We start from the raw sequence: 52,555 nt of genomic DNA on the forward strand, positions 1-52,555 counted from the left end.
ACGAGGGCGTTCACGAACCCACGGTCGACGAACTCGTCGAGCTGTCCACGCACGGCAAAGTGGTCGCGGTGGGTGAAACCGGTCTCGACTACTACCGCTTGGGCGATCGATCGCTGTCCGACATGGAATGGCAACGACAGCGCTTCCGCACGCACATTCGAGCCGCGCGCCAGGCCAAGCTGCCCATGATCATTCATACGCGCAGCGCCAGCGACGACACGTTGAGCGTCCTGCGCGAAGAGCAGGGCGAAAAGGTCGGTGGTGTGTTCCATTGCTTCACCGAAAGCCTGGCCGTGGCGCGGGCTGCGCTGGATCTGGGTTTCTACATTTCGTTTTCCGGCATCCTGACATTCAAGACCGCACAAGAATTGCGCGAGGTGGCCCGCTACGTGCCGCTCGACCGCTGCCTGATCGAAACGGACAGCCCCTACCTTGCGCCGGTGCCGTATCGTGGCAAGACCAACAACCCGTCGTACGTGCCCCATGTGGCACGGCAACTGGCCGAGTTGAAGGCTTGCGATATCGAGACCATTGCAGAGCACACCAGCCGGAATTTCGAGACGCTGTTCCGAGTTTGACCTCGTGTGCCGAGCGGCACACGGGACTTCCCTGTCAGTGTGTTTCTGACATTCGATATGGCTGGCTGCCGACTGTTAGCGCCCGGGCTTGCCGCCTAGAGTCACCTCCATCGCATGTCATTTTTCACACTGGAGGTCGTATGCAACATCAAGGTCTCGTCGCCAATCCGTTCGCGCTGATGATGGATCCGGAAGCCGTGTTTCAAGCCATCGAATGTTCGGATCGCCTGAATCGCCTGCAGCGCCGCGTCTGTCGCCCGCTGGACAAGCCTTTGATTCCGAAAATCGGCGACGACGCCGACGCATTCGACCAATCGGTTGATGCCGAACCCGACCTGCCCACGGCAGAAGATCTGTCGGCCTGACCGCACCGAATCGGCTGGCCCGCCGCCTCCAGCGGGTCGGCCCGCATCAGCGCCATTGCTGATGCGACGTGATCGCCTTGAGCTGACGCAACTCACCGTGTCTTCTGCGTGACCGCGTCAGGCTCTTTAGATCAAGCGATGGCCAGACTGCCTACAATGCGCGCCGTCTAGGAGCGCGTTTATGAGCATCAAGTCCGACCGTTGGATCCGTACCCAAGCCGTTGAGCACGGCATGATCGAGCCGTTCGAGCCCGGCCAGGTTCGCGTTGCCGCAGACGGCCATCGCATCGTCAGCTACGGCACCAGCAGCTACGGATACGACATCCGCTGCGCTGACGAGTTCAAGATCTTCACGAATATCAATTCGACGATCGTCGACCCGAAGAATTTCGACGAGAAAAACTTCGTCGACTTCAAGGGCGACGTCTGCATCATTCCGCCGAACAGCTTTGCGCTGGCCCGCACGGTGGAATATTTCCGCATCCCGCGCAATGTGCTCACGATCTGCCTGGGCAAGAGCACCTATGCCCGCTGCGGCATCATCGTCAATGTCACGCCATTCGAGCCCGAATGGGAAGGTTACGTGACCCTGGAATTCAGCAACACCACGCCGCTACCCGCCAAGATCTATGCAGGCGAAGGCTGCGCCCAGGTGCTGTTCTTCGAGAGCGACGAGGTGTGCGAAACCAGCTACCGCGATCGAGGCGGCAAATATCAAGGTCAAACAGGGGTCACGCTCCCCAAGACCTGACCCCCCGCAAATCGAGGGGGTGATTAATGCCGCATGTCGGCAATCTTTTGCTAATTGTTAATAGGCGGTAACAATACGTGTCATTGACGCGGGTTACGATGAAAGCAGTTGTGAAAACAACGTGAAGCTTTCATTTTTGGTTATAGGCGGGCAGTATGCGCCGACCCATTCACTCAGCGGCACTCATCAATTCGTTCTTCGACAGTCTCACCGCCGACCAGCGCGATGTGGCCCAGGCGTTGCAACAGGCCATTCTTCAAGCAGCGCCCCATCTGCGGCAAGAAGTGAAGTGGGGCAATCTGTGCTTCTCCGACGAAGGCGAAAATCTGATCGCCATCGTGCTGCACAAGTCTCAAGCACACATGCAAGTCTTCAACGGCGCGCAGTTGGTTGACCAGTTTCCGCAACTGGAGGGCACCGCGCGGGGCATGCGGCTGATCAAGTGCCGCTACCGTCAACCCATCGATCAAGCTTTGGTCGCTGCCATCACGCATGCCGCCATCAAGGCTCTGGGCTGAGTTGCCCGATATCGGGAAGCCCCACCGTGGAGCTTGTCATCGCACTGCCTCGATGTGCTGCGGGGCAGCCACTCTTAGAATGTTTCCGTGAGTTTTCTCAACGCTGATCTGCATTGCCATTCGAATGTGTCCGACGGTACGCTGCGTCCGGAGGATCTGGCTGTGCGGGCGCGCGACAACGGTGTCGATCTGTGGGCACTGACCGACCACGATGAAGTGGGAGGGCAGCATCGCGCCATGGTTGCCGCGCTGGCCATCGGCTTGCCTTATCTGACGGGTACCGAGATTTCGGTGACGTTCGCCGACAAGACGGTCCACATCGTCGGGCTCGGGTTTGATCATGAATCTGAGCCGCTGGTGAAGGGCTTGGCCGAAACCCGAGGCGGTCGTGAGCGCCGCGCCCAGGACATCGGCGACCAGTTGGCTCAGGCCGGCATCCCCGGCGCCTATCAAGGGGCGCTGCGTTATGTTGGCAACCCGGATCTCATCTCCCGCACCCACTTTGCGCGCTACCTGGTCGAGGCGGGGGTGTGCGGCGACACCAACGAAGTGTTTCGGCACTATCTGGTCGAGGGCAAGCCTGGGTTCATCCAGCATCGCTGGGCGCGACTGGCAGACGCGGTGCGCTGGATCAACGAAGCCGGCGGTCTGGCCGTGATTGCGCATCCTGGGCGATACGGTTTCACGCCCAACGAGGAATATGCGCTTTTCAGCGAATTCAAAACGCACGGCGGGGTTGGCGTTGAAGTTGTCACGGGCAGCCATGCCGCGCACGAATTCGGCATTTATGCCGACATGGCTCGCGAATTCGATTTGCTCGCGTCGCGCGGCTCGGACTTTCACTCGCCCGACGAGAGTCGCATCGATTTGGGCAATTTGCCAGGGTTGCCGGCGAGTGTCCGACCGATATGGGATGCACTGGCGCATCGCATTCGTCAGCCCTGAGCGGGCATGCGCCGGCCCTGAGTCGGGCAACAATCAAGAATGGCTCAATATTTCGTTGTTCACCCCGAGAACCCGCAGGCACGCTTGCTCAAGCAGGCGGTGCAAATCCTGCAGCAGGGAGGCGTCATCGCCATTCCCACCGACTCCAGCTACGCCCTGGTTTGCCACCTCGACGACAAGGGGGCCGTTGATGCGATGCGCCGCATACGTGGCATCGATGACAAGCATCAACTGACGCTGTTGTGCCGGGACCTATCAGAACTCGCGACCTATGCGTGCGTCGACAACCGGCAATACCGACTGCTGAAATCCGCCACGCCGGGGGCCTACACCTTCATCCTGGACGCGACCAAAGAGGTGCCGCGGCGTGTCAGCCATCCGTCCCGGCGCACCGTCGGGCTGCGCGTGCCGGATCATGTGGTCACGCAGGCGCTGCTTGAACTCCACGCCCAGCCACTGCTGTCCACCACGCTGATCCCGCCCGGCGAGAGCGAGCCGCTGAACGACCCGCATGAGATTCGTGATCGCTTCGAAAAGCAGATTCAAGCCGTGATCGACGCTGGCGCCTGCTCCATGCTGCCCACGACGGTCGTCGATTGCACTGACGGAGAGCCCCGGGTGTTACGCCAAGGCAAGGGCGAGTTGTCTCGTCTCGGGTTGATGGCCTGAAAACGTTCGCGACGCGCGAAGCGTGGCGTCAGAGGCTGGCACGCGGGGGCCGCTGAAGCATCTCCGCCAGCTCTTGCGGGTCGAAGCCGACCAGCCGCTCGCCGCGCACCTCAAAGGTGGGGGTGCCTACACCGCCCAGCGCTTGATAGCGCGCCAAGCAAGCCGCGTTGAGATCGATGTCGCACTCGGTGAACGGAATCCGGTGCTCATCGAACCAGTGACGCGCCTTGACGCAGTACACGCAGGTCTGCGTCGAGAACATCACGATTTCGCCGGGACGTGCGTTCGATGCGATGTCCTGGGCCCAGCGACTCTCTGATCGAGCACGCCATGCGTGCATGCCGCCATAGACCAGGGCCAGCAGCGCCAGCAGTACCCACCAGTCTCGACGGCGAGGGGCGGTCATGCCGCAGGCTTGGCCTTTTGTCCGATCTTGCTCTCGGTGCCGGCCAGCAATTTCGAGATGTTGGCGGCATGACGCCAGATCAGCAGGCCACTCATCATGGCCACGCCCACCGCCACGGCGATGCTGCCGAACAGCCAGGCGGCAAGGGCCGGCGCGGCCACGGACGCCGCCAGCGAAGCCAGGGACGAATAGCGAAAAACGACGGCCATCACCAGCCAGACCAGCCCGCAAGCCAAACCGAGCCAGCCGCTCAGCCCCAGCAGCACACCCGCAGCCGTGGCAACGCCTTTGCCCCCCTCGAACCGAAAGAACACCGGCCACAAGTGCCCCAGGAAGGCGCCGCCGCCCACGGCGATGGCGGCATAAGCTGGCCATGCGAGCTCGGCTCCCCAACGCACGGCCAACCAGGCCGGCAGCCATCCTTTGAGCGCATCGAACACCAGCGTCAGAATCGCCGCGCCTTTGTTGCCTGAGCGCAAGACGTTGGTCGCGCCGGGATTCTTGGAGCCGTAGGTGCGAGGGTCCGACAGGCCGAACAGGCGGCTGACGATGACCGCAAACGACAGCGAACCGAGCATATAGGCAGCCACAACGGCCACTGAAAGCGAAACCAAGGGTGTGAGCATGGGCGACAAATGAAATGCAAAAGGTTGGACGGCAAGCGTCTGGCCCCCGAGTTTAGGGGCTGCCGTGCCTGGAATCGGCTCGCGCCGTGGGTAAGTCCCCATGACACAGCCTGGAGCCGCCCCCACCATGCCAGCCGAAAACCTTGTCGGCTTTGCCTTTCTTTCGACCTCTACCGGATTCATATGTTGCATCTCGACCGTACCCGCTCGACCAAGTGGTTTCTGGCGCTGCTCGTGGCAGTTGTCGCAGCAGGCGCCTGGTGGGGGTGGACGGCCAGTCGACATGCGCCCGGCCAAGATGGCGCGTCGGGCAGCGTCTTCCCGTGGTCGCGGGCTGATCAATCGACCAGCAGCGCGACGCCCACCGCGAATGGCAACAAATGGGTGGAGTCGTTGTCCAAGCCGACGCCGCCTGATCAGAGGCCCGAGTTCTTGACGGAAGACGAATGGAAATCCTTGCGCGAGGCGCTTAAAGACACGCCGAACCGCGAGCATGAGCAGGCACGCATCGTCGAATACTTGCGCTTTCAAAAGATGTTCCAACTCTGGCAGTCGATGCGTGATTCGCAAGACGCTGCCAAACGTCAAGCTCTGGCCAAGGACTTGCTCGACGCCATTCCGCAACGCCTTGAGAACCGTGAGGTGAGTGCTGGTGAAGCGCAACTGCTGCAAGCCACCTTGCTGGAGGAACTGATCCCCGATGCGCAGCAACGGCAAGTTCGGTTGCAAGCCGAAAAACAGCGGCTGACCATTCAGCCCTCCGAGACCGATGTTGCCGCGCAGCGCCAGGACACGGCCAAGCTCCAGGAATACAAGCGCCGCGAGGCGGAAGTCATTGCCCAGTGGCAGGCCATGCCCGTCGAGCAGCGGGATCAGCGCTGGCTGGAGAGCCAGCTGGACGCAGCGCGACGCGCTGCCTACGAAGGGCGCTGACTCGCCGCCATCAGATCGGGGCCAGTTGCCCGGTTCCGAAGATCAAGTCGTGCGCCGCTAGAATGGCCGGAGGCGCTTCTCGGCGCGCGGCGGTTGGGTATCCTTCATGGCTGCCGCTCGCCAGGCACCCCTCATTTCCTTGATACCCCTCTGGTCGTCGCCCCGGCGTGGTTCGGGCGCGATGCCTGATCGCAATGCTTGCGATCCTTGCTTAGTCAATGAAGCAAATTCCTTTGGCGCTGGGGCCTGACCCGGCTTTCGATTTCGACAATTTCGCCGAGGGCGCCAACGCCCAACTGGTGCATGCCTTGCGCGACAACCCACTGCCGAGCGGCCCGATCTACCTTTGGGGCGCGGCCGGTTCCGGCAAAAGCCATCTGCTGCATGCCACGGCCCATCGCGTGGGGGCTGGAGGCGGCCAGGTGCTGTGGGCTGGCCCCAATCGCCCGCTGCCCTGGACATGGCCCGATGACGAACATGCCACACAACCGGCGCTCGCCGTGATCGACGATTGCCACGCGCTGGCCCCGGATCAGCAGCAGGCCGCGTTCAGCCTGTTCGTCACCGGCGCCGGCGCCGGGCATTGCATTCTGGCTGCGGGAGCCTGTCCGCCGGTGGACTTGCCGTTGCGCGATGATTTACGGTCTCGCCTAGGATGGGGGCTGGTCTTCAAGACCGAGCCGCTGACCGATGAAACGGTAGACCAGGTTCTGCGCCAGGAGGCTGCCCGCCGGGGCATCGAACTGGGCGACGACGTCATCCGCTATTTGCAGACGCGCTTCGAGCGAGATCTCAAGTCGCTGATGTCGCTGCTCGATCGCCTCGATCATTTCTCGCTCGTTGAAAAGCGCGGCATCACGGTGCCGCTGCTCAAGCAAATGCTGTTACAAGACGCCTCATGAATCTGTGCCTGTTCGACCTCGATCACACCTTGCTGCCACTCGACTCCGACCACGAATGGGGCGAGTTCATGGTGCGCGTGGGGTGGGCTGACGCCGCAGTGTTTCGCAGTCGAAACGACGAGTTCTATCGCCAATATCAAGAGGGCGTTCTCGACCTTCCGGCGTACATCGACTTTGCAACCGGCGTTTGGCGGCACCGCTCGACCCGCGAGTTGAACGAAATCCATCAGCGTTTCATGCGCGAAGTCATCGAGCCAGCCCTGAAACCCCAGGCGCTGGATCTGGTGCGGCAGCACCAGGAGCAAGGTGATCTGGTTGCAGTGGTCACCGCCACCAACGAATTCGTCACCACGCCGATCGTCGAGGCATTTGGCGTGCATCATCTATTGGCCGTGAAACTGATGCGCGGCCAGCATGGACAAGTGACTGGCGCCATTGATGGCGTGCCGACCTTCAAGGAAGGCAAGATCACCCGTGTCGAGCAATGGCTGGCCGAGCGGTACTTGTCTCTTGACGCCTTTGAACGGGTGAGCTTTTACAGCGACTCGATGAACGACTTGCCGCTGCTGGAGCGGGCAACCGACCCCGTGGCAACCAATCCCAGCCCGCCACTCGAAGCCATCGCATTGGCTCGTGGCTGGCGCATTTTGAAATTGTTCGCATGATCAAGAAATTCATCAGCTCGCTGCTGACCAAGCGGCGTACAGCCGCCTCGCCGGTGAAGCACAGCCACAAGACGGGGCATCGCGAAGACATCCCGCATCGAGATCACGGCATTGATCTGAGCTTGGTCGATGATCGCGCGGTCAAGGTCGTCGAGACGCTGCAGCAAGCGGGCTTCGAGGCCTACATCGTCGGCGGCGCGGTACGCGATCTGCTGCTGGGGTTGCGGCCAAAGGACTTCGACGTGGCCACCAACGCCACGCCCGAGGAGGTCAAGGGACTGTTCCGCCGCGCCTTCATCATCGGGCGCCGATTCCGCATCGTGCACGTGGTGTACGGGCGAGGGCGTGAGCATGAGGTGATCGAGGTGTCGACCTTCCGCGCCCATCTTGACGCCGCCGACGCCGAGCAGGTCGCGGGCAACGAAAAGACCTCGCGCGCCGAACTGGCCGGCAAGAGTCACGTAGTCGATGCCAGCGGGCGCGTGCTGCGCGACAACGTCTGGGGGCCGCAGATCGAAGACGCGGCGCGGCGCGACTTCACCGTCAACGCGCTTTATTACGATCCGCGCACGCAGATCGTCGTCGACTACCACCACGGCTTGCGCGACGCCAAGAAGCGCGTGCTGCGCATGATCGGCGACCCCGAAACACGCTACCGCGAAGACCCCGTACGCATCATTCGCGTCGTGCGTTTCGCGGCCAAGCTGGGCTTCGAGATCGACGCCAAGACCCGCGAGCCGATCAAGCGTGCCGCCGCCTGGCTTGACAACGTGCCGCAGTCGCGCCTGTTCGACGAAATGATCAAGCTGCTGCAAACCGGCCACGCGCAAGCTTCGGTCGAAGAGCTGCGCAAGCAGGGACTGGATCGCGGTGTCTTCCCGGTGCTGGAGGCCGCGCTCATCGGCGCCAGCCCGGCGCGCCAGCAGTTCGTGCAAGCCGCGTTGGCTGATACCGACCGCCGCGTCGGCGAAGGCAAGCCCGTTGCTCCGAGCTTCTTGCTGGCCTGCTTGTTGTGGCACGACGTGCTGGACGGCTGGCAGCGGCTCAAGTCTCGCGGCGAAGCGCCTTTCCCGGCCCTGCAGCAGGCCATCGACACCGCCTTCGACTCGCGCATCGGCGACATCTCCGGGCGAGGCAAACTGGCCGCTGATATGCGCGAGATCTGGATGATGCAGCCGCGCTTCGACAAGCGCGTCGGCAATGGCCCGTTCACGCTGGTCGAGCAGCCGCGCTTCCGCGCTGGTTTCGACTTCTTGCGACTGCGCGCGCAGGCCGGTGAAATCGACGCCGAACTGGGCAGTTGGTGGGAGGCCTTCTCGCTCGCCGAATTGGACGAACGCAAGAGCTTGCTCGAGCAAGTCCGCCCGGCACGCACTGCAGTGCGTTCACCGCGCAAGCCTGCCGCATCGGGCGGCTCCCCTGCGGTGGCCGACGCGGAGGAGTCGTCCGCCGACCCGGCCAAGAAGCGTCGTCGCCGCCGCCGCAAGCCGGCAGGCCAGGGGAGTGGCGAGGGTGGGGCTGGCGGCGAAGCCTGACTCCGCAGAATGAGCGTCGCCTTCGTCGGGCTGGGGGCCAATCTGGGCGATGCGCGTGGCACGCTAGCCCGGGCTGCGCAGGCCCTCGACCAATTGCCGAACAGTCGATTGACCGGCGTTTCGTCGTTGTACAAAAGCGCCCCGATTGACGCTACCGGTCCCGACTATCTCAACGCTGTCGCGCAACTTGACACATGCTTGCCGCCGCTCGAATTGCTGCGGGCCTTGCTGTCGCTCGAAGCGGAGCATGGTCGCGAGCGCCCCTATGTCAACGCGCCGCGCACGCTCGACCTCGACTTGCTGGCCTACGACCAACTGACGCTGCAATTGCCAGAGCTCACGCTGCCGCATCCCCGCGCTCATTTGCGCGCTTTTGTGCTCCTGCCCTGGGCTGAATTGGCGCCAGGGGAAGTGTTGGGAGGGTATGGAACGATTGATTGCCTGAGCGTGTCGATTCGCGACCAATCGATCGAACACGTGGCGCCTGCACCTGCGTGGTGGCAACGGCAATAATTTTTGATTTGCGCAAATTTGACAGCGGTATATAATCGCTGGCTTTACTGGTAAAGCTGTGCCGAGTGCGTATAAGTAGCGTCTCTTTAGATGCTTCTGAATCACGGTAGGACGCCGGCCTTGATCCGCGGAATTTCCAGGGCTTGGCATGAACCTCGCGCATAAACGGCACTAATTTGAATTGGAAAGCAACCGTACATGACGACCATCCGTGTCAAGGAAAACGAACCGTTCGACGTGGCTCTGCGCCGCTTCAAGCGCACCATCGAAAAGCTGGGCCTGCTGACCGAGCTGCGCGCTCGTGAGTTCTACGAGAAGCCCACTGCGGAGCGCAAGCGCAAGAAGGCTGCCGCCGTGAAGCGCCACTACAAGCGCGTTCGCAGCATGCAACTGCCGAAGAAGCTCTACTGATCGCAGTCGAGCATCGGCCGTAGCGCTCCACGGAGTTCAACGGCTCGCTACCCGCCAGATCGGTTGACGCCTTTCTCAGCGGAACGCCAAAAAGCCCGCGCGGGGACGCCCATGCGGGCTTTTGTCTTTCTCACCAGGAATTCGCCATGAGTCTCAAAGATCAGATCACCGAAGACATGAAATCGGCCATGCGTGCCAAAGAGGCAGAACGCCTCGGCACGATCCGCTTGCTGCTGGCTGCGATCAAGCAGAAGGAAGTCGACGAGCGCATCACGTTGGACGACGCGGCGGTTGTCACCGTGGTCGACAAGCTGATCAAGCAGCGCAAGGACTCGATCGCCCAATATTCGCAGGCCGGGCGCACCGACTTGGCGGACAAGGAATCGGCAGAACTGGCGGTGCTCGAAGGCTACCTGCCGGCTCGCTTGAGCGAGCAGGAAGTGGCTGCCGAGGTGGTCGCCATCGTGGCCGAACTGGGCGCATCCGGCCCTGGCGACATGGGCAAGGTGATGGGGGCCGTGAAGCAGCGTCTGGCCGGCAAGGCCGACATGGGCTTGGTGTCAGCAGCGGTCAAACAGGCTCTGACCAAATAAGCAGCGGGCCGGATGGCTTTTCCGCAGTCAGGCAACGGCTGCTCGTTCTCGTCATAGATCAGGAAGCGATTCACCATGAGTTTGCCCCTCCAGACCTTGAGCGCCGACGTGTGCGCAGCCCCCCAGCTTTCGCCAGAAGCTATGGCCGACGTGGCGCGGGCTGGTTTCAAGAGCGTGATCAACAACCGCCCTGATTTCGAAGGCGGGCCGGATCAGCCCACCAGTGCCAGCATCGAAGCTGCGGCTCAGGCGGCCGGGCTGCAATACGTGCACTTGCCGGTCAGCGGCGCTTATCAATCGCCTGAAGAAATCGCTCGCTTCGCCGAACTGCTCAAGACCTTGCCCAAGCCGATTCTGGCCTTTTGCCGCAGCGGGGCCCGCTCGGGCAAGTTGTTTTACGCTGCGACCACGGCTTGATCCGCAAAAGTCTGCATCACTCATAAAACGATAAAACCCCGCTGCCACGCAGTTGGCGAGATCGCGCCAGGCACGGGGTTGTTCTGCAACGAGGAGACAACTCGTGCCCCCCGTGATCCTCACGTACATCCGCGCGATGGACGCCATCTCGCGTCTATTCGGCCACATCGCCAGCGTATTGGTGCTGGCGACCTGCCTCATTTGTGCCGGCAACGCCACGGCCCGCTACGCCTTTCATGGCGGCTCCGGCTGGTGGTCAGACATCCAGTGGTATCTGTTCGCCGCCACGGTTTTCTTCGGCGCGCCCGTGCTGGTCACGCTCAATGAGCATGTGCGGGTGGACGTGCTCTACGGATCGCGCAGCGGCAAGACCAAGGCCGTCATTGACCTGCTGGGCTTCGTGCTGTTCTACATGCCGCTGTGCGGCGTCATGGTCTGGACGTCCATCACCTTCGTGCATGACGCCTACGTGCAGCACGAGGTGTCGAACAACGCCGCCGACCTGCTGCGCTGGCCGGTCAAGGCTCTGATCCCGGTCGGCTTCGGCCTGCTGATCCTGCAAGGCGTGGCCGAGATCCTCAAGCGTGTCGGCTTCTTGCGCGGTTCTTATGCCATGGATACGCACTACGAAAGGCCGCTGCAATGATCCCGATGGAGTTCATGGCGCCGGTGATGTTCGGCATGCTCGTCGTGGTCATGCTGATCGGGTTCCCGGCGGCGTTTTCGCTCGGCGCGCTCGGGCTGGGGTTCGGCTTTCTGGCGGTGTCGTGGGGCTACTTCCCCGAGGCATTCCTGTCGAACCTGCCGCTGCGCGTTTTCGGCATCATGTCGAACGACCTGCTGCTGGCGATCCCGTTCTTCACCTTCATGGGCGCCATCCTCGAACGATGTGGCCTGGCTGAAGACCTGCTCGAAGGCAGCGGTCAGCTGTTTGGCGGCTTGCCGGGCGGGCTGGGTTTCGCGGTCATCATCGTCGGCGCGATCCTGGGGGCCATCACCGGCACCGTGGCCGCCAGCGTGATCGCGATGGGCGTGATCTCGCTGCCGATCATGATGCGCTACGGCTACGACATGCGCTACGCCACGGGCGTGATCGCGGCATCCGGCACGATCACGCAGCTGATCCCGCCGTCGCTGGTGCTGGTGGTGCTGGCCGACCAACTGGGCAAGCCGGTGGGTGACCTGTACAAGGGCGCGATCGGCCCCTCGATATTGCAGACGCTGATCTTTCTGGCCTACACCGTAGCGGTGGCCGTGCTGCGCCCTAAGTGGGTGCCGCCCTTGCCGCCTGAGGCCCGCGTGCAGCGCGGTTGGGCACTCTGGAAACGCGTGCTGTGGGGCATGATCCCGTCGATCGTGCTGATCTTTCTGGTGCTGGGCACGATCTTCATGAGCTGGGCGACCGCCACCGAGGCGGGCGCGCTCGGCGCCATCGGCGCGCTGGTGCTGGCGGCCATGCATCGCCGCCTGAGCTGGAAGCTGGTCTGGCAAGGCATGGACTCGACGATGCGCCTGACGGCCATGGTGGTGTTCATCCTGATCGGCTCCAGCGTGTTCTCGCTGGTCTTCCAGGGTGTGGACGGCGCCAAGTGGATCGAGAACATGCTGTCGCACCTGCCAGGCGGGCGCATCGGCTTCCTGGTCGTGGTGAACATCTTCGTGTTCTTCCTGGCCTTCTTCCTCGACTTCTTCGAGATCGCCTTCATCATCGTGCCGCTGCTGGCGCCGGTGGCCGACAAGCTGGGCATCGACCTGATCTGGTTTGGTGTGCTGCTTTGCGTCAACATGCAGACCAGCTTCATGCACCCGCCGTTCGGCTTTGCGCTGTTCTACCTGCGCGGCATCGCCGACCAGATTCACAAGGGCGGAGCCATCGACCGGCCCGTGGCCTCGCGTGACATCTACCTCGGCGCGCTACCCTGGGTGGCCATGCAATTGCTGCTGGTGGCGGTGGTGATCTTCTGGCCGAACTCCGTGAGCTACTGGCTCGACAAGGAAGTGGCGGTCGACCTCGACAAGGTGAAGATCGAAGCCCCGGTGGACGACGCCCCGCCGGCGCCCGCCGCGTCGAGATCGGAGCCGGCCGTGGACGATGCCGACTCGCGAGCGCTCAACGACGCACTGAAATCCGAGGCTGCAAGCGGCAAGTGATGCGCGCCGTGCGCCCAAGAAAAACGCCGCTACATGAGCGGCGTTTCTTTTCGCGGTGGCGTGGCACCGATTACTTCAGGTTCTGCATGAAGCTGTCGAAACGCGCCTCGGTGAAGCGGAACCACAGGTTCTCGTCTTTCAAGAAGCGGGCGTAGTCTTCGTAGACCTTGCGCCAGTTGGCGTTCTTGGCGTTGAGCTCGGCGTAGATGTCTTGCGAAGCCTTGTAGGCCGCCTCCATCACATCTTTGGGCATCGGCACGAAGTTGACCTTGGCTGCGGCGAGCTGCTTCAATGCCAGCGGGTTGCGAGCGTCGTACTTGGCTTGCATGTCTACGTGAGCCTGGTACGAAGCTGCCTCGATCATGGCCTTGTACTCGCTGTTCAGCGCCTCGTAGGCCTTGGTGTTGATGAAGAAGTCGAGCTGCGGGCCGCCTTCCCACCATGCGGGGTAGTGGTAGTAGCTGGTCACCTTTTGAAAGCCGAGCTTCTGGTCGTCGTAGGGGCCGACCCATTCGGCCGCGTCGATGGTGCCCTTTTCAAGCGCCTGATAGATCTCGCCGCCGGGGATGGCCTGCGGCACGGAGCCCAGTCGCTCGATCACCCGCCCGGCGAAGCCGCCGATTCGCATGCGCAGGCCTTTCATGTCGGCCAGCGATTTGATCGGCTTCTTGTACCAGCCGCCCATCTGCGCCCCGGTATTGCCACCCGGGAAGTTGATGATGTTGTACTTGGCGTAGAACTCGCGCATCAGCTTCAAGCCGTTGCCCTCGACCATCCAGGCCGTCATCTGACGCGAGTTGAGGCCGAACGGGATGGCGCAACCGATGGCGAAGGTTTCGTCCTTGCCGAAGAAGTAGTAGGGCGCCGTGTGGGCCATCTCGACAGACGCGTTCTGCACGGCATCGACCACCTCGAACGGCTTGATCAGCTCGCCACCCGCATGCACCGAGATCTGGAACTTGCCGCCGGACATGTCGGCGATCTTCTTGGTGAAGACTTCGGCCGCGCCGTAGATCGTGTCGAGCGACTTGGGGAAGCTCGATGCCAGGCGCCAGCGCACGGTGGTCTGCGCATGGACGATGGCCGGGGCAGCACCGGCGGCCAGCACGCCTGCGAGGCCCGCGCCGCTGACAAAGGAACGTCGTTGCATGGGGGTGTCTCCTGTTGAATATTTTTTGAGTCAGACGGCGGCGGCCTCAGTGGCCAGCCACCTTCATGCGCTCGATCAGCACCGAGCCGATCGTCTTGGTGCCCATGTTGTAGGTGTCGGCGCCGACCGCTGCGATCTGCTGGAACATGTCGCGCAGGTTGCCAGCGATGGTGATCTCATGGACGGGGTAGGCGATCTTGCCGCCCTCGACCCAGAAGCCTGCCGCGCCGCGTGAATAGTCGCCCGTCACGTAGTTGACGCCTTGGCCCATCAGCTCGATCACGAACAAGCCCCGGCCCAACTTTTTGAGCATCGCGTCGAGGTTGTCCGACGCCTTCGTGAGCTTGCTGCAAAAGGTGAGGTTTTGCGAGCCGCCCGCGTGGCCGGTGGTACGCATGCCGAGCTTGCGCGCCGAATAGCTGGACAAGAAATAGCCTTGCGTCACGCCAGCGTCCACCACCTTGCGTGCTCGCGTGATCACGCCTTCGTCATCAAACGGGGCACTGCCCTTGGCTTTGCGGATGTGCGGGTCTTCATCGATGCTGATGTGCTCCGGGAAGATCCGCTGGCCCAGGCTGTCGACCAGGAAGGTGGCCTTGCGATACAGCGCGCCGCCGCTGGTGGCTTGCACGTAGGCGCCCAGCAGGCCGGCCGCCAGGGTGGACTCGAACAGCACCGGCACTTCGCAGGTCGCGATCTTGCGCGACTTCAGGCGCGACAAGGCCCGCTCGGCGGCGTAGCGGCCCACGGCTTCCGGGGACGACATATCTTCCGGCGCCCGCATCGAGGTGTACCAGGCGTCGCGCTGCATGCCGTCGCCCCGACCGGCAATCGGCGCGACCGACAGCGAATGGCGCGAGCTGGCGTAGCCGCCTCGAAAACCGCGTGTGTTGCCAGCAAAGAAGTGCGATTGCTGCGCCGACACGCCCGCGCCTTCGGAGTTGGTGATGCGCTTGTCCGTCTTGATGGCGGCGGCTTCGCAGCGGCGCGCGATCTCGGCGGCCTGATCGGCGTTGATGTTCCAGGGGTGGAAGAGGTCGAGATCCAACCGTGCGGCATCGCCCAGGGCCAGATCGGTTTCGTCAGGCAGGCCGGCCGCCGGGTCTTCGGCGGTGTAGCGGGCGATGTCATACGCGGCGCGCACGGTTTGCTCCAGCGCCTCGCGCGAGAAGTCAGACGTGCTTGCGTTGCCACGGCGCTGCCCGAGGTACACCGTGACGCCGATGGACTTGTCGCGGTTGCGCTCGACGTTCTCGATCTCGCCCTTGCGGACCGACACCGACAAGCCGGCGCCCTCGGACACCTCGGCGATCGCATCGCTGGCGCCCAGGTTCTTGGCCATCTTGAGCGCGTCTTCAACCAGTTGCTCGAACTGCTCGCGGCTGTGGGCGAAACCCTGCGACGACGTGGGAGCCGGCGAGGCCGAAGAAGAACGAGAGCGGGTGGTGTTGCGCGACATGAGGTGTGTGCTGGGGTGAAAGGCGAAACGTATGATAGCCATGCTGTGCGGTGCCCGTCCTCCTGTGGTTTGCGTGAGGTGGGGCGCCGGCCGGCAGCTGTCTACCAACGATTTCGACCCCACACCATGCACGACCCCGACGACTCGTTCGAGCCCGAAGCCGCCCCACGGCTCACCCGCAGCGAGCGCCCCAGCCGAACCCAGCGCAAGAAGGCTTCTCACGAACTGCAGGACTTGGGCGAGCACCTCGTGCGCCTGCCCGAGAGCCGCCTGGCGGACATCGAGATGCCCGAGAGCCTGCGTGATGCGATCGAGCAATACAAGGCCACGCGTTCGTTTGAAGGCAAGCGCCGGCAAATGCAGTACATCGGCAAACTAATGCGCGCGGCCGACCCCGAGCCGATTCGCGAGGCCGTGGCCGCCTTCGAGCTGGGCACCGCCCGAAACGCCCTGGCGCTGCATCAGGCCGAGCTGTGGCGCAGCGAGCTGATCAGGTCTGACGAGGCCGTCACCCGCTGGGCCGATGAATTCCCGGGCTCAGACGTGCAGCAACTGCGCACCCTGATTCGTTCGGCGCGCAAGGATGCCGCCGAGGCGCCCGAAAAGCGCAGCGGGCGAGGCTTTCGCGAGCTGTTCCAGTTCGTGAAGGCGCAGCTGGAGTCCGACTCCAGTTCCACCGGCGGTTCGGACCATCGCGACGACGACGTGCGAGAGGACTGACATGGCCAGCGTCTACCAACCCGTCAAGATCGGGCTCGTTTCTGTGAGCGACCGCGCCAGCAGCGGTGTCTACGAAGACAAGGGCATTCCGGCCCTGCAGGACTGGTTGACACGCGCATTGCGTAACCCGGTCAGCTGGGAGCCCCGCTTGATCGCCGACGAGCGTCCGCTGATTGCCGCAACCTTGCGCGAACTGGTCGACGAGCAAGACTGCGACCTGGTTTTGACCACCGGAGGCACCGGCCCGGCGCCGCGCGATGTGACCCCGGACGCCACGCTCGATGTGGCCGAGCGCGAGATGCCCGGATTTGGCGAGCAGATGCGCCAGATCAGCCTGCGCTTTGTGCCCACAGCCATCTTGTCGCGTCAGACTGCCGTGATCCGTGGCAAAGCACTGATCATCAACCTGCCGGGTCAGCCCAAGTCGATTGCCGAGACGCTCGGAGGGCTGAAAGAAGCCGCGGGAGTGAGCGTCGTGCCCGGTATTTTTGCTGCCGTGCCGTATTGCATCGACCTGATCGGGGGCCCGTATCTAGAGACGGACCCGGCAGTTTGTGCGACATTCAGACCCAAGTCGGCTTTGCGACCGATGCCGCCCAGCGAAACTTGATACCACCTGCGGCGCAGATGCCGCGCTCTTTGGCTTCGGGAGACTGCTGTCATGCGATCCATCCCACTCCTTGCTTCGAGCGTCTGGCCCGGCACGCTGCGGTGGGTGGTTGCGGCTTCGCTGGCTTGTTGTGCATCTTCCGGCTTGCAGGCTGCGGGCCGATCAGTGCATGCCTCTGCCAGATCCGCTGAACCTTGGATCGAATTGACCGTGGTGCGGCGAGACTCCCTGATCGGCTTGTCCCGTCAAGTGTTGATCTCTCCCCGTGCGTGGCGCGAGGTTGCCAATTTCAACCAGCTCGCCGACCCCAATCTCTTGCTGCCTGGGCAAGTGCTGCGCGTGCCGTCGCACCTGGTCAAGACGCTGCCGGTAGCCAGTCGCGTGATCGACGTCGAGGGCGAAGTCCAGGCCACCGACGCCAGCGGCGTGCATGCCATGCACACCGGCGACAACCTGCTCGAAGGCACGCAGCTCGCCACCAGCGAGCGAGGCTCGGCCGTGATCGGCCTGGCTGACGGCTCGCGCGTCCGTTTGCTGCCCAACAGCCTGGCGGCGCTGAGCGCCAGCCGGGTGGTGGCAGGGCGTGGCGCGCGCGGCGTGCCCGCACCGGCCTCGGTGGCGGCCAATGCGCCGAGCTCGGCACCCACCACCGGAGCGGCATCCACGCCAGCAGCCGCCAAAGGCGGCTCGCCGGCAACCGAGGGCTGGTTCGTCGGCACGATGCGTCTGGTGCGCGGCTCGATGGAGGTACTGGCCAGCAAGATCAATCGTGCCAAGCCGCTGGAGGTCGAAACCCCCACGACCGTGGTCGGCGTGCGGGGCACCGATTACCGCGTGGGCGTGGAGCCTGCTGCCGAGGCGGGCCCCGCCACCCGCGTGGAGGTGCTCGATGGCCGTGTGCAGGTGGACGCTCGCACGAGTCAGGCCCAATCAACCGCCTCGACGCTGCTGCAGCCGGGGCGGGGCGCTTACGTCAACGCACAGGGCGGCATGCAGCTGGAGCCGCTGCTGCCGGCGCCCGATCTGGCCGGTTTGGCTGAGCGGGTTGAAGTGCCGCTGGTGCGCTTTGAGTGGCCGCATCCCCAACCGGTGCGCGTACAGGTCGCGCGCGGTGCCGATTTCAACGAGGTGGTGTTCGACCAGAAGATGGCCGCCACCGAAGCCTTGCACGTGGGTGGCCTCGAAGACGGCACCTGGCATCTGCGCGTGCGGCAAATCAGCGCCGCCGGCATCGAGGGTTTCGACGCCTACCATGTGTTCGTTTTGAAGGCGCGCCCCGAGCCACCGGCATCGCAGGCGCCGCGGCCACAAACCAAGCACCCGGTCGGCGCCATCCTGTTTTCATGGGCGCCCAACGCGCTGGCCACTCACAGCCGCCTGCAGGTGGCGCGTGATGCCGAATTCAAACAACTGGTCGAGCAACGTGATGGGTTGAGTGGCGACAGCCTCAGCCTGGGCTTCAGCCAGCCCGGCCACTACTACTGGCGCCTGGGCAGCAACATCGTCAGCGCCGAGCGAGGTATTGACGCAGGCCCCTGGGGGACGGTGCAGCAGTTTGACGTGCGCCCCTTGCCGCTGCCACCGTCGAACCGCCTGGCCGAAGACGGCGCGCTGATTCTGAGTTGGGGCGAGGTGGCGGACGCCAGCGCGCCTGGTGGCGCGGCGGGCGCGGTGCGCTACGCCGTCGAATTGGCGCAAGACGAGCAATTCAAGCAACCGATTGCGCAGACCGAATTGAGCACGCCGCAATGGCGCATCAAGGGCCCTGGCTGGCATGCCGAGCCGGGCAGTATTGCGGTCAGCGGCACGGCGTACTTCCGCTACCGCACCATCGAGCCGGACGGCTACGTCTCGCCGCCCAGCGCGCCGCTCAAGGTCGAACTGCCTCGCGATCCGCGCGGCCCCTGGATGCTGTTGCTGCCGCCGGCCTTGCTGCTGCTTTGATCTGATCAGATCACTTGACCAGGCGGTTCAGGCCGTCGGCGTCGAAGTGCTCGGTGGTCTGCGCGTCTTGCGGCAAGCAGGCCCGGGCCGACTCGGTGGTGGCTTCGCCAGCCAGCTTGCGAATGGCTTCCCACAGCAGCGTGATCTGGTGCTCGTGGCCGGCGGCGTGATCGATCAGCCCGCGCATGGCTTGCGCCAGCGGGTCGTCGCCCTCGGTCACGCCGTAAGCCGAAAAACCCATGCGTGCCGCAGCCGCCTCGCGCTCGGCGCGCTTGGCATCGTCCGGGTCCACGACAGCCGCGTGCAAGATGCGCGCGGGGTTGCCAACTGCCGTAGCGCCCGCTGGAACCGGTTTGACGACCACCGCGTTCGAGCCCACGCGGGCGCCATCGCCTACCGTGAAGCCGCCCAGCACCTGAGCATTGGCGCCCACGATGACGCCGCGCCCCAGCGTCGGGTGGCGCTTGGCGCCGCGTGTGAGCGACGTGCCGCCGAGCGTCACGCCCTGGTAGATGGTGCACTCGTCGCCGATTTCGGCGGTTTCGCCCACCACCACGCCCATGCCGTGATCGATGAACACGCGGCGGCCGACCTTGGCGCCGGGGTGGATCTCGATACCCGTGAAGAAGCGGTTGAGGTGCGAAATGAAACGACCCAGCCACAAGAAGCCATGCGTCCAGCAAGCGTGCGCCCAGCGGTGCATGACGATGGCGTGCAGGCCGGGGTAGCAGGTCAGCACCTCCCAGGCCGAGCGGGCGGCCGGGTCGCGTTCGCGGATGCAGGCGATGTCTTCTCGAAGACGCGAGAACAGCATGGGTGTGGGTGTTCTTTGTTGTAAGGCGCAGGGGCAGTCAGTTTAGCGGCGCAGGAGCACAGCCCTGTGGGGTGCAAGGTCGGCGCGGTTCTGGCAGCGAGTCAAGCCGGCACGACGATCCCTTGCATCAGGCGCCGGGCGCTGCCGAGTCGCCGGGTCGATTTCGGTTCGTCGTCATCCTGATTTGCGGTGCTGCTCCCCGGCTCGAAGACCGTCAGCTCGATGGCGGCGCCAGGGAAGGGCGCCGCTTCGCTTCTGAAGTCGCCCACCTCCACCGGCTGGCCGTCTTGCAGGTCGAAGCGGGCTTCGACCGTGTAGCCTTCGTTGACTTGCCAGAGCCGCAAGGCCGCGCGCTCGCCTTGGGGCTCGACGAGTTTGAGCCACACCGCGGCCGGGCCCGCCGCAGCGGCCAGGTCGCCGATGGCGCCGCGCGAGTCGATCAAGCCCGTGACGGGGTCGACCTTGCCGCACCAGTAGTCGATGTCATGCCGAAAACGCTTGCTGCGCGACAGCACCACCACGCAGCTGGTGTCGATGGAGCCCGCACCGAGGCCGTCGATCTGCCGCCCTGTTGGGTCAGGACTGCCCATCAGGCGGGCCAACCATTGCACGCGGTCGTCGTAGTCCCGAGGCAGGTCGTCAGCACGGAAGAACAGGCCTTTGCAGGCATCGCCGCGCATCCACACAGCGTCGAGCGGGGCGTGGGGGTCAGCGCGGCTCACGGCGGGTCTCCAGGATCGAGTTGGCAATGCCGCGCAGGATGTGGATTTCTTCTTCGGTCGGCTGGGCGCGATTGAAGAGCTGGTTCAGGCGCGGCATCAGTTTCTTGGGGGCGGCGGGGTTCAAGAAACCGAGGTGAACCAAGGCTCGCTCAAAATGCCCGAGCATGCCTTGCACGGCGCCGCCACTGGCCAGACGGGCATCGAGTGTGCGCGGCACCACGTCGAAGCCGCCGAGCGCTTGTCGCCACTCGTAGGCCAGCACCTGCACGGCCTGCGCCAGATTCAGCGAGCCGTAACCCGGCGCAGCGGGGATGCTCAAGCAGGTGTGGCAGCGGTAGACGTCGTCGTTGCTCATGCCGTAGCGCTCGCAGCCGAAAACGAAGGCCACGCGATGCGGCGTGCGCGCCAGCTCGGCGAAATACTCGCGCGGTGCGCGGGTCGGCGGGCCGAAATCGCGCGGCGTCATCGCCGTGGCGCAGGCCAGGCTCACACCGTCCAGCGCTTCAGCCAGGCTGCCGACGATGCGCGCGCTGTTCAAGATGTCGGTGGCGCCGCAAGCCATGTCGAGAGCATCTTGCTGGCTCAACACATCGCTGAAGCGCGGGTTGACCAGCACCAGATCCGAAAAGCCCATGACCTTCATGGCGCGGGCGGTGGCGCCCACGTTGCCGGCATGGCTGGTGCCGATCAGCACGAAACGTGTGGAGTCGGCTGCGACTCGATCGCTCGACGTGTTCTCAAGCGGCACGGCGCGCTCTGCCTCAGATGTCACGCCCAAATCCGGTGGGTTGGCTGCAGAAATCGACACAAAAATGGCCCCGGCCCTTAAAATGATCGATTATCCGTGGCGTGCGGCCGCATTTGTCGTGCCCGCCACCTGCTCTTTTCTCACCGCTGCCTCGTCTGTACCCCTGCGCCAACCAGCCGCGCCTCGCTTTTGTGCGTGCGCTGTGCGGGTTGCCGCTGCATCACCTTTTCATAGGTTCGCTCATGTCTCAAGCCGCCCTCAACCCGATGCTCAACGTTGCCATCACCGCCGCGCGCAAGGCCGGGTCGATCATCAACCGGGCGTCGCTCGATCTTGAGCGGGTACAGGTCAGTGCCAAGTCGCACAACGACTTCGTCACCGAGGTAGACCAGGCTGCAGAAGAGGCCATCATCGACACGCTGCTCACGGCTTACCCTGGCCACGCCATTCTGGCCGAGGAGTCGGGCCGTTCGCGCGGCGCCAAGGACAGCGACTACCTCTGGATCATCGACCCGCTCGATGGCACCACCAATTTCATCCACGGCTTCCCGGTCTATGCCGTGTCGATCGCACTGAGCTTTCGCGGGCAGATCCAGCAAGCGGTGGTCTACGACCCATCGCGCAACGATCTGTTCTACGCATCGAAGGGCAAGGGGGCCTTTCTCAATGACCGCCGCCTGCGGGTGTCCAAGCGCATTCGCATCACCGAGGCGCTGATCGGCACGGGCTTCCCGTTCCGCAAGGGCGACAACTTCCAGCGCTACATGAAGATGTTCGAGGCCGTGATGACGCAGTGCGCCGGCCTGCGTCGCCCCGGCGCGGCCTCGCTCGATCTCTGCTACGTGGCGGCCGGCTATTACGACGGCTTCTTCGAGACCGGCTTGAGCCCGTGGGACGTGGCGGCTGGCGCGCTGATCATCACCGAAGCCGGCGGCCTGATCGGCAACTTCACCGGCGAGCCGGACTACCTGTACCAACGCGAAGTGGTGGCCGGCACGCCCAAGATCTATGGGCAATTGGTGCAGACGCTGACCCCGTTCACTCGCGTCATCAAGGAAGAAGACCTGGCCGCCGATGCCGCCCGAGCCACCGACGCTGAGGGAGACGACGCCGACGCCCCGCTACATGCGCTCGAAGCCGCGATGGGTGAGGGCGCCGAGGCCGCTGCCACCAAGCCGGCCAAGGCGCCCAAAGCCAAGTTGACCGCCAAGCCTGGCGTGCGCAAGCCACTGAGCAAGGCCCGAGGCGACAGCATGGCCGGCACGATTGGCCAGGACGACGGTTTTGTCGACCCGCATGCCGCCGCGCACAGCGCCGAAGCGTTCACGCCGGTGATCGCCCCGGCGACACCGGCGGTGAAGAAGGTGGCGGTGCGTATTCGCAAGCCCGAAGAATCAGCGGCGCGCGAGGATCGGCCGTACCGTGACGCCCGCCCGGCATCGCGGGACAGCCGCGATACCCGTGGTGGCCGTGATCAGCGTGATTCGCGTGACTCGCGCGGCCCGGCCGATCGTGGCCCTTCGCGCGACCAGCGTGGGGACCAGCGTGGCGGCCCGCGCAGCGAAGGCAGCCGCAGCACCGCACCGCGCGGCCCGGCGCGCACCACCGCCCCTCGGGGGCCGCGTGGCGGGTCGCGCTGAGCCAGAGGGTCAGATCCCCATCTTGCCCAGCGTGTCGGCCAGTTGGCGCATGGCCGATTCCAGCACGGGGTGCTCGGCCGCCAGTTGCGCCGATACGTGCTGAGCCCGCTCGACCAGCGCCGACTCGTGTGCCTCGCCGGCTTCCTGCTTGGTGATCACGTGGTGGATGTCCTGATCGAGCGTCACCAGCAGTTGCTTGAGCTCTGCATCAACCGGCCCGCCACTTTCAAGGTGCTGGCGAAGCTGTTGCAGAGAGTCCTTGAGGGCCTGGATGTTCATGGTCGGTCTCGTATCGGTGTAGTGAAGCAAACGGCGCTAGCTTAGCCTCGCGCCGGTCGCCCGGGGTTGCGTTCTCGCATGATCTATTAACGCCGCCCCCTGCAGGCGCGTCGGCGACTCGGGTGTGCACAATGTCGCCTCCGCGCTGCCCACGAATCACCTTGCCGAGTTTGCAGATGTCTGCCACGCCGTTGCCCGCCGAAAACACAGCCACGCCGCACACTCCGATGATGCAGCAGTACCTGCGCATCAAGGCCGAGTTTCCGGACACGCTGGTGCTCTACCGGATGGGCGACTTCTACGAGCTGTTTTACGACGACGCCCGCAAGGCTCATCGCCTGCTCGACATCACGCTGACGCAGCGGGGCCAGTCGGGCGGCGAGCCGGTCGTGATGGCCGGCGTGCCGGTGCACTCTATCGAGTCGTATCTGGCCAAGCTCATCAAGCTGGGTGAAGCGGTGGCCATCGCCGAGCAGGTGGGCGACGTGGCCACGGCCAAGGGGCCGGTCGAGCGCAAGGTGGTGCGGGTCGTCACGCCCGGCACGGTCACCGACAGCGAGCTGCTGGCCGAGCGGGCCGACTCGATCCTGCTTGCCGTGGCGCCCACCAAGCCCGGCAAGGGCAAACCCCGTTTTGGTCTGGCCTGGCTGGGGCTGACGCGCGGCGAGATCGTGCTGACCGAGTGCGACGAGCGCGAGCTGAGCGCTTGGCTGGCTCGCCTGCAGCCGGCCGAGATCCTGGTGGACCGCGACCGCGTGCCGGCCGCCCTGGTGCAACATCGCGCGCCGATCACCTACCGGCCGGCTTGGCAATTCGACAGCGCCCTGGGCCTGCGCAAACTGTGCGAACAGATGGGGGCGGCGACGCTGGCGGGCTACAACGCGCAGGATCTGCCGCAGGCCCACGCCGCAGCCGCCGCCCTGCTGAGCTTTGCCGAGCACACCCAGGGCAAATCGCTGGCGCACGTCAACGCGTTGCGGGTCGAGCGGGCGAGCGACCTGCTGGAGCTGCCCGCCGCCACGCAGCGCAACCTCGAGCTGCTGCAGACGCTGCGCGGCGAGGACAGCCCGACGCTGCTGTCGCTGCTCGACACGTGCCGCACCGGCATGGGCAGCCGCGCGCTGCGCCACTGGCTCACCCACCCGGCGCGCGACCGCTCGCAAGCCGTGGCCCGGCTGGACGCCGTCGAAGCGCTGCGCGGGCAGGGCTTCGAGTCGCTGCGCGAGGCGCTGCGGCACGTGAGCGATGTCGAGCGCATCACCGCCCGGGTGGCGTTGCGGCAGGTGCGTCCGCGCGAGCTGGCCGGGCTGCGCAGCACGCTGGGCGGCCTCGGCGAGCTCCGCGCGGCGCTGCCCGATGCAGCGTCCGATACCGTGCTGCTCGCGGCCTGCCGCGACGCGCTGAACCCGCCACCCGATATTCCCGCGCTGCTGACGCGCGCCGTGGCCGAGGAGCCCGCCGTGCTGCTGCGCGACGGCGGCGTCATCGCCACCGGCTTCGACGCCGAGCTCGACGAGTTGCGCGCCATTTCGCAAAACTGCGACGCCTTCTTGCTCGACCTCGAAACTCGCGAGCGCGAACGCACCGGCATCCCGAACTTGCGCGTGCAGTTCAACAAGGTGCATGGCTTCTACATCGAGGTCACGCAAGGGCAGGCCAGCAAGGTGCCGCTCGACTACCAGCGCCGCCAGACGCTCAAGAACGCCGAGCGCTTCATCACGCCCGAGCTGAAAGCCTTCGAGGACAAGGCCTTGTCGGCGCAAGAGCGCGCCCTGGCGCGCGAGAAGCTGCTGTTCGAGCAACTGCTCGACGCGCTGATGCCGCATCTCGGCGTGCTGTCGGCCCTGGCTCGTGCGCTGGCCACGCTCGACGTGCTGGCCGCGCTGGCCGAGCGCGCCACGACGCTGGGGTGGTGCCGACCGCAATTCGTGCCGCAGCCCTGCATCGAGATCGAGCAAGGTCGCCACCCGGTGGTCGAGGCCCGCTTGCTCGAAACCGGCGCCGGCACCTTCATGCCCAACGACTGCCGGCTCGACGCCAACCGCCGCATGCTGCTGATCACCGGCCCCAACATGGGCGGCAAGTCGACCTATATGCGGCAGGTGGCGCTCATCGTGCTGCTGGCCGCCATCGGCTCGTGCGTGCCGGCGCAGTCGTGCCGGTTGGGCCCGGTCGATGCCATCCACACCCGCATCGGCGCGGCTGACGACCTGGCCAATGCGCAGTCCACCTTCATGCTGGAGATGGTCGAGGCCGCGGCCATCGTGCACACCGCCACCGAGCATTCGCTGGTGCTGATGGACGAAATCGGGCGCGGCACCTCCACCTTCGACGGCCTGGCGCTGGCCGGCAGCATCGCCAGCCACCTGCACGACAAGAACCGTGCCTTCACGCTGTTCGCCACGCACTACTTCGAGCTGACCGCTTTCCCTGAAAAGCACGAGCACGCCATCAATGTGCACGTGGGGGCCGCCGAGTCCGGCGACGACATCGTGTTTCTGCACGACATCCAGCCTGGCCCGGCCAGCCGCAGCTATGGCGTGCAGGTGGCCCGCCTGGCGGGTATGCCGCCGGGGCTGATCCGGCAGGCACGCGCCGCCCTCGAGTCGCTCGAAGCCGAGCAAAAGCGGTCCGATCACCAGATTGATCTGTTTGCCGCGCTGCCCGCCGAGGCTTACCCTATCGATAGTGAGCCCACCGAAGTCGAGCGCCTGCTGAGCGAGATCCAGCCTGATACGCTCAGCCCACGCGAGGCGCTCGATGCGCTCTACCGCCTGAAGGCGCTGGCCCGCGCCTGATCTGCCACCGCACCCAATCGATATCGTCATGACTTACTGCGTTGCCATGCGCCTGAACACCGGCCTGGTGTTCCTGTCCGACTCCCGCACCAATGCCGGGCTCGACCAGATCAGTACGTTCCGCAAGATGACGGTCTACGAGCAGCCTGGCGATCGTGTGATGGTCCTGCTGAGCGCGGGCAACCTGGCCATCACCCAGGCCGTCAAGCAGTTGCTGGCCACCGAGAGCATCGAGGGGCCGGAGGGCGCCGTGACCATCTGGAATGCCAAGACCATGTTCGACTGCGCCCGCATCGTCGGCAGCGCCATACGCAAAGTCCACGCCCGCGACGCCGAGGCGCTCAAGAAGCACGGCATCGACTTCAACGCCAACCTCATCTTCGGCGGCCAGATCAAGGGCGAGACGATGCGGCTCTTCAACGTCTACGCCGCCGGCAATTTCGTCGAGGCCGGGCTGGACGGGGTGTGCTACTTCCAGATCGGTGAATCGAAATACGGCAAGCCGGTCATCGACCGGGTCGTCACCCCCAATACGCCGCTGCAGGAAGCTGCCAAATGTGCCCTGATTTCGATGGACTCGACCCTCAAATCGAATCTGTCCGTGGGTTTGCCCCTTGATTTGCTGGTCTACCAGGCCGATAGCCTCAAGGTGGATCGGCTGGTTCACATTGATGAGTCGAACAGCTACTTCCGCATGATCCGCAGCTCGTGGGGCCAGCGGCTGCGGCAGGTGTTCGACTCGATCCCCGACCCGAGCTGGGACGGCTCATCCGACGACCACGCGCTGGCGTCGGGGCAGCAGCCCCAGGCCATGAACCCGCTGACCCGCATCCACGCCCCGGAAGGTTGATCGACCACCCCTGCTCCGAAGCAGGGACCCGCACAAGGACACGGCCATGGACCTGAGCGCAGCCTCCTCTCTCCGCCCACCCCAGCGCGAGCTGATCGTGTTCTCGCACGCCAACAGCTTCCCGGCGGGCACCTACCGCAAGCACTTCGCCATCTGGGAAGAGGCCGGCTTTGAAGTCAAGGCCATCGAAAAATTCGGGCACGACCCGCGCTATCCCGTCACCAACAACTGGACGCACCTGGAGCGCGAGCTGGTCGACTTCCTCGATCACCAGGTCGACCGACCGGCATATCTGGTGGGGCACTCGATGGGCGGCTACCTCAGCCTGATGGCCGCGAGCAGCCGACCTGACAAGTGCAAGGGCGTGATCCTGCTCGACTCGCCGGTGGTGTCGGGCTGGAAGGCCTTGGGCGTGCATCTCGCCAAGGCACTCGGCATCTTCGACCGCTTCACCTACGCCCGGGCCTCGGCCACGCGCCAACAACTGTGGGCCGACACCCAGCATGTGATGCAGCATTTCATGGCCAAACCCGCCTTTCAGCGCTGGGCGCCCAGCGTGTTGGCCGATTACGTTGAAACCGGCACCGAGTCCACCTCACCGGGGCGATCGCTGGCCTTCAAGCGCGAAGTCGAAACCCGCATCTACGACACCATGCCTGCCGGCCTGGTTGATCGGCTCAAGACGCACCCCACCGGCGGCCCGATCGCCTTCATCGGTGGGCGGCAGTCGCACGAAGTCCGCATGGTTGGCACCGGCGGCACGCGACGCCTGGCGGCAGGGCGGGTGTCGTGGCTGCAAGGGACGCATCTCTTCCCGTTCGAGCACCCCGAAGACGCGGCGCAAGAGGTGCTGCGCTGGATCGAAACCTTCGCCCAGGAGCCGGCGCGCTTCGTGGCCTGATCGCTAGAATGCGGGCCCGCCATTCTTGGGGGCTCAACCCGTGTCGAATTCTCTTTCTGATCGCTTGTTTGTCTGGTCGCAGTACGTGATGCCCAAGCAGGCACTCACGGCATTTGCCGGCCGTGTCGCCTCGGTACGAGGGGGCGCGTTGACCACGCTCATGATCAGTCGCTTCGTCGAACGCTACGGCGTGAACATGAGCGAAGCCGCCAATGCCAACCCGGCCAGCTACGCCACGTTCAATGAATTCTTCACCCGTCCGCTGAAGGCCGGTGCCCGGCCGCTGGCTTCCGCCGACCTGATCTGTCCGGTCGATGGGGCCATCAGCCAGATTGGCGCGATCAACAAGGACCAGATCCTCCAGGCCAAAGGCCACTGCTACTCGACTACCGCTCTGGTGGGAGGCGACGCCCAACTGGCCGCCCAGTTCGATAACGGCAGTTTTGCCACCATCTACCTCAGCCCCAAGGACTACCACCGCATCCACATGCCGTGTGCCGGCAAGCTGGTGCGGATGATCCACGTTCCCGGCGCGCTGTTCTCGGTCAACCCGGCCACGGCCCGTGGCGTGCCGGGCTTGTTTGCCCGCAACGAACGGGTCGTGTGCGTGTTTGAAACGCAATACGGCCCCTTCGTGCTGGTGCTGGTGGGGGCCACCATCGTGGGCAGCATGGCCACGACCTGGCACGGCGTCGTCAGCCCGCCGCGCAGCAAGAGCGTGCGCGAGTGGCACTACGACGGCCAGAACATCCGCTTGAAAAAGGGGGCGGAAATGGGGCGCTTTTTGCTGGGCTCCACGGTCGTGATGCTCTGGCCTCGCGGTTCACATCAATTCGCAGCCGGCTGGGCCGCGGGCCGGGCCGTTCGTCTGGGTGAAGCCATGGCCAGCCGCCGCTGATTGACCGAAGGTTGATCGCGCGCACCGAGTCGCCCGATCAGCCAGCGGCACGGAGCGACCCGATATAATGCCGCTTTACCACCGCAGCAGACGCGTCACCGCGTTTGCCTTCGCGCAATGACCAAGTACGTCTTTGTCACCGGCGGCGTGGTGTCCTCACTCGGTAAGGGCATCGCCGCTGCGTCTTTGGCCGCCATCCTCGAATCGCGCGGCCTCAAAGTCACCCTCATCAAACTCGATCCGTACATCAATGTCGATCCGGGCACGATGTCGCCGTTCCAGCACGGCGAAGTGTTCGTCACCGATGACGGCGCCGAGACCGACCTCGATCTGGGCCACTACGAGCGCTTCATCACGACGCGCATGAAGAAGGCCAACAACTTCACCACGGGTCAGATCTACAAGAGCGTGCTCGAAAAAGAGCGCCGTGGCGACTACCTGGGCAAGACCGTCCAGGTGATTCCGCACATCACCAACGAAATTCAGGATTTCGTGCGCCGTGGCGCAGGTGAAGGCACGCCTGAAGCAGTCGATGTGGCCATCGTCGAAATCGGCGGCACCGTGGGTGACATCGAGTCGCTGCCCTTCCTTGAAGCTGCTCGGCAGATGAGCCTCAAGAACGGCCACACCAACATGGCCTTCGTGCACCTGACCTACGTGCCCTGGATCGCCGCTGCCGGCGAGCTCAAGACCAAGCCCACGCAGCACACCGTGCAGAAGCTGCGCGAGATCGGTATCCAGCCCGACGCGCTGCTGTGCCGCGCCGACCGCCCCGTGCCGGCCGACGAGCGCGAAAAGATCTCGCTCTTCACCAACGTGGTCGAGAGCGGCGTGATCTCGGTGTGGGACGCCGACACCATCTACAAGGTGCCGCGCATGCTGCACGAGCAGGGTCTCGACGACCTGATCTGCAACAAGCTCAACCTCACCACGTCGCCCGCCAACCTGGCGCGCTGGGACACGCTGGTCAAGGAGGTCGAGAACCCCAAGACCCAGGTCACCATCGCGATGTGCGGCAAGTACACCGATCTGTCGGACTCGTACAAGTCGCTCAACGAGGCGCTGCGCCACGCCGGCATTCACAACCATGCTCGCGTCAACATCGAATACGTTGACTCCGAGCTGCTGACCGAAGACAACGTCGCCCAGCTCGACCAGTTCGACGCCATCCTGGTGCCGGGCGGCTTCGGCAAGCGCGGCGTCGAGGGCAAGATCACCGCCGCCCGCTATGCCCGCGAGCATCAGATTCCGTATCTCGGCATCTGTTTGGGCATGCAGGTCGCGACCATCGAATACGCACGCCACAAGGCAGGTCTGACCGGTGCCAACAGCACTGAATTCGACCCCGATACGCCGCACCCGGTGATCGCGCTGATCGACGAGTGGCAAGACGCCGACGGCACCGTGCAAAAGCGCGATGCCAATTCCGACCTGGGGGGCACGATGCGCCTGGGCGCGCAAAGCTCCGATGTGAAAGCCGGCACGCTGGCTTATCAGGTTTACGGCCCGGTCGTGACCGAGCGCCATCGCCATCGTTTCGAGGCCAACGAGCATTACCTCGACCGCCTGCAGCAGGCGGGCCTGGTGATCTCGGCCATCACGCAGCGCGAGAAGCTCACCGAGATGATCGAGCTGCCGCAGAGCGTGCACCCGTGGTTCGTGGGCGTGCAGTTCCACCCCGAGTTCAAGTCGACGCCGTGGGGCGGCCACCCGCTGTTCACCAGCTACATCCAGGCTGCATTGGCGCACCAGACAGCACGCCAGCAACCAGCCGCTGCCTGATCCAGGCCGACAGACCAACCGAGACTCACGACCATGAAACTCTGCGGATTCGATGTCGGCCTTGACCGCCCGTTCTTCCTGATCGCCGGCCCATGCGTGATCGAGTCCGAGCAGTTGCAGATGGACGTGGCCGGTCAACTCAAGGAGCTGACCGCCTCGCTGGGTATCCCGTTCATCTTCAAGAGCAGCTTCGACAAGGCCAACCGCTCGTCGGGCACCTCGTTTCGCGGCCCGGGCATCGACAAGGGGCTCGACATCCTCGCCAAGGTGAAGCGTGAGCTGGGCGTGCCCGTGCTGACCGACATCCACGACGAGTCGCAGATCGAGCAGGTCGTCGCCAGCGTCGACGTGCTGCAGACGCCGGCCTTTTTGTGCCGCCAGACGGATTTCATTCGCGCGGTGGCGCAGTCGGGCAAGCCGGTCAACATCAAGAAGGGGCAGTTTCTGGCTCCGCACGACATGAAGAACGTGGCCGACAAGGCCCGCGCGGCAGCCAAAGAAAAAGGCCTGAGCGAGGACCTGTTCATGGTCTGCGAGCGCGGCGCGAGCTTCGGCTACAACAACCTCGTGTCCGACATGCGCTCGCTGGCGATCATGCGCGAGACGGGTTGCCCCGTGGTGTTCGACGCAACCCATTCGGTACAGTTGCCGGGTGGGCAGGGCACCAGCTCCGGCGGCCAGCGCGAGTTCGTGCCGGTGCTGGCGCGTGCTGCGGTGGCGGTCGGCGTGTCGGGCTTGTTCATGGAAACGCACCCGGACCCCGCCAAGGCTTTGTCCGACGGCCCGAACGCCGTGCCGCTGGCCAAGATGAAGGCCTTGCTCGAAACCCTGGTCGAGCTGGACCGCATCACGAAGAAAAACGGCTTCCTGGAAAACGACTTCTCCTGCTGAAGTCCGGTCCACAGCCCCGAATCGATTTTGAAAACTGAGGAGCAATTTGAATGAGTGCCATCGTTGACATCGTCGGCCGCGAAGTTCTAGACAGCCGCGGCAACCCCACCGTTGAATGCGACGTGCTGCTGGAAAGCGGCACCATGGGCCGCGCGGCCGTGCCGTCGGGTGCATCGACCGGTTCGCGCGAAGCCATCGAGCTGCGCGACGGCGACAAGACCCGCTACCTGGGCAAGGGCGTGCTGCGCGCCGTTGAAAACATCAACACCGAAATCTCCGAGGCCGTGCTGGGCTTGGACGCCTCCGAGCAGTCCTTCCTCGACAAGGCCCTGATCGACCTCGACGGCACCGAGAACAAGAGCCGCCTGGGCGCCAATGCCATGCTGGCCGTCTCGATGGCCGTGGCACGCGCCGCCGCTGAAGAGTCCGGCCTGCCGCTGTACCGCTACTTCGGCGGCATGGGCGCGGTGCAGATGCCTGTGCCGATGATGAACGTCATCAACGGCGGTGCCCACGCCAACAACAACCTCGACCTGCAAGAGTTCATGATCCTGCCGGTGGGCGCGCCGACCTTCCGCGAGGCCATCCGCTACGGCACCGAGGTGTTCCACGCGCTCAAGAAGATCATCCACGACAAGGGCATGAGCACCGCCGTGGGCGACGAGGGCGGTTTCGCTCCCAGCGTGGCCAGCCACGAGGCGGCCATCCAGCTGATCCTGGAAGCCATCGACAAGGCCGGCTACACCGCTGGCTCGCAGATCGCCCTGGGCCTCGACTGCGCCGCCAGCGAGTTCTACAAGGACGGCAAGTACCACCTCGAAGGCGAAGGCCTGACGCTGTCGGCCCCCGAGTGGACCAACATCCTGTCCACCTGGTGCGACAAGTACCCGATCATCTCGATCGAAGATGCCATGGGCGAAGGCGACTGGGACGGCTGGAAGCACCTGACCGAAGCCCTGGGCAAGAAGGTCCAGCTGGTGGGTGATGACCTGTTCGTGACCAACACGAAGATCCTGCAAGAAGGCATCGACAAGGGCATCGCCAACTCGATCCTCATCAAGATCAACCAGATCGGTACCCTGAGCGAAACCTTCGCCGCCATCGAGATGGCCAAGCGCGCCGGCTACACCGCCGTGATCAGCCACCGCTCTGGCGAAACCGAAGACAGCACCATCGCCGACATCGCCGTGGGCACCAACGCCGGCCAGATCAAGACCGGTTCGATGAGCCGCTCGGATCGCATCGCCAAGTACAACCAGCTGCTGCGCATCGAAGAAGACCTGGGCGACGTGGCGGTGTACCCGGGCCGTCAAGCGTTCTACAACCTGCGCTGATCGCTGGGCATGACCACGCGTTTTGCGGTGACGTTGTTCTTGCTCGTGCTGTTGGGCGGCATTCAGGCCGAACTGTGGCTGGGCAAGGGCAGCGTCGCACGCGTGGTCGAGTTGCGAGCCGAGGTGAAAACCTTGCAGGCTCGCAACGAAACCGCTCGTTTACGCAACGAGCAACTCGGCGCCGAAGTGCGCGACCTCCAGGAAGGCCTGGAAATGGTCGAAGAAAAAGCCCGCGCCGAACTGGGCATGGTCAAGCCCGACGAGATCTACGTCCGCATCGACCCGCGCGGCACGGCCGCCAACTGAGGCCGGCTCGACGGGCCACCACCACCGCCGTGGAGCGCGTGCGTTGTCCATCCCCGCTTTGAATCTCTTGTCTGACGCGGCCTTTGCGCCGGCCCTGACGCTGATGGGCGCGGCTGTCACGCCGATCGAGATCGTCGCCTTCGTGCTGTCGCTCTGGATGGTGGCGTGCAATATGCGCGTCAATCCACTCGGCTGGCCGCTGGCCATCCTGGCCTCGCTCCTGTATTGCGCGCTGTTCTGGCGCAGCAAGCTGTATGGCGACGCATCGCTGCAAATCTTCTTTGCCGTGCTCGGTGCGTGGGGCTGGTGGCAGTGGCTGCGAGGCACCACGTCTGATGGTCAGTTGTTGCCCGTTCGATCCTTGCCGGCTCGACACCGCTGGCTGGCTCTGGTGGCTGTGCTGTTGGTCTGGCCCGCGCTCGGCTGGTTCTTGCAGCACCACACCGATACCGACGTGCCGTATTGGGACGCGCTGCCGACCGCTGCCAGCGTGCTCGGGCAGTTTCTGCTGGGTCGCAAGTTCATTGAAAACTGGCCCACCTGGATCGCGGTGAATGTGGTCAGCGTCGGCCTGTATGCCTACAAGGGCCTGTGGCTCACCGTGGTGCTGTATGCCATCTTCGTGGCCTTGTCGTTTGCGGGGTGGCGCAGTTGGGCTCGGCTGATGCGAGCGGAGGCTGCGTGAGCATCGCCATTTGCCTGCTGGGGGCTGAGAGCACGGGCAAGACCACGCTGGCGGAACAGATGGTGGGAGCGTTGCGCGAACGCGGCCTGCGTGCAGTGATGGTGGCTGAATACCTGCGCGAGTTTTGTGACCAGGTACGCCGCACGCCCACTCTTGAAGAACAGAGCGGCATTGCCTCCGAGCAGCAACGTCGCGTCGATCATGCGAGGCAGACGCACGATGTAGTGGTGGCGGACACCTCGGGTTTGATGGTGTCGGTCTACAGCGATCTGATCTTTGCCGACCGCAGTCTCTACCCGCAGACGTTGGTGTGGCAGCGGACATACAACCTGACCTTGCTCACAGCGATCGATATTCCCTGGGTGGATGACGGCTTATGCCGCGATGGGCCTCATGTGCGCGAACCGGTGGACGATCTGATCCGCCACGCCCTGCATGAGGGCCAACTTCCGTATTCGGTGGTGTCCGGACAAGGGGCTGCTCGGTTGCATCACGCGCTCAGTGCCTTCGATCGGCTGCAGGCCTTCCATGGAGGCTCAGCGAGTGAAGCTGGCGCCGGGCGATGGCGCTGGGTCTGCCCTGATTGCGACGACGGGGACTGCGAGCGCCATTGGCTGCCAGGGCAAGCGTCATCCCGGGGAGGCTGAACAGCTTACTGGACCGTGCCGGATCCCGGTTGCTGGTCGGCCGCAGGGGTGAACAACTCGCCCACGTCGACGGCGTCGAACAGGTAGCCGGCACCGCAGAAATCGCAGCCAACCTCGACACGCCCCTGTTCGGCCACGATCTCGTCTACCTCTTGCTGGCCCAGGCCGCGCAGCATGTTGGCCACGCGCAAGCGAGAGCAGGTACAGGCGAATTGCGGCGCGCTGTCGCCGACAAGCGGCTCGAATCGCAAGATGGGCTCTTCCCAGAACAGGCGGTGCAGGATGGTCAGCGGGTCGAGCGTCAGCAGCTCGTCGCGCTTCAGGGTCGACGCCAGGTGGGCGATGCGGTTGTAGGCCTCGTTGAGGCCGATCTCGTCTTCGTTGCGCTGGCCGGCCAGATTGCCTTCGCCCTCAACCGGCAGACGCTGGATCAGCAAGCCGGCGGCCACGTCGTCGTTGGCGGCAAGAATCAGCTTGGTGTCGAGCTGCTCGGACTGCAGCATGTAGTGCTCCAGCACTTCGCTCAAGTGCTGAAGAGGCTCGCCTTGATCGCCGTAGAGCGGCACCACGCCCTGATAGGGCTGCTGGCCGGGCAAGAGGTCTTTCGGGGCTAGAGTAATGGCGCAGCGGCCCTTGCCGTGGACGTTCAGCATGGCTTCGAGTCGTGCCTCGTCGGACACCGCGCCCACCACCTTGGCGGTCGAGCGGAAGCTGAGGTCGGGTTGCGTCTCGGTCACGGCCAGCTTGACCGGCCCATCGCCGAAGACCTGCAGGATCAATGCGCCGTTGAACTTGATGTTGGACTGCATCAGCACGCCGGCCGCCGACATCTCGCCGAGCAACTGGCGCACCGGCTCTGGGTAAGGGCCGCTCGAACTGGCGGCCCGGCGCAACAGCACTTCGCGCCAAGAATCGGTCAGTCGCACCAGCAGTCCGCGCACGGGCAGACCTTCGAACAGAAATTTATGCAATTCGCTCATGACACCTACACCGTCTTCAGCCGACGCGTTTGAGGCTGGTCTTGAACGCCTGCGCTCGCACCACATAGCTGGCGGTGCCAAGGTGCATGCGGCTGATTTCAAGGTCCGTCAGCGGGCGAATGGCCTTGGCCGGGCTGCCCAGGATCAGCATGCCGTCGGCAAATTCCTTGCCCTCGGTGACCAGCGCCCCGGCACCCACCAGGCAGTTCTTGCCGATCTTGGCGCCGTTCAACACCACGGCCTGGATGCCGATCAGCGCGCCATCGCCCACGGTGCAACCGTGCAGCATGGCCTGATGGCCGACTGTCACATTGGCGCCGATCGTCAGCGGAGACCCCAAATCGGTATGCAGGACGCAGCCTTCCTGGACGTTGGAGTTCACGCCGATGCGGATGGGCTCGTTATCGCCGCGAATCGCCACATGCGACCACACGCTGCTGCCCTCGGCGAGTTCCACGGCGCCGATCAGGTCGGCCGAATCGGCCACGTAGGCGGTTGCATGCACGGCGGGGCGTTGGTTGTCGATTTCGTAAAGCGGCATGTCGAGCGGCCTCAGGCGAGAAGGAAGGTCGAATTGTAGAAGGGAGGTTCTGAGTGCGGAAACACTATGATCGGCCGCATCGTTGACACATCAGAGCGGCCGCCCAGGCCCGAAGGAGTCTTTCAGATGAAGACCATTGGCGACAAAGTCGAAGCCTTTTCCATCGTTGGCGTCAAACCGGGGTTCAACCACCACGAAGAGCACGGCCAGACGGCTTTTGAAGACATTACCGAGCTCAGCTTCCCGGGCAAGTGGAAGGTGATTTATTTCTACCCGAAGGACTTCACTTTCGTCTGCCCGACCGAGATCGTCGGCTTCAACAAGCTGGCCAAGGAATTCTCTGATCGCGACGCCATCCTGATGGGCGGCTCGACCGACAACGAGTTCTGCAAGCTGGGTTGGCGCCGTGAGAACAAAGACCTCGACCGCCTCGGCCACTATGCCTTTGCCGACGTGACCGGCTCACTGGTCGACCAGCTCGGCATTCGCGACAAGACGGCTGGCGTGGCCTTGCGGGCGACCTTCATCATCGACCCGGACAACATCATCAAACACGTTGCGGTGAACCCGCTGAACGTGGGCCGTTCGCCGGAAGAAACCCTGCGCATCCTCGACGCCTTGCAAACCGAAGAGCTTTGCCCCTGCAACCGCCCGGTAGGCGGCGCGACGCTCTGATTTCAGCCAGGCTGGCGGCCCGGCGCCGCCAGCCGTCAGGCGAAGACTTCGAGCAGGCGGTCCAGGCCGCCTTCGGTGATGCCCACCATGGCCTGCTCGCGCACCTTGGGCTTGGCGTGATAAGCCACGCTCAGGCCGGCCTCGCCCATCATTGGCAGGTCGTTGGCGCCATCGCCCACGGCAATGGCCTGGCGCGGCGAGCAGCCCAGGCGGGCACACAGATCGAGCAGGTGCTGACGCTTGCCGGCGCCGTCGACGATGTCGCCCAACACCCGGCCGGTGAGCTGGCCGTCGATGATTTCCAGGGTATTGGAATGCGCTTCGTGCATGCCCAGCCGCGCCTTCACGCGGTCGGCAAAGAAGGTGAATCCGCCTGACACCAGCAAGGTCTGCAAGCCGGCAGCCTTGGCCGCATCGATCAATTCCTGGGCGCCCGGGTTGAGGCGCAGGCGCTGGTCGTACACCTCTTGCAAGGCCCCGGCTGGCACGCCCTTGAGCAGGGCCACGCGGCGCGTCAGGCCCTCTTTGAAATCGGCGATCTCGCCGCGCATGGCCGCTTCGGTGATGGCCGCCACTTCAGCCTTCTTGCCCACGGCGTCGGCGATCTCGTCGATGCACTCGATGTTGATGAGCGTCGAGTCCATGTCGAAGGCGATGGCCTTGAAGTCGCTGAGCTTGAGCGGCGGCGTGAAGCGTTGGATGACGAGGCCAGAGGCAGGGGTGGTCGGCATGGTGTGTTGGTGGCGAAAGGGTCAAAAATTGTAGGTTCGAGGGCGCGTGCGGCGTCGATGCTCCTTGATCAGGCCGCCACGGGCGTGCCCAGGCTGCGCAAGACGTCCCGGATGAACTGGGCGCGGTCCTTCGGGTCGGGCGTCTGGCGCTCGATGCGCAGCTTGTCGTTGCCGGCCAGCTTGATGTGCTTGTTCTTCTGCACCAATTCGATGATGTGCATCGGGTCGATGGGCGGGTTGGGGCGGAAGGCAATGCTCATCACGCCCGGTGCGGCGTCGATCTTGATGACGCCGTAAGGCTTGGCCTGCACACGCAGGCGGTGCACGTCAAACAGCGTCTGACCCTGGGCGGGCAGCTTGCCGAAGCGGTCGACCAGCTCTTCGAGCAGCGTGTCGATCTTGTTCAGGCTGTCGGCCGTGGCCAGGCGCTTGTAGAGGTTGAGGCGCACGTGCACGTCGCCGCAATAGCTGTCCGGCAGCAGGGCGGGGGCGTGCAGGTTGACCTCGGTATTCGCGCCGAACATGCCCAGTGGCGACAGCAGATCGGGCTCCTTGCCCGCCTTCAGGCTGCGCACCGCCTCGGACAGCATCTCGTTGTAGAGCTGGAAGCCGACTTCCATCATGTTGCCGCTCTGGCTGTCGCCCAGCACTTCGCCGGCGCCGCGGATTTCGAGGTCGTGCATGGCGAGGTAGAAGCCCGAGCCCAGCTCTTCCATGTCCTGAATGGCTTGCAGACGCTGCTGGGCCTGCTTGGTAAGACCTTCCACATCGGGCACCAACAGGTAGGCGTAGGCCTGGTGGTGGCTGCGACCGACGCGACCGCGCAGCTGGTGCAGCTGCGCCAGGCCGAACTTGTCGGCGCGGCTGATGACGATGGTGTTGGCGGTGGGCACGTCGATACCCGTCTCGATGATGGTCGAGCACAGCAGCACGTTGTGGCGCTGGGCCACGAAGTCGCGCATCACGCGTTCCAGCTCGCGCTCGTGCATCTGGCCGTGGGCCACGGCGATGCGCGCCTCGGGCAGCAGCTCCTGCAGCTTCTCGCGGCGGTTCTCGATGGTCTCGACCTCGTTGTGCAGGAAGTAAACCTGCCCGCCGCGCTTCAACTCGCGCAGCACGGCCTCGCGGATGGTGCCGTTGTTTTCATTGCGCACGAAAGTCTTGATGGCCAGACGCCGCTGCGGCGCGGTGGCGATCACGCTGAGGTCGCGCAGCCCTTCGAGCGCCATGCCCAGCGTGCGCGGGATGGGCGTGGCCGTGAGCGTGAGCACGTCCACCTCGGCGCGCAGCGCTTTCATGGCCTCTTTGTGGCGCACACCGAAGCGGTGTTCTTCGTCGATGATGAGCAAGCCCAGGCGCTTGAACTTCACGCTCTCGCTGAGCAGCTTGTGGGTGCCGACGACGATATCGATGCTGCCGTCTTCCAGTCCCTGCATCGCGGCCTTGATCTCCTTGGCCGTGCGAAAGCGCGACATCTCGGCCACCTTCACCGGCCACTGGGCAAAGCGGTCGGCGATGTTTTGGTAGTGCTGCTCGGCCAGCAGCGTGGTGGGGGCGAGCAGGGCGACTTGCTTGCCGCCGGTCACGGCCACGAAGGCGGCGCGCAGGGCGACTTCGGTCTTGCCGAAACCCACGTCGCCGCACACCAGTCGATCCATCGGCTTGGGCGAGATCATGTCCTGGATGACGGCGTGGATGGCGGCGTTCTGGTCGGGCGTCTCTTCGAAACCGAAGCTGGCCGCGAAGGCTTCGTAGTCTTGCGGCGAGTAGCGGAAGGCGTAGCCCTCGCGAGCCGCGCGGCGGGCGTAGAGGTTGAGCAGTTCGGCGGCGGTGTCGCGCACCTGCTCGGCGGCCTTGCGCTTGGCCTTGTCCCACTGGCCCGAGCCCAAGCGGTGCAGCGGCGCTTCGTCGGCGCTGACGCCGGTGTAGCGGCTGATCAGGTGCAGCTGCGACACCGGCACGTAGAGCGTGGCGTCGTCGGCGTAGACCAGGTGCAAGAACTCCGACGGGCCGCCGTCGCCGCCCAGGTCGAGGTTGACGAGGCCTTGGTAGCGGCCGATGCCGTGGTTGCTGTGCACCACCGGGTCGCCCACCTTCAGCTCCGACAAGTCTTTGATCAGCGCTTCGACGTCGCTGGTCTGCTCTTGCTTGCGGCGGCGGCGTGCGGTGGGCGCGGCGTCGAACAGCTCGGTCTCGGTGACGAACTGGATGCCGGCTTCGGCCCAGAAGAAGCCTGCCGACAGCGGCGCCACGGCCATGGCGTAGCGGTGGTCGCCCTGCTCGAAGGCCGCCAGCGACTCGACCGACGCCGGCTCGAGCTTGTGGTCGCGCAGCAGGTCGATCAGGCTCTCGCGCCGGCCGGCGCTCTCGGCCACCAGCAGCACGCGGTGCTCGGTTTTTTGCAGGTGCTGCTCGAGCTTGCGCAGCGGGTCTTGCCCACCGCGCTCGACGCTGAGGTCGGGCAGCGGGCGCGCCCACGCACCCGCGTCAGCGGGGGCACCTTCTGCGGCCACCGGCTCGTTGCCGCGCACCGACAGCTGAGCGTGGGCATTGGCCAGCGTGAAGAAATCTTCGGGCCGCAAGAACAGCTCTTCGGGCGGCAGGATGGGCCGCTCGGGGTCGTGTTGCAAGAACTTGTGCCGCTCGCGGGTCTCGACCCAGAAGCGCTTGAGCGCCTCGTCCACTTCGCCATGCAGCGCGACCACGGCATTCGGGCCGAGGTGCTCGAACACGGTCGCGACCTGGTCGAAGAACAGCGGCAGGTAGTACTCGATACCCGCGGTAGCCACGCCGTTGGCCATGTCCTTGTAGATGCGGGACTTGGTCGGGTCGCCTTCGATCTTTTCGCGCCAACGGGCCCGGAAGGCGCCACGCGCGTCCTCGTCCATCGGGAATTCGCGGCCCGGCAGCAGTCGCACCTCAGGCACGGGGTAGAGACTGCGTTGGCTGTCGGGGTCGAAGGTTCGGATCGAGTCGATTTCGTCGCCGAACAGGTCCACCCGATACGGCTGCATTGAACCCATCGGGAATAGGTCGATCAGCCCGCCACGCACCGCGTATTCACCGGGCGACACCACCTGGCTGACGTGGGTGTAGCCAGCCAGCGTGAGCTGGGCCTTGAGCTTGGCCTCGTCGAGCTTCTGCTTTTGCTTGAAATGAAAGGTGTAGGCCGCCAGGAACGACGGCGGCGCCAGGCGGGTGAGGGCGGTGGTGGCGGGCAGCAGCACCACGTCCAGGCCGATGTCAGACTGCGGGCCTTGCTGCACGCGCCACAGTGTGGCCAGTCGCTCGGAGATCAAGTCCTGGTGCGGCGAGAAGGTGTCGTAGGGCAGGGTCTCCCAGTCCGGGAAGACCGCCACGCGCAACTCGGGCGCGAAGAACGCGATCTCGTCCTGCAGGCGTTGGCTGTCGGCCGGCTCGGCGGTGATCAAGGCCACCAACTTGCCCGCGCTTTTCTGCGCCCGGGCAAATTGCGCCAGCAGCAAAGCATCGGCCGAACCCAGGGGGCGCGGGAGTTGAAAACGTTTACCGGGGGCCAGTTGAGGAATCTGCATGATTGCGGCGCCAGAAATAGCAAACGCCCCGATACGCAGGGCGCCGGGGCGGGAGTACCTTCGGGATCGAGCCGAAGCGGCGCAATTTTAGAATCGTCCGACCATGCCTGACACCATCACCCACGTTGCCCCCCACGGATTCGCACCACGTTGTTTTGCACTGGTGCCTTGCGCGGGGGTCGGCGAGCGCGCTGGCGTCGGCGGCCCCAAGCAATACCACCGCGTCGCCGGGCGCAGCGTGGTCGAGCACACCCTGACGGCCTTGGCCGCCGTGCCCCGCATCGACGCCACCCTGGTGGTGCTGGCTCCCAACGACACGCAATTCGAGGATCACGCAGGCCCCTTTGCGAGCGACGAACGCTGCTGGGTCGCGCGCGTGGGAGGCGCCAGTCGCGCCGAGTCGGTGGCGGCGGGGCTCGACGTGCTGCTGGAGCGCGGCGCGCAGCCGCACGACTGGGTGCTGGTGCATGACGCGGCGCGCTGCCTGACCCGGCCGGCCTTGATCGAGCAATTGATCTCGGCCTGCGAAGCCGATGAGGTGGGCGGTCTGCTGGCCTTGCCGGTGGCCGACACGCTCAAGCACGAAGGCTCGGGCGACGAGGCGGGTCGGGTCGAGCGGACCCTCAGCCGCGCCCACACCTGGGCGGCGCAGACGCCGCAGATGTTCCGCCTGGGCCTGTTGCGTCCGGCCTTGCTCGCGGCCTTGAGTCAGCCCGAAAGCGCTGCGGCCGTTACCGACGAGGCCAGCGCCATCGAGCGCCTGGGGCACGCGCCCAAGCTGGTGATCGGCGCGCTCGACAACTTCAAGCTGACTTGGCCATCGGACTTCGCGCTGGCCGAGCGTCTGCTGGCCCCGCGCTAACCGAGCACGTCAGCCAGCCCGACTCAAGAGCTGGCCAGCTTCAGCGCGGCCGCCACGACAGGCTTGGCCCAGTGCGGCGTGGCCCGCAAATCGGCCGGGGCCACCACGCGCCCGCGCGGCTCGCCAAGAACCTGAGCCCCTCGCCAGTGCATCACCAAAGTCGGCTTGGGCGGCGTGCCTGCCGCCGGGTCGGCCTGGGCCGTGTTGTCGTACACGCGCAATTCGGCCAGATGCGGCAGCAACCGGATCAGCTGCATACGGCTGTGGTCGAACCGCCGGCGGATGTCGGCCTCGGGGATGTCGTGCCCGCCTTTGGCCACGCGAGCTTTGACGCGCTCGATGTGGTGCTCGGGAGTAGCCAAACCTGCGTACCAGATCCGGACTTCATAGCCTTGCCCGGCCGCCTCTTCGAGCAACTTGACCACCGAATTGCCACCGAGGGTGGTTTCGAATGCGTAGTCGCGTCGCGTGGCAATGGCCTGCTGCAACAGTCGCTTGCCCTCGTGCCAGGCCGCGCTGTTGGCCTGCGTCTGGCTCAATTGCGGATTGCGCTCGCGAATGGCGCGCGCGGCCTCGTCCGGGTTGAAGTACAGCCCGCCGCTCTGGCGGATCACCGCGCCGCCGATGCTGCTCTTGCCCGCGCCATTGGTGCCGGCCAGCACGAAGATCCGCGGCGCGGCCTGGGTGGAAGGCTTTTTGCGGTTCGCCACGACGTTGTCTCTCTGCTTTTATTGGGTGTATGCCGTCACGGCGCTCGCTCGAAAACGTGCGCTGACAAGAAAAGGGATAAGCGCCTGCATGGCGCCAAAAAACTCGCCCGACCTCTTGCGAGGCGCCAGAGCTCAGCCTTTGGCTTGGCTCACCGCCGCCTGCCCCAATGCGTCGGGCTGGGCGTCGAAGGCATCGTCCATGGCCGATCGAACGCTGGGCGCCTGCATGCGGTCGAGCAGGGCGTCGAACTCATGACTCAGGCTGTCGAGCGGTTGCCTCTGGGCATCGAGCAGGGCTTGATAGGCATCGATCGACAGCACCACGGCCGTGGGGCGATCGCGCTTGGTGATGGCAACCATGCCTTGACTGAAAGCCGTGTCGAGCACACGGCCAAAACTGTTTTTCGCCTCGGTAGCCGAAAACTCGGCCACCTCGACAGACTCACCACGGTGGTTCAACAGGGTCAGGGCAGTCATGACAACAGACTCCAGCTAGATGACCGGTTAATTTTAGCCATATTAGCCAAAATGTCCAATCTGTAAATTGGATTTGTCCGGGCAGAAGTCTCAAAAACGAGCAAGCCAGCACGCAGGACGCATGCTGGCTTGCAAGTCGTTCGACGAATTACCAGCTGACTTCGCGGTCCGGCGTGGCGGTGATCCGGTGCAGGGACAGGTCAGCCCCTTCGAATTCTTCTTCCTGGGTCAAGCGCAGCCCCATCGTCAACTTGATGACGCCGTAGACCAGCACGCCGCTTCCCAGAGCCCAGGCTACTACCAAGGCCGTGCCGATGAACTGCGCGCCAAAGCTCACGCCCCCCACGCCGCCCAACGCTTTCTGACCAAAGATACCAGCCGCCAGCCCGCCCCAGGTGCCGCACAAGCCGTGCAAAGGCCACACGCCCAGAACGTCGTCAATCTTCCACTTGTTCTGCACCAGAGTGAACAGAGACACAAACAGCGCCCCGGCCACACCGCCCACCACCAGTGCACCAGCAGGGTGCATCAGATCAGAGCCGGCACAAACGGCCACCAGGCCAGCCAGCGGTCCGTTGTAGGCAAAGCCGGGGTCGTTCCTGCCCATCAGCACCGCCACCAAGGTTCCGCCCACGAGCGCCATCAAGGAGTTCACGGCCACCAGGCCCGAAATCTTGTCGATCGTTTGCGCGCTCATCACATTGAAGCCGAACCAGCCCACCGCGAGGATCCATGAGCCCAGCGCCAGAAACGGAATGCTCGACGGCGGGTGCGCCGACATGCCGCCGTCTTTGCGATAGCGGTTGCGTCGGGCCCCGAGCAACAGCACAGCGGGCAAAGCCACCCAGCCACCCATTGCGTGCACCACCACGGAGCCGGCGAAATCGTGCAACTCTGCACCCGCGATGCTGTGGATCCAGGCCTGAATGCCGAAACGCTCGCCCCACACCGCGCCTTCACACAGCGGGTAGAACACCCCCACGATGACCGACGTCGCGATCATTTGCGGCATGAATCGGGCGCGCTCGGCAATGCCGCCTGAGATGATGGCCGGGATGGCTGCGGCAAAGGTCAGCAAGAAGAAAAACTTCATGAGGTCATAGCCGTTGCGCTGAGCCAGCACGCCAGCGCCGCTATAGAAATCGACCCCGTAGGCCACGGTGTAGCCGACGAAGAAATACACGAGGGGCGACACGCAAAAATCGACCAGGATCTTGACCAGTGCGTTGACTTGGTTCTTCTGCCGCACCGTGCCGAGCTCCAGAAACGCGAAACCCGCGTGCATGGCCAGAACCATGACGGCGCCCAGCATGATGAATAGCGCGTCGGCGCCTTGCTTGAGTTGTTCCATGACTATCGGTAGATCAAACGAATGAGGTGCGCCCACCAATCCGGTGCGCAGGCGCGCTAAAGCACCAAGATGTAGCAATTTTCGTGCCACAAATAAGTGCAAAACGCTTGATGCTCGAGCGCCATTTGCCCAACTTCGGGGAGCAGTTGGCTGCGCACGGACACGGCATGCATCCAGCACAAAATTAATTTGCACCATCATTGTGCGCAAACAGGCCTACCAAGCGCACCGGCCTCGAAAGGTTTCCGTTCAACACAGAAGCCGCTCATCGCGGCGAAAATGGAGCCCATCTCTGCCGAAGGTGATCACCTTCCAACATCCAACGTCAAACCAGGCATGAACATTCGAATCGGAGAGGGCTGGGACACCCACGCCTTGGTGGCTGAACGCAAATTGATACTGGGTGGCGTCGAGATCCCCCACACGCACGGCTTGCTGGGCCACTCCGACGCCGATGCCTTGCTGCATGCCATCACCGACGCTGTTCTGGGAGCCGCAGGGCTCGGCGATATCGGCCGACACTTCCCCGACACGGATGCCCAATTCAAGGGCGCCGACTCCCTCGCCCTGCTGGCCGAAGCCGTGCGTCGTGTGCAGGCAGCCGGCTGGGTGGTGGGTAATGTGGACTGCACGATCGTGGCCCAGGCACCCAAGATGGCGCCGCACATTCCGGCCATGCGCGAGCGCATTGCTCAGGCGCTGGCTGTCGCGCCCGATCAGGTCAACGTGAAGGCCAAGACAGCCGAGAAGATGGGCCCTGTCGGCCGACTCGAGGCGATCGAAGCGCGAGCAGTCTGCCTGCTGCTGGCGCGCTAACGATCAACCGGCGCGCTTCAAGCGCACGTAGGCAACCAAGCCGCCGTCGGGCGCGTTGGTCAGCTCGAAGCGTCCGCCCATGCGCGCCAGGGCCTTGTCCACGATGGCCAGGCCGAGGCCCGCGCCAGTAGCGGCGGTGCGCGCGGTATCGCCGCGGAAGAACGGAATGGTCAGCTGCGGCAGCTTCTCGGGCGGCACGCCCGTACCGTGGTCGCGCACGCTGATCTGCACCCAGTTGTTCGAGCGGGCATAAGACACCTCGACCTCGGCAACACCGGTATCGGGCGTGCGACCGTATCGGCGAGCGTTTTCGAACAAGTTGGCCATCACCCGGCTGAGTTCGGTTTCATCGGCCAGCACGTACACGTCGATGGGCACCCGGGCCTGGATGCGAATCTGGCTGGTGTCGCGAAAGCTCGCCACAGCGCGGTCGATGAGGCTCGAAAGGTGCACCGACACCAGCTTGACTTCGCCGGGGCGGGCGTAGTCCATGAACTTGTCGATGATGGCGTCAAGTTGATCGATATCGGCCGCCATATTGCGCTTGGCCTCGTCGTCGTTGACGCTCATCTCGGCTTCCAGGCGTAGCCGCGCCAAGGGAGTACGCAAGTCATGCGAAATACCGGCCAGCATCACGGCCCGGTCTTCCTCGATGCGCGCCAATTCACGCGCCATCCGGTTGAAGCCTTGGTTGACCTCGCGAATCTCGCGCGTCAGCATGGTTTCGTCCAGCGTGGAGTCGTATTCGCCTTCGCGGATGCGGCTGGCGGCAAACGACAGCTGCTTGAGCGGCCGGTTGATCAGGCCGGCAATCGCTGCGGAGCCCACCAGCGTCGCCAGGATGGCAATGCTGATCCAGATGATCCAGGTGCGCCCGGTCAGCGGCTGCACGCGGCTCGGGTCGGCCTGCAGCCAATATTGATCGTTTTCGATGACGAAGCCGACCCACAGGCCGCTGGTGCCGTTGACGCTGCCCGCAACGACGGTGGACGGCCCCAGGCGCGAGCGCAGTTCGCTGCCGATGGCGCGAGTGAAGCGATCCACCTCGAACGGGACAAAGGTGTCCTTCGGCTCGCGAGGTTGCAGGCGCACGGACTCCTGATCAAAGATGGTCTTGATCAGCGTGACGCGGTTGATGCTGTCGGCGTAGCGCAAAGCCGCGCGCGACAGGTTCACCAAACTGGCGATCTGCTGCGCGGCTTGCACGGCGCGAGGCTCGAAATCAAGCGCTCGAAAGGTTTGCACCCAGGCAAAAATGCCAGCCGTGAGCAACACGCCCAGCAGCATGAACGTGCGCCAAAAAAGGCTCATTGCGAACCGATTACCGGACATCGGTCGACTCCGCCAGCAGCATCAGAAACTCAAAGAAAGAGGGTTGTAGAGCGGGGCGCAGACACACCGCATGCGCGGCGCACCCACCTGAATCGAGCGCCGTTATGCGGCCTCGTCAGGCACGAACACGTAGCCGACACCCCAGACGGTCTGGATGTATCGGGGCTGCGACGGATCGGGCTCGATCATCTTGCGCAGACGCGAGATCTGCACGTCCAGGCTGCGATCGAAGGGCTCGAATTCGCGGCCACGAGCCAGCTGCGCCAGTTTGTCGCGCGACAGAGGTTGACGGGGATGGCGCACCAGCGCTTTGAGCATCGAGAACTCGCCGGTGGTCAAGGCGATCTGCTCGCCGCTCTTGGTCAGTCGGCGCAAGGCCAAGTCGAACTCGAACGGGCCGAAGGTGACGGTCTGCGCTTCTTTGGCTGGAGCGCCGGGTGCTTCGATGACCGGGCGGCGGCGCAGCACGGCATGCACGCGGGCCAGCAATTCGCGCGGGTTGAACGGCTTGGTCAGGTAATCGTCGGCACCCACTTCGAGGCCCACGATGCGATCGACGTCTTCCACCTTGGCGGTCAGCATGATGATCGGTGTGGCGTCATTCGCAGCGCGCAGGCGACGGCAGATCGACAGCCCATCTTCGCCGGGCAGCATCAGGTCAAGCACGATCAGGTCAACCGTTTCGCGGGTCAGCAGGCGGTTCAGGGCCTTCGCGTCTTCTGCCAGCAGCACCTCGAAACCTTCTTGGCTCAGGTAGCGACGCAGCAAATCGCGAATGCGGGCATCGTCGTCAACTACCAAGATCCGACCAGTGCGCTGATTGACAGGTGCGGTCATGAACCGAACTCCTTCTGAAATTTGTAACAGGCACGATTGTGGCGGGCGGAAACCCTGAAAAATCGAGGGCCTGACCAGCTGTTACAAATATTGCGCCTTGGCTCGGCCAGTGTCAATCAGCCGCAGCCGCTGCCGAGCTGCGACGCCAGAGTCCGTTCTCGAACAGCTCGAATGGCTCGAATTTCGCCTTGTAGGCCATCTTGCCGCTCTGCTCGATCCAGTAGCCCAAATACAGATAAGGCAGTCCCAAGATCCGCGCTTGCTCGATCTGCCACAGCACGTTGAAGGTGCCGTAGCTGCTGGCTGCCTCGGGCTCATAGAAGGTGTAGACAGCCGAGAGCCCGTCGCTGAGCACGTCCAGGATGGACACCATCTTCAGGGCGCCCAAGCTGTCGCTGCCGGGTGGGGGCGGCTCACGAAATTCGACAAGGCGCGAGTTCACCCGGCTTTGCAGCAGGAACTGCGAATACTGATCGACGGAGTCGTGATCCATGCCTCCACCGCTGTGGCGTCCGGACTGGTAGCGCAAATACAGTTGGTAGTGCTCGAGGATGAAATACAGCTTCAGCACTCGTGCCTGCAGGTTGCCGTGGCGCGTCAAAGCTCGCCGTTGACTGCGCGAGGGGCTGAATTCGTCAACCAGCACGCGCAGCGGAATGCAAGCCTGGCATCCGTCGCAATACGGTCGATACGTGAACATGCCGCTGCGCCGAAATCCTCTCGCCACCAGGCTCGAATACGCGTCGGCATGAATCAGGTGACTCGGCGTGGCAACCTGCGAGCGTGCCTGGCGGCCGTCCAGGTAGCTGCACGGGTAGGGCGCAGTTGCGTAAAACTGCAAAGACGCCAGCGGGAGTTCTTTGAGATGCGTCACGCGGATCGACCTGTGGAGGGCGGCCCGATCAACCTCAGTCAGCAACCGGATTCAGCTCGGACCAGAGCGAATCATGATAGGCCCAAACCGTTGGCCCCTGCTGCGAAGACCGCTGGGCAACGTGCGTCACAAAATCGGCCCGACTGACTTCTGCCGCACCAAGAGACGACAGGTGCGACGTGTTTTGCTGGCAATCGATCCAGTCGATGCCGTTGGCGCGGCAAAAGCACACCAGCGCGGCCAGCGCGATCTTTGACGCGTCAGTGCGATGGGCGAACATTGATTCGCCAAAAAACATGCGGCCCAGGCATACGCCGTACAAGCCGCCAGCCAATTGACCATCCATCCAGCATTCAAAGCTGTGGGCTTCGCCGGCGCGATGCCAACTTGAATAGGCCTGCACCATCTCCGGGACGATCCAGGTACCGTCTTGTCCTGGGCGGGGCGTGCTCGAACAGGCCTGGATCACGCGCTCGAAGCTGCTATCAATGCGAATTTCACAACCCGGCGTCTGGCGAAATTTCGCGATGGTTTTGCGCAGCGAGCGCGACAATTTGAAGTGCTTGACCTGCAACACCATGCGTGGATCCGGACTCCACCACAAGATGGGCTGACCCGGGGCATACCACGGGAAGATGCCGTGCTGGTAGGCGTGCCGCAGCCAGTCGAGCCCCAGGCTGCCACCAGCGGCCAGGATGCCCGGTACGGGGCTGTTCGCTGCCCATGCCTGGTCTGCCGGCGGAAAGTACAACAGGTCGGGATCCAGCCAATAAAGATTCATGGCGCAAGTGTCGCAGCCCTGAAAACAAAAAGGCCCGGTAGCAAGCCACCGGGCCAAAGGTACCTTGAAACAGATTTCGAGAGGTACCGAGGAGACAACCTATATGAACTGCCTTGGCAGTTCAGGAGGCGAAGAGGCCGCCGCTATGGGCAAGACCACGAAGATCGCCTCCCGTGATCAATCAGGCCGCAGCGCGACGGCTCTTCGACGCAGCTTGCGTGGCCTTCACAGCCGTGTTGGTCATGGCTTGGAAGTTGGCTTCGGCCACGTCAGCGGCTTGCTTGGCAGCCTTTTGCACGGTGTCGAAAGCGTTGTTGGCGGCGGCGACAGCCGACTTCACCAAGACAACGGCGTTTTCGGTACCAGCGGGAGCGTTCTTGACGGCGCTATCGACCACCGAGACGAACTTCTTCTGAGCATCAGCCAGTTGGGATTCGGCAACCTTGCTGACTTCAGAGCCGGTGCTCGAGGCGATGTCGTACACGTGACGGCCGTAAGCAGCAGCCTTTTCAGCGGCGGGTTGCAGCAGTCCAGCTTGCAGGGCCAGCAACTCTTGAGCATCCTTCACCGACAGCACGGCTTGGGTGTGCTGAGCAGCCTCGTCCATCGTGGCCTTGGCGACTTGCAGGTTCAGTTCGACCAGCTTCTCAAAACCCTCAAAGGCTTTTTGGGTCAGATCAAAAAGGGTGGTCACGCCAGCTTTGTGAGCGGCCAGGAATTGTTCGGCGTTCGACATGTCGGATTCTCCAAGAGTGAATATGAGAAATAAGTTGCGTTGGCTGCTGTTGCGCGGCAACGATGTTGCACTGCAATATGACTCAAAGTATACGCAAGGCGCGATTCAATGCAAGCATTTTTGCTGCGTTGCAACAATTTTCCTCGTGGATCAAGCCGTCGTCCGACGAAACGGCCGGGTTGAAATGCAGGGTTTTCCTGGTCACGGACTTAGAAGAAGCGTCTTTCCATGTGTTTCTTCACGAGCACGGTCGCCATAGGTGCCGTCAACTTGATCGCTTGACTGGCAACTGCCGCTCCACGCTCTATGCAGTGCAGCAGTCACTCATCCAGCTTGCCGATCTGAACAGCCGCAGTGAATTGCCTATTCTTTGACCTTTGACGCATCGTTTTGTTTACATAATATACATTGTCGCTGGTTAAACGAAGCCAGGACGGAGGCCGCCTCCTATGTGTCGGGCCAACGGAATTTCGGTAACCACCCCCGGAATTCTGGTAACCAGAGAGACTGATAGACCGAACCCAATAGATGTGCAGCGCGCTGCTGGCTCCTGGCAAAAAGCCAATGTTCTACGTAAGCACAGTCGCAGCCATTAAAGATTGGTAGTCCTGCTTGTTGAACGCTGGTGGCGCCAGCAGGTTCCGAGCGAGGCTGCGCTTTCGCTCCATCAGGATCTGAAGCTGGACATCAAAGCTGTGTTCGGGGTGATCCGGCAAGACGGCCATCGGATAGTAGATGTGTACGTCTTTGGTCTGACCAATGCGGTAAACCCGATCGGAACATTGGTCTTCGACCGCAGGGTTCCACCACCGCGACAGATGAATAACGTGGTTGGCTGTTGGCGCCGACCGAAAACTGAGCCACTTTTGAAGGGTGTGCCGATCTAAAACTGAGCCAGGTGTTCAACCTACCCTGCTGCTTTTTGATGCAGCGGGGTTCGAGGAGTGATCACCATGGACATGATCGGCAGAATCCGGCGGCTGCACAGCCGAGGCAAGAAGTCAGAGCGGGAGATCTCGCGGATGACGGGGCTGTCGCGCAACACGATAGCCAAGTGGCTCAAGGCGCCATTGGCTGGCGAGCCCAAGTACCGGCGAGGTGAGCAGCCGGGCAAATTGACGGCCTTCCACGAGGCGCTCAAGCAGGCACTCAAGGCCGATGCCCATCGGCCCAAGCACGAACGTCGAACGGCACGGGCGCTGTACAACGAGATCAAGGCGGCAGGCTACGAAGGTGGCTACACCCGCGTGACGGATTTGGGGTACAGCCGACATACCTGTAAAAATAGGACTTTAGCTGGGGCTTGCAGGCGCCGCCCATCAGGCGCTCAAACGGGTGGCTTTCTGCACATGCAATAAATGAATTGCTGGTCGATTCCAAATGGTGTGCGATGCACCTGCTCCTCATGGGTCAACAAGGTGAACGCATCGCCGAACTCTGCGTGAAGGTCGTTCGGAGCGTAGCGCATGACAGGCAGCCCGCTACATTGAGTTGGACCATTGCCGCCGAACGTCGCCATGATGACGTAACCACCCGGCTTGAGCGCACGCAAGACTTGCCTGACGTACACCTCGCGATCTGACTGCGCTGTCAGAAAGTGGAACACGGCACGGTCGTGCCAGAGGTCGATGCTGTGTTGCTCGAATTTTGCACAAGTGACGCCCACCTCAACCCACTTCACACGAGTGCTCTTCTCACCAAGACGGCGTTGACTCTCTGCCAAGGCTGCTGCGGACAGGTCCAGCACCGTCACATTGGCGTAGCCGTCGTCCAGTAAATCATCAACCAGTGTGGAAGCACCGCCGCCGACATCAATGATGGTTGCATCATGAGCGAGTCCGCTTGAGCGGATCAGGCGCATGGACATATCGGCATGCGGCTGAAACCAGCTCACACTGTCTGGCGCTTTGGTGGAATAGACCTTTTCCCAATGGTCCTTGTTTTGCATTGATGACTCCTTTGTAGGTTCTGCGGAGTATTCCCCTAAACTGAATCCCACTTGATCCTGTGCGCGGCCTGCGTGGCATCGTGTCGGGCGTCGTCTTCGCTGTGTACGTAGATGCTGGTGGTGCTGATGGTGGCGTGACCAAAGTTGTCGCGCACGGTCTTGACGTCCAATCCGGCATCGGTCATGTGTGTGCCAGCGGTGTGCCTCAGCCAATGCGTGGATGCCGCTTCAATCTGGGCGGCAGCGCCATCCCAGTCTGATCCTTGGGCTCGCAGACGGTCTGCGGTCGATCGCATGACGCCTTTGACGACCTCATGAATAGCGCTGCGCGCCATTGGTTTTGTGCCTCCGATGATGGGCAGCACCAATGGCGTATTTTCGCTGTGACCAGGCAGTGCTGGCAAACCATAGGCTTTGCGGTAAGCCATGAGTTCGGCCATCAGCTCAGCCGTGGCGGGAACGATCCGAGGTTTGTCGCCTTTTCCGATGATTTCCAACCACCAGCGCTCAACACCTGCGCGGTCGCGCTGGCTGTAGAAGCCGCCCATGCAGCCAGACGTGATCTCTGAGACCCGCAGCCCGCCGACATAGAGCAAGGAAAACAGCCACCTGCAACGCATGGCGTGAGCCTGCTCTCGTGCAGAGTCTGTGGGCATGGCCTGGATCGTCGCTTTGACCTCATCCCAGTGTTCATGGGGAAGGAAGCGATTGGTCTGCCTTGGCCCAACGCGACGCGTGCGACGGCCCAGCGAAAGTGGATTGCCAGCCAGGTAGCCTGCCTCCACCAGCCAAGAGAACATGGCATTGATGATGGACAGTGCGTGGCGCTGGCTGGTACTTGATAGCGGCCCGGCGAACGGTCGCCAGTGTGGCGAGTCCCGCCCTGGCCGTTGTCGCACTGTCATGACCCACCGTTCAGCTGGCTGCGGGTTGGATAGGAATCGCTCGTACAGCAGCAGATCCTCGTGCGTCAGCGAGGACATAGCCAAGCCGCGCTGGTGCACACACCACAACAACAGCCTTTCCGCCTCCTTGCGATAGCTGGCCAGCGTGGCGGGCGTATCGACGTAGCGTGCCAGCCAAGCCAGCACAGCCGAGCGGTCGTCATTGGCGGCAACCTGGCTGCGGGCGTGTGAGCGGTTGTGCCCGTCTTGCCCGGTGAGATGCTGCGGAATCAGGGTTTGATCAATCGGG

At 63.9% G+C, this 52,555-nt stretch carries 55 protein-coding genes and 2 pseudogenes (1 of these 57 cut by a window edge); 35 read left to right on the plus strand and 22 right to left on the minus strand.

The genetic code is table 11. From position 1 onward, the window contains the following. The 6 genes from ACE3SS_RS00265 to ACE3SS_RS00290 all read left to right on the plus strand — a co-directional run. Positions 1–578, plus strand: the 3' portion of a protein-coding gene (locus ACE3SS_RS00265) for a TatD family hydrolase (protein ID WP_374590089.1). The gene continues 196 nt to the left of window position 1, outside the view; the window shows 578 of its 774 coding nt (coding positions 197–774); its start codon lies off the left edge, out of view; the stop codon is at positions 576–578. Positions 579–718: 140 nt separating this feature from the next. Further along, complete coding sequence (locus ACE3SS_RS00270; protein ID WP_374590091.1) at positions 719–943, plus strand: hypothetical protein; 225 nt, start codon at positions 719–721, stop codon at positions 941–943. Between the two features lie 181 nt (positions 944–1,124). Continuing rightward, positions 1,125–1,694 carry a dCTP deaminase gene (gene dcd / locus ACE3SS_RS00275; RefSeq protein WP_374590093.1) on the plus strand — a complete coding sequence of 190 codons (570 nt, stop codon included), beginning with the start codon at positions 1,125–1,127 and terminating at the stop codon, positions 1,692–1,694. A 155-nt stretch (positions 1,695–1,849) separates the two neighbouring features. Further along, positions 1,850–2,212, plus strand: coding sequence for a DUF1801 domain-containing protein (locus ACE3SS_RS00280; protein ID WP_374590095.1), 363 nt, complete (start codon positions 1,850–1,852; stop codon positions 2,210–2,212). An 87-nt stretch (positions 2,213–2,299) separates the two neighbouring features. Next, entirely contained in the window at positions 2,300–3,157 is an 858-nt protein-coding gene (locus ACE3SS_RS00285; RefSeq protein ID WP_374590097.1) for a 3',5'-nucleoside bisphosphate phosphatase, read from the plus strand. Between the two features lie 39 nt (positions 3,158–3,196). Then, the gene (locus ACE3SS_RS00290) at positions 3,197–3,826 is read left to right on the plus strand and encodes an L-threonylcarbamoyladenylate synthase (RefSeq protein WP_374590099.1); all 630 of its coding nucleotides are present in this window, start codon (positions 3,197–3,199) and stop codon (positions 3,824–3,826) included. A 28-nt stretch (positions 3,827–3,854) separates the two neighbouring features. On the opposite strand, the gene ACE3SS_RS00295 is transcribed toward ACE3SS_RS00290, so the two are convergent. Together ACE3SS_RS00295 and plsY are read right to left on the minus strand one after the other, a co-directional pair. Beyond that, on the minus strand, positions 3,855–4,232 hold the full coding sequence (locus ACE3SS_RS00295) for a glutaredoxin family protein (protein ID WP_374590101.1): 378 nt from the start codon (positions 4,230–4,232) through the stop codon (positions 3,855–3,857). Continuing rightward, complete coding sequence (gene plsY, locus ACE3SS_RS00300; RefSeq protein WP_374590103.1) at positions 4,229–4,858, minus strand: glycerol-3-phosphate 1-O-acyltransferase PlsY; 630 nt, start codon at positions 4,856–4,858, stop codon at positions 4,229–4,231. The genes ACE3SS_RS00295 and plsY overlap by 4 nt, the downstream gene beginning before the upstream one ends. A 24-nt stretch (positions 4,859–4,882) precedes the next feature. Here plsY and ACE3SS_RS00305 point away from each other — a divergent pair, with 24 nt between their 5' ends. The 10 genes from ACE3SS_RS00305 (at position 4,883) to ACE3SS_RS00350 (ending at position 12,978) form a co-directional block, all read left to right on the plus strand. Next, entirely contained in the window at positions 4,883–5,791 is a 909-nt protein-coding gene (locus ACE3SS_RS00305) for a hypothetical protein (RefSeq protein WP_374590105.1), read from the plus strand. Positions 5,792–6,009: 218 nt separating this feature from the next. Further along, positions 6,010–6,693 carry a DnaA regulatory inactivator Hda gene (gene hda / locus ACE3SS_RS00310; RefSeq protein ID WP_374590107.1) on the plus strand — a complete coding sequence of 228 codons (684 nt, stop codon included), beginning with the start codon at positions 6,010–6,012 and terminating at the stop codon, positions 6,691–6,693. After that, positions 6,690–7,358, plus strand: coding sequence for an HAD family hydrolase (locus tag ACE3SS_RS00315; RefSeq protein ID WP_374590109.1), 669 nt, complete (start codon positions 6,690–6,692; stop codon positions 7,356–7,358). The genes hda and ACE3SS_RS00315 overlap by 4 nt, the downstream gene beginning before the upstream one ends. Then, a complete protein-coding gene (pcnB, locus tag ACE3SS_RS00320) occupies positions 7,355–8,893 on the plus strand; it encodes a polynucleotide adenylyltransferase PcnB (RefSeq protein WP_374590111.1) in 1,539 nt (512 codons plus the stop codon). The genes ACE3SS_RS00315 and pcnB overlap by 4 nt, the downstream gene beginning before the upstream one ends. A gap of 9 nt (positions 8,894–8,902) precedes the next feature. Then, positions 8,903–9,406 carry a 2-amino-4-hydroxy-6-hydroxymethyldihydropteridine diphosphokinase gene (gene folK, locus ACE3SS_RS00325; protein ID WP_374590113.1) on the plus strand — a complete coding sequence of 168 codons (504 nt, stop codon included), beginning with the start codon at positions 8,903–8,905 and terminating at the stop codon, positions 9,404–9,406. Positions 9,407–9,604: 198 nt separating this feature from the next. Then, a complete protein-coding gene (gene rpsU, locus ACE3SS_RS00330; protein ID WP_012346814.1) occupies positions 9,605–9,817 on the plus strand; it encodes a 30S ribosomal protein S21 in 213 nt (70 codons plus the stop codon). A gap of 146 nt (positions 9,818–9,963) precedes the next feature. Further along, positions 9,964–10,410 (plus strand): GatB/YqeY domain-containing protein, encoded by a 447-nt coding sequence (locus tag ACE3SS_RS00335; RefSeq protein ID WP_374590117.1) that lies wholly within the window; start codon positions 9,964–9,966, stop codon positions 10,408–10,410. Between the two features lie 75 nt (positions 10,411–10,485). Next, positions 10,486–10,827, plus strand: a complete 342-nt coding sequence (locus ACE3SS_RS00340) for a TIGR01244 family sulfur transferase (protein ID WP_374590119.1) — start codon at positions 10,486–10,488, stop codon at positions 10,825–10,827. 103 nt (positions 10,828–10,930) lie between these two features. Continuing rightward, positions 10,931–11,473: a TRAP transporter small permease subunit gene (locus tag ACE3SS_RS00345; RefSeq protein WP_374590121.1), complete on the plus strand. Its 543-nt coding sequence runs from the start codon at positions 10,931–10,933 to the stop codon at positions 11,471–11,473. Further along, positions 11,473–12,978 (plus strand): TRAP transporter large permease subunit, encoded by a 1,506-nt coding sequence (locus ACE3SS_RS00350; protein ID WP_374590161.1) that lies wholly within the window; start codon positions 11,473–11,475, stop codon positions 12,976–12,978. Before ACE3SS_RS00345 ends, ACE3SS_RS00350 begins: the two co-directional genes overlap by 1 nt. A gap of 70 nt (positions 12,979–13,048) precedes the next feature. On the opposite strand, the gene ACE3SS_RS00355 is transcribed toward ACE3SS_RS00350, so the two are convergent. Together ACE3SS_RS00355 and pmbA are read right to left on the minus strand one after the other, a co-directional pair. Continuing rightward, positions 13,049–14,128: a TRAP transporter substrate-binding protein gene (locus ACE3SS_RS00355; protein ID WP_374590123.1), complete on the minus strand. Its 1,080-nt coding sequence runs from the start codon at positions 14,126–14,128 to the stop codon at positions 13,049–13,051. Between the two features lie 46 nt (positions 14,129–14,174). Continuing rightward, positions 14,175–15,587 (minus strand): metalloprotease PmbA, encoded by a 1,413-nt coding sequence (gene pmbA, locus ACE3SS_RS00360; RefSeq protein ID WP_374590125.1) that lies wholly within the window; start codon positions 15,585–15,587, stop codon positions 14,175–14,177. A 126-nt stretch (positions 15,588–15,713) separates the two neighbouring features. On the opposite strand from pmbA, the gene yjgA reads away from it, so the two are divergent. The 3 genes from yjgA (at position 15,714) to ACE3SS_RS00375 (ending at position 18,861) form a co-directional block, all read left to right on the plus strand. Further along, entirely contained in the window at positions 15,714–16,307 is a 594-nt protein-coding gene (yjgA, locus tag ACE3SS_RS00365; RefSeq protein WP_374590127.1) for a ribosome biogenesis factor YjgA, read from the plus strand. Position 16,308: 1 nt separating this feature from the next. Further along, positions 16,309–16,917 carry a molybdopterin adenylyltransferase gene (gene mog, locus ACE3SS_RS00370; protein WP_374590129.1) on the plus strand — a complete coding sequence of 203 codons (609 nt, stop codon included), beginning with the start codon at positions 16,309–16,311 and terminating at the stop codon, positions 16,915–16,917. Positions 16,918–17,166: 249 nt separating this feature from the next. After that, positions 17,167–18,861 carry a FecR domain-containing protein gene (locus tag ACE3SS_RS00375; protein WP_374590131.1) on the plus strand — a complete coding sequence of 565 codons (1,695 nt, stop codon included), beginning with the start codon at positions 17,167–17,169 and terminating at the stop codon, positions 18,859–18,861. A 10-nt stretch (positions 18,862–18,871) separates the two neighbouring features. Here ACE3SS_RS00375 and cysE read toward each other — a convergent pair whose 3' ends face one another. From cysE to ACE3SS_RS00390, 3 genes are all read right to left on the minus strand, one after another. Further along, positions 18,872–19,672 carry a serine O-acetyltransferase gene (gene cysE / locus ACE3SS_RS00380; protein WP_374590163.1) on the minus strand — a complete coding sequence of 267 codons (801 nt, stop codon included), beginning with the start codon at positions 19,670–19,672 and terminating at the stop codon, positions 18,872–18,874. A 104-nt stretch (positions 19,673–19,776) separates the two neighbouring features. After that, on the minus strand, positions 19,777–20,397 hold the full coding sequence (locus ACE3SS_RS00385; protein ID WP_374590133.1) for a PrpF domain-containing protein: 621 nt from the start codon (positions 20,395–20,397) through the stop codon (positions 19,777–19,779). After that, complete coding sequence (locus tag ACE3SS_RS00390) at positions 20,384–21,145, minus strand: RNA methyltransferase (RefSeq protein ID WP_374590165.1); 762 nt, start codon at positions 21,143–21,145, stop codon at positions 20,384–20,386. Before ACE3SS_RS00390 ends, ACE3SS_RS00385 begins: the two co-directional genes overlap by 14 nt. 242 nt (positions 21,146–21,387) lie before the next feature. Between ACE3SS_RS00390 and ACE3SS_RS00395 the strand changes: the two are divergent. After that, positions 21,388–22,407 (plus strand): annotated as a pseudogene (locus tag ACE3SS_RS00395) (inositol monophosphatase family protein); the annotation flags it as partial. A 387-nt stretch (positions 22,408–22,794) separates the two neighbouring features. Here ACE3SS_RS00395 and ACE3SS_RS00400 read toward each other — a convergent pair. Beyond that, positions 22,795–23,064 (minus strand): DUF4404 family protein, encoded by a 270-nt coding sequence (locus tag ACE3SS_RS00400; RefSeq protein ID WP_374590135.1) that lies wholly within the window; start codon positions 23,062–23,064, stop codon positions 22,795–22,797. A 176-nt stretch (positions 23,065–23,240) separates the two neighbouring features. On the opposite strand from ACE3SS_RS00400, the gene mutS reads away from it, so the two are divergent. The 10 genes from mutS to ACE3SS_RS00450 all read left to right on the plus strand — a co-directional run bounded on the left by mutS (position 23,241) and on the right by ACE3SS_RS00450 (position 34,156). Next, entirely contained in the window at positions 23,241–25,862 is a 2,622-nt protein-coding gene (gene mutS / locus ACE3SS_RS00405; protein WP_374590137.1) for a DNA mismatch repair protein MutS, read from the plus strand. A gap of 28 nt (positions 25,863–25,890) precedes the next feature. Next, the gene (locus tag ACE3SS_RS00410) at positions 25,891–26,712 is read left to right on the plus strand and encodes a peptidase (protein WP_374590139.1); all 822 of its coding nucleotides are present in this window, start codon (positions 25,891–25,893) and stop codon (positions 26,710–26,712) included. Positions 26,713–26,758: 46 nt separating this feature from the next. Beyond that, the gene (locus ACE3SS_RS00415) at positions 26,759–27,613 is read left to right on the plus strand and encodes an alpha/beta fold hydrolase (RefSeq protein WP_374590141.1); all 855 of its coding nucleotides are present in this window, start codon (positions 26,759–26,761) and stop codon (positions 27,611–27,613) included. Between the two features lie 88 nt (positions 27,614–27,701). Beyond that, the gene (gene asd, locus ACE3SS_RS00420) at positions 27,702–28,511 is read left to right on the plus strand and encodes an archaetidylserine decarboxylase (protein WP_374590167.1); all 810 of its coding nucleotides are present in this window, start codon (positions 27,702–27,704) and stop codon (positions 28,509–28,511) included. 117 nt (positions 28,512–28,628) lie between these two features. Then, positions 28,629–30,293, plus strand: coding sequence for a CTP synthase (locus ACE3SS_RS00425; protein ID WP_374590143.1), 1,665 nt, complete (start codon positions 28,629–28,631; stop codon positions 30,291–30,293). Positions 30,294–30,326: 33 nt separating this feature from the next. Beyond that, positions 30,327–31,184 carry a 3-deoxy-8-phosphooctulonate synthase gene (kdsA, locus tag ACE3SS_RS00430; protein WP_374590145.1) on the plus strand — a complete coding sequence of 286 codons (858 nt, stop codon included), beginning with the start codon at positions 30,327–30,329 and terminating at the stop codon, positions 31,182–31,184. 50 nt (positions 31,185–31,234) lie between these two features. After that, complete coding sequence (gene eno / locus ACE3SS_RS00435) at positions 31,235–32,518, plus strand: phosphopyruvate hydratase (protein WP_374256910.1); 1,284 nt, start codon at positions 31,235–31,237, stop codon at positions 32,516–32,518. 9 nt (positions 32,519–32,527) lie between these two features. Next, positions 32,528–32,824 (plus strand): cell division protein FtsB, encoded by a 297-nt coding sequence (ftsB, locus tag ACE3SS_RS00440; RefSeq protein WP_374256912.1) that lies wholly within the window; start codon positions 32,528–32,530, stop codon positions 32,822–32,824. Positions 32,825–32,927: 103 nt separating this feature from the next. Continuing rightward, positions 32,928–33,509 carry a nicotinamide riboside transporter PnuC gene (gene pnuC / locus ACE3SS_RS00445; protein WP_374256979.1) on the plus strand — a complete coding sequence of 194 codons (582 nt, stop codon included), beginning with the start codon at positions 32,928–32,930 and terminating at the stop codon, positions 33,507–33,509. Beyond that, positions 33,506–34,156 carry an AAA family ATPase gene (locus ACE3SS_RS00450; RefSeq protein ID WP_374256914.1) on the plus strand — a complete coding sequence of 217 codons (651 nt, stop codon included), beginning with the start codon at positions 33,506–33,508 and terminating at the stop codon, positions 34,154–34,156. The genes pnuC and ACE3SS_RS00450 overlap by 4 nt, the downstream gene beginning before the upstream one ends. Positions 34,157–34,161: 5 nt before the next feature. Here the strand turns inward: ACE3SS_RS00450 and ACE3SS_RS00455 are convergent, their stop codons facing one another. After that, positions 34,162–35,136, minus strand: a complete 975-nt coding sequence (locus ACE3SS_RS00455) for an Hsp33 family molecular chaperone HslO (RefSeq protein WP_374256915.1) — start codon at positions 35,134–35,136, stop codon at positions 34,162–34,164. A gap of 16 nt (positions 35,137–35,152) precedes the next feature. Then, on the minus strand, positions 35,153–35,677 hold the full coding sequence (locus ACE3SS_RS00460; RefSeq protein WP_374256917.1) for a gamma carbonic anhydrase family protein: 525 nt from the start codon (positions 35,675–35,677) through the stop codon (positions 35,153–35,155). 126 nt (positions 35,678–35,803) lie between these two features. On the opposite strand from ACE3SS_RS00460, the gene ACE3SS_RS00465 reads away from it, so the two are divergent. Next, positions 35,804–36,352: a peroxiredoxin gene (locus ACE3SS_RS00465; protein WP_374256981.1), complete on the plus strand. Its 549-nt coding sequence runs from the start codon at positions 35,804–35,806 to the stop codon at positions 36,350–36,352. Positions 36,353–36,387: 35 nt separating this feature from the next. Here ACE3SS_RS00465 and serB read toward each other — a convergent pair whose 3' ends face one another. Both serB and mfd read right to left on the minus strand, forming a co-directional pair. Next, positions 36,388–37,083 (minus strand): phosphoserine phosphatase SerB, encoded by a 696-nt coding sequence (gene serB, locus ACE3SS_RS00470; protein ID WP_374256919.1) that lies wholly within the window; start codon positions 37,081–37,083, stop codon positions 36,388–36,390. Between the two features lie 68 nt (positions 37,084–37,151). Then, positions 37,152–40,637 carry a transcription-repair coupling factor gene (gene mfd, locus ACE3SS_RS00475; protein ID WP_374256921.1) on the minus strand — a complete coding sequence of 1,162 codons (3,486 nt, stop codon included), beginning with the start codon at positions 40,635–40,637 and terminating at the stop codon, positions 37,152–37,154. 103 nt (positions 40,638–40,740) lie between these two features. Between mfd and ispD the strand changes: the two genes are divergently transcribed. Further along, the gene (ispD, locus tag ACE3SS_RS00480) at positions 40,741–41,499 is read left to right on the plus strand and encodes a 2-C-methyl-D-erythritol 4-phosphate cytidylyltransferase (protein WP_374256923.1); all 759 of its coding nucleotides are present in this window, start codon (positions 40,741–40,743) and stop codon (positions 41,497–41,499) included. A 23-nt stretch (positions 41,500–41,522) separates the two neighbouring features. Here ispD and ACE3SS_RS00485 read toward each other — a convergent pair whose 3' ends face one another. From ACE3SS_RS00485 to ACE3SS_RS00495, 3 genes are all read right to left on the minus strand, one after another. Beyond that, positions 41,523–42,209 carry a zeta toxin family protein gene (locus ACE3SS_RS00485; protein WP_374256925.1) on the minus strand — a complete coding sequence of 229 codons (687 nt, stop codon included), beginning with the start codon at positions 42,207–42,209 and terminating at the stop codon, positions 41,523–41,525. A gap of 132 nt (positions 42,210–42,341) precedes the next feature. Continuing rightward, positions 42,342–42,686, minus strand: coding sequence for a type II toxin-antitoxin system Phd/YefM family antitoxin (locus ACE3SS_RS00490; protein WP_374256926.1), 345 nt, complete (start codon positions 42,684–42,686; stop codon positions 42,342–42,344). A 148-nt stretch (positions 42,687–42,834) separates the two neighbouring features. Then, complete coding sequence (locus ACE3SS_RS00495; RefSeq protein ID WP_374256928.1) at positions 42,835–44,037, minus strand: ammonium transporter; 1,203 nt, start codon at positions 44,035–44,037, stop codon at positions 42,835–42,837. 336 nt (positions 44,038–44,373) lie between these two features. On the opposite strand from ACE3SS_RS00495, the gene ispF reads away from it, so the two are divergent. After that, a complete protein-coding gene (gene ispF / locus ACE3SS_RS00500; protein ID WP_374256931.1) occupies positions 44,374–44,853 on the plus strand; it encodes a 2-C-methyl-D-erythritol 2,4-cyclodiphosphate synthase in 480 nt (159 codons plus the stop codon). Between the two features lie 3 nt (positions 44,854–44,856). Here the strand turns inward: ispF and ACE3SS_RS00505 are convergent, their stop codons facing one another. The 5 genes from ACE3SS_RS00505 to phaP all read right to left on the minus strand — a co-directional run bounded on the left by ACE3SS_RS00505 (position 44,857) and on the right by phaP (position 49,413). Then, the gene (locus tag ACE3SS_RS00505) at positions 44,857–46,164 is read right to left on the minus strand and encodes an ATP-binding protein (protein WP_374256933.1); all 1,308 of its coding nucleotides are present in this window, start codon (positions 46,162–46,164) and stop codon (positions 44,857–44,859) included. 123 nt (positions 46,165–46,287) lie between these two features. Further along, positions 46,288–47,022 carry a two-component system response regulator OmpR gene (gene ompR, locus ACE3SS_RS00510; protein ID WP_374590152.1) on the minus strand — a complete coding sequence of 245 codons (735 nt, stop codon included), beginning with the start codon at positions 47,020–47,022 and terminating at the stop codon, positions 46,288–46,290. Between the two features lie 112 nt (positions 47,023–47,134). After that, on the minus strand, positions 47,135–47,896 hold the full coding sequence (locus tag ACE3SS_RS00515; protein ID WP_374256936.1) for an arginyltransferase: 762 nt from the start codon (positions 47,894–47,896) through the stop codon (positions 47,135–47,137). Positions 47,897–47,930: 34 nt separating this feature from the next. After that, entirely contained in the window at positions 47,931–48,677 is a 747-nt protein-coding gene (gene aat / locus ACE3SS_RS00520) for a leucyl/phenylalanyl-tRNA--protein transferase (RefSeq protein WP_374256938.1), read from the minus strand. Between the two features lie 181 nt (positions 48,678–48,858). After that, positions 48,859–49,413 (minus strand): TIGR01841 family phasin, encoded by a 555-nt coding sequence (phaP, locus tag ACE3SS_RS00525; RefSeq protein ID WP_374256940.1) that lies wholly within the window; start codon positions 49,411–49,413, stop codon positions 48,859–48,861. A 62-nt stretch (positions 49,414–49,475) separates the two neighbouring features. Here phaP and ACE3SS_RS00530 point away from each other — a divergent pair, with 62 nt between their 5' ends. Beyond that, positions 49,476–49,787 carry a hypothetical protein gene (locus ACE3SS_RS00530; protein WP_374590155.1) on the plus strand — a complete coding sequence of 104 codons (312 nt, stop codon included), beginning with the start codon at positions 49,476–49,478 and terminating at the stop codon, positions 49,785–49,787. 579 nt (positions 49,788–50,366) lie between these two features. Continuing rightward, a pseudogene (locus ACE3SS_RS00535) lies at positions 50,367–50,669 on the plus strand (IS21 family transposase); the annotation flags it as partial. 71 nt (positions 50,670–50,740) lie between these two features. On the opposite strand, the gene ACE3SS_RS00540 reads toward ACE3SS_RS00535, so the two are convergent. Together ACE3SS_RS00540 and ACE3SS_RS00545 are read right to left on the minus strand one after the other, a co-directional pair. Continuing rightward, entirely contained in the window at positions 50,741–51,361 is a 621-nt protein-coding gene (locus ACE3SS_RS00540; RefSeq protein ID WP_374256944.1) for a class I SAM-dependent methyltransferase, read from the minus strand. 35 nt (positions 51,362–51,396) lie between these two features. Then, on the minus strand, positions 51,397–52,555 hold a 1,159-nt coding region (locus ACE3SS_RS00545; RefSeq protein WP_374590157.1), incomplete at its 5' end, for a tyrosine-type recombinase/integrase.

Origin of the sequence: Aquabacterium sp. (genome assembly GCF_041915145.1) — a bacterium.
In the GTDB taxonomy this organism is placed as follows: Bacteria; Pseudomonadota; Gammaproteobacteria; order Burkholderiales; family Burkholderiaceae_C; genus Aquabacterium.

What these genes read in the sequence shown, in the direction of transcription:
- ACE3SS_RS00295 (WP_374590101.1), bottom strand. Translation starts at nt 4,232, where the DNA reads ATGACCGCCCCTCGCCGTCGAGACTGGTGGGTACTGCTGGCGCTGCTG.
- aat (WP_374256938.1), bottom strand. Translation starts at nt 48,677, where the DNA reads ATGAATCTTTATTGGCTGGATCCCGACCTGTTGTACTTTCCGCCGGCA.
- mfd (WP_374256921.1), bottom strand. Translation starts at nt 40,637, where the DNA reads ATGCAGATTCCTCAACTGGCCCCCGGTAAACGTTTTCAACTCCCGCGC.
- ACE3SS_RS00410 (WP_374590139.1), top strand. Translation starts at nt 25,891, where the DNA reads ATGACTTACTGCGTTGCCATGCGCCTGAACACCGGCCTGGTGTTCCTG.
- ACE3SS_RS00415 (WP_374590141.1), top strand. Translation starts at nt 26,759, where the DNA reads ATGGACCTGAGCGCAGCCTCCTCTCTCCGCCCACCCCAGCGCGAGCTG.
- ACE3SS_RS00335 (WP_374590117.1), top strand. Translation starts at nt 9,964, where the DNA reads ATGAGTCTCAAAGATCAGATCACCGAAGACATGAAATCGGCCATGCGT.
- kdsA (WP_374590145.1), top strand. Translation starts at nt 30,327, where the DNA reads ATGAAACTCTGCGGATTCGATGTCGGCCTTGACCGCCCGTTCTTCCTG.
- ispF (WP_374256931.1), top strand. Translation starts at nt 44,374, where the DNA reads ATGAACATTCGAATCGGAGAGGGCTGGGACACCCACGCCTTGGTGGCT.
- mutS (WP_374590137.1), top strand. Translation starts at nt 23,241, where the DNA reads ATGTCTGCCACGCCGTTGCCCGCCGAAAACACAGCCACGCCGCACACT.
- phaP (WP_374256940.1), bottom strand. Translation starts at nt 49,413, where the DNA reads ATGTCGAACGCCGAACAATTCCTGGCCGCTCACAAAGCTGGCGTGACC.
- ACE3SS_RS00290 (WP_374590099.1), top strand. Translation starts at nt 3,197, where the DNA reads ATGGCTCAATATTTCGTTGTTCACCCCGAGAACCCGCAGGCACGCTTG.
- ACE3SS_RS00465 (WP_374256981.1), top strand. Translation starts at nt 35,804, where the DNA reads ATGAAGACCATTGGCGACAAAGTCGAAGCCTTTTCCATCGTTGGCGTC.
- ftsB (WP_374256912.1), top strand. Translation starts at nt 32,528, where the DNA reads ATGACCACGCGTTTTGCGGTGACGTTGTTCTTGCTCGTGCTGTTGGGC.
- yjgA (WP_374590127.1), top strand. Translation starts at nt 15,714, where the DNA reads ATGCACGACCCCGACGACTCGTTCGAGCCCGAAGCCGCCCCACGGCTC.
- ACE3SS_RS00315 (WP_374590109.1), top strand. Translation starts at nt 6,690, where the DNA reads ATGAATCTGTGCCTGTTCGACCTCGATCACACCTTGCTGCCACTCGAC.
- ACE3SS_RS00355 (WP_374590123.1), bottom strand. Translation starts at nt 14,128, where the DNA reads ATGCAACGACGTTCCTTTGTCAGCGGCGCGGGCCTCGCAGGCGTGCTG.
- ACE3SS_RS00505 (WP_374256933.1), bottom strand. Translation starts at nt 46,164, where the DNA reads ATGAGCCTTTTTTGGCGCACGTTCATGCTGCTGGGCGTGTTGCTCACG.
- ACE3SS_RS00460 (WP_374256917.1), bottom strand. Translation starts at nt 35,677, where the DNA reads ATGCCGCTTTACGAAATCGACAACCAACGCCCCGCCGTGCATGCAACC.
- pnuC (WP_374256979.1), top strand. Translation starts at nt 32,928, where the DNA reads ATGGGCGCGGCTGTCACGCCGATCGAGATCGTCGCCTTCGTGCTGTCG.
- eno (WP_374256910.1), top strand. Translation starts at nt 31,235, where the DNA reads ATGAGTGCCATCGTTGACATCGTCGGCCGCGAAGTTCTAGACAGCCGC.
- plsY (WP_374590103.1), bottom strand. Translation starts at nt 4,858, where the DNA reads ATGCTCACACCCTTGGTTTCGCTTTCAGTGGCCGTTGTGGCTGCCTAT.
- pmbA (WP_374590125.1), bottom strand. Translation starts at nt 15,587, where the DNA reads ATGTCGCGCAACACCACCCGCTCTCGTTCTTCTTCGGCCTCGCCGGCT.
- ACE3SS_RS00400 (WP_374590135.1), bottom strand. Translation starts at nt 23,064, where the DNA reads ATGAACATCCAGGCCCTCAAGGACTCTCTGCAACAGCTTCGCCAGCAC.
- folK (WP_374590113.1), top strand. Translation starts at nt 8,903, where the DNA reads ATGAGCGTCGCCTTCGTCGGGCTGGGGGCCAATCTGGGCGATGCGCGT.
- ACE3SS_RS00540 (WP_374256944.1), bottom strand. Translation starts at nt 51,361, where the DNA reads ATGCAAAACAAGGACCATTGGGAAAAGGTCTATTCCACCAAAGCGCCA.
- dcd (WP_374590093.1), top strand. Translation starts at nt 1,125, where the DNA reads ATGAGCATCAAGTCCGACCGTTGGATCCGTACCCAAGCCGTTGAGCAC.
- mog (WP_374590129.1), top strand. Translation starts at nt 16,309, where the DNA reads ATGGCCAGCGTCTACCAACCCGTCAAGATCGGGCTCGTTTCTGTGAGC.
- rpsU (WP_012346814.1), top strand. Translation starts at nt 9,605, where the DNA reads ATGACGACCATCCGTGTCAAGGAAAACGAACCGTTCGACGTGGCTCTG.
- ACE3SS_RS00455 (WP_374256915.1), bottom strand. Translation starts at nt 35,136, where the DNA reads ATGAGCGAATTGCATAAATTTCTGTTCGAAGGTCTGCCCGTGCGCGGA.
- ompR (WP_374590152.1), bottom strand. Translation starts at nt 47,022, where the DNA reads ATGACCGCACCTGTCAATCAGCGCACTGGTCGGATCTTGGTAGTTGAC.
- ACE3SS_RS00340 (WP_374590119.1), top strand. Translation starts at nt 10,486, where the DNA reads ATGAGTTTGCCCCTCCAGACCTTGAGCGCCGACGTGTGCGCAGCCCCC.
- ACE3SS_RS00495 (WP_374256928.1), bottom strand. Translation starts at nt 44,037, where the DNA reads ATGGAACAACTCAAGCAAGGCGCCGACGCGCTATTCATCATGCTGGGC.
- serB (WP_374256919.1), bottom strand. Translation starts at nt 37,083, where the DNA reads ATGCCGACCACCCCTGCCTCTGGCCTCGTCATCCAACGCTTCACGCCG.
- hda (WP_374590107.1), top strand. Translation starts at nt 6,010, where the DNA reads ATGAAGCAAATTCCTTTGGCGCTGGGGCCTGACCCGGCTTTCGATTTC.
- pcnB (WP_374590111.1), top strand. Translation starts at nt 7,355, where the DNA reads ATGATCAAGAAATTCATCAGCTCGCTGCTGACCAAGCGGCGTACAGCC.
- ACE3SS_RS00530 (WP_374590155.1), top strand. Translation starts at nt 49,476, where the DNA reads ATGTTGCACTGCAATATGACTCAAAGTATACGCAAGGCGCGATTCAAT.
- ACE3SS_RS00280 (WP_374590095.1), top strand. Translation starts at nt 1,850, where the DNA reads ATGCGCCGACCCATTCACTCAGCGGCACTCATCAATTCGTTCTTCGAC.
- ACE3SS_RS00270 (WP_374590091.1), top strand. Translation starts at nt 719, where the DNA reads ATGCAACATCAAGGTCTCGTCGCCAATCCGTTCGCGCTGATGATGGAT.
- asd (WP_374590167.1), top strand. Translation starts at nt 27,702, where the DNA reads ATGCCCAAGCAGGCACTCACGGCATTTGCCGGCCGTGTCGCCTCGGTA.
- ACE3SS_RS00490 (WP_374256926.1), bottom strand. Translation starts at nt 42,686, where the DNA reads ATGACTGCCCTGACCCTGTTGAACCACCGTGGTGAGTCTGTCGAGGTG.
- ACE3SS_RS00425 (WP_374590143.1), top strand. Translation starts at nt 28,629, where the DNA reads ATGACCAAGTACGTCTTTGTCACCGGCGGCGTGGTGTCCTCACTCGGT.
- ispD (WP_374256923.1), top strand. Translation starts at nt 40,741, where the DNA reads ATGCCTGACACCATCACCCACGTTGCCCCCCACGGATTCGCACCACGT.